This window comes from methanotrophic endosymbiont of Bathymodiolus puteoserpentis (Logatchev), from assembly GCF_900128525.1.
Classification (GTDB): Bacteria; Pseudomonadota; Gammaproteobacteria; order Methylococcales; family Methylomonadaceae; genus Methyloprofundus.
On record NZ_FQTQ01000059.1, the window covers coordinates 1 to 57,671 of the forward strand.

At 39.5% G+C, this 57,671-nt stretch carries 44 protein-coding genes, 1 pseudogene and 1 riboswitch (1 of these 46 running past the window's edge); of the genes and pseudogenes, 15 read left to right on the forward strand and 30 right to left on the reverse strand.

Annotated elements, in window-relative coordinates; all coding sequences use genetic code 11:
• Nucleotides 1-123: 123 nt before the first annotated feature.
• The 6 genes and pseudogenes from BQ7314_RS03555 to BQ7314_RS03580 all read right to left on the reverse strand — a co-directional run.
• Nucleotides 124-1,113 (reverse strand): annotated as a pseudogene (locus BQ7314_RS03555) (FHIPEP family type III secretion protein); the annotation flags it as partial.
• A 274-nt stretch (nt 1,114-1,387) separates the two neighbouring features.
• Nucleotides 1,388-3,046, reverse strand: coding sequence for an ATP-binding protein (locus tag BQ7314_RS03560; protein ID WP_174482338.1), 1,659 nt, complete (start codon nt 3,044-3,046; stop codon nt 1,388-1,390).
• 74 nt (nt 3,047-3,120) lie between these two features.
• Nucleotides 3,121-4,662: an ATP-binding protein gene (locus BQ7314_RS03565; protein ID WP_174482339.1), complete on the reverse strand. Its 1,542-nt coding sequence runs from the start codon at nt 4,660-4,662 to the stop codon at nt 3,121-3,123.
• A gap of 394 nt (nt 4,663-5,056) precedes the next feature.
• Nucleotides 5,057-5,284: a FeoC-like transcriptional regulator gene (locus BQ7314_RS03570; RefSeq protein WP_174482340.1), complete on the reverse strand. Its 228-nt coding sequence runs from the start codon at nt 5,282-5,284 to the stop codon at nt 5,057-5,059.
• Nucleotides 5,281-7,593 (reverse strand): Fe(2+) transporter permease subunit FeoB, encoded by a 2,313-nt coding sequence (gene feoB / locus BQ7314_RS03575; RefSeq protein ID WP_174482341.1) that lies wholly within the window; start codon nt 7,591-7,593, stop codon nt 5,281-5,283. Before feoB ends, BQ7314_RS03570 begins: the two co-directional genes overlap by 4 nt.
• Nucleotides 7,593-7,835 carry a FeoA family protein gene (locus BQ7314_RS03580; RefSeq protein ID WP_280953858.1) on the reverse strand — a complete coding sequence of 81 codons (243 nt, stop codon included), beginning with the start codon at nt 7,833-7,835 and terminating at the stop codon, nt 7,593-7,595. Before BQ7314_RS03580 ends, feoB begins: the two co-directional genes overlap by 1 nt.
• Nucleotides 7,836-8,201: 366 nt before the next feature.
• Here BQ7314_RS03580 and aat point away from each other — a divergent pair, with 366 nt between their 5' ends.
• Nucleotides 8,202-8,891 carry a leucyl/phenylalanyl-tRNA--protein transferase gene (aat, locus tag BQ7314_RS03585; RefSeq protein WP_174482342.1) on the forward strand — a complete coding sequence of 230 codons (690 nt, stop codon included), beginning with the start codon at nt 8,202-8,204 and terminating at the stop codon, nt 8,889-8,891.
• Nucleotides 8,888-9,589 carry an arginyltransferase gene (locus tag BQ7314_RS03590; RefSeq protein ID WP_174482343.1) on the forward strand — a complete coding sequence of 234 codons (702 nt, stop codon included), beginning with the start codon at nt 8,888-8,890 and terminating at the stop codon, nt 9,587-9,589. Before aat ends, BQ7314_RS03590 begins: the two co-directional genes overlap by 4 nt.
• Nucleotides 9,590-9,802: 213 nt before the next feature.
• Here BQ7314_RS03590 and BQ7314_RS15890 read toward each other — a convergent pair whose 3' ends face one another.
• From BQ7314_RS15890 to BQ7314_RS03605, 4 genes are all read right to left on the reverse strand, one after another.
• Nucleotides 9,803-10,231, reverse strand: coding sequence for an EAL domain-containing protein (locus BQ7314_RS15890; protein WP_280953859.1), 429 nt, complete (start codon nt 10,229-10,231; stop codon nt 9,803-9,805).
• Nucleotides 10,232-10,239: 8 nt separating this feature from the next.
• Nucleotides 10,240-13,452: a diguanylate cyclase domain-containing protein gene (locus tag BQ7314_RS15895; protein ID WP_280953860.1), complete on the reverse strand. Its 3,213-nt coding sequence runs from the start codon at nt 13,450-13,452 to the stop codon at nt 10,240-10,242.
• A 102-nt stretch (nt 13,453-13,554) separates the two neighbouring features.
• On the reverse strand, nt 13,555-13,740 hold the full coding sequence (locus tag BQ7314_RS03600) for a hypothetical protein (RefSeq protein WP_174482344.1): 186 nt from the start codon (nt 13,738-13,740) through the stop codon (nt 13,555-13,557).
• 3 nt (nt 13,741-13,743) lie between these two features.
• Nucleotides 13,744-16,101 carry a DNA translocase FtsK gene (locus BQ7314_RS03605; protein WP_174482345.1) on the reverse strand — a complete coding sequence of 786 codons (2,358 nt, stop codon included), beginning with the start codon at nt 16,099-16,101 and terminating at the stop codon, nt 13,744-13,746.
• A 231-nt stretch (nt 16,102-16,332) separates the two neighbouring features.
• Here BQ7314_RS03605 and BQ7314_RS03610 point away from each other — a divergent pair, with 231 nt between their 5' ends.
• The 3 genes from BQ7314_RS03610 (at nt 16,333) to BQ7314_RS03620 (ending at nt 18,354) form a co-directional block, all read left to right on the forward strand.
• A complete protein-coding gene (locus BQ7314_RS03610; RefSeq protein ID WP_174482346.1) occupies nt 16,333-17,337 on the forward strand; it encodes a cytochrome-c peroxidase in 1,005 nt (334 codons plus the stop codon).
• Nucleotides 17,338-17,639: 302 nt separating this feature from the next.
• Entirely contained in the window at nt 17,640-18,029 is a 390-nt protein-coding gene (gene gspG / locus BQ7314_RS03615; RefSeq protein ID WP_174482347.1) for a type II secretion system major pseudopilin GspG, read from the forward strand.
• A gap of 61 nt (nt 18,030-18,090) precedes the next feature.
• The gene (locus BQ7314_RS03620) at nt 18,091-18,354 is read left to right on the forward strand and encodes a PilZ domain-containing protein (protein WP_174482348.1); all 264 of its coding nucleotides are present in this window, start codon (nt 18,091-18,093) and stop codon (nt 18,352-18,354) included.
• 54 nt (nt 18,355-18,408) lie between these two features.
• Here the strand turns inward: BQ7314_RS03620 and BQ7314_RS03625 are convergent, their stop codons facing one another.
• Both BQ7314_RS03625 and BQ7314_RS03630 read right to left on the reverse strand, forming a co-directional pair.
• Entirely contained in the window at nt 18,409-18,978 is a 570-nt protein-coding gene (locus BQ7314_RS03625) for a hypothetical protein (protein WP_174482349.1), read from the reverse strand.
• A gap of 9 nt (nt 18,979-18,987) precedes the next feature.
• Nucleotides 18,988-20,832, reverse strand: a complete 1,845-nt coding sequence (locus BQ7314_RS03630; RefSeq protein WP_174482350.1) for a TonB-dependent receptor domain-containing protein — start codon at nt 20,830-20,832, stop codon at nt 18,988-18,990.
• 108 nt (nt 20,833-20,940) lie between these two features.
• A riboswitch (cobalamin riboswitch) is annotated at nt 20,941-21,154 on the reverse strand.
• A 279-nt stretch (nt 21,155-21,433) separates the two neighbouring features.
• Here BQ7314_RS03630 and ygfZ point away from each other — a divergent pair.
• From ygfZ to BQ7314_RS03655, 5 genes are all read left to right on the forward strand, one after another.
• Nucleotides 21,434-22,351: a CAF17-like 4Fe-4S cluster assembly/insertion protein YgfZ gene (ygfZ, locus tag BQ7314_RS03635; protein WP_174482351.1), complete on the forward strand. Its 918-nt coding sequence runs from the start codon at nt 21,434-21,436 to the stop codon at nt 22,349-22,351.
• Nucleotides 22,352-22,416: 65 nt separating this feature from the next.
• Nucleotides 22,417-23,262 carry an HDOD domain-containing protein gene (locus BQ7314_RS03640; protein WP_174482352.1) on the forward strand — a complete coding sequence of 282 codons (846 nt, stop codon included), beginning with the start codon at nt 22,417-22,419 and terminating at the stop codon, nt 23,260-23,262.
• Nucleotides 23,262-24,251: a COX15/CtaA family protein gene (locus tag BQ7314_RS03645; protein WP_174482353.1), complete on the forward strand. Its 990-nt coding sequence runs from the start codon at nt 23,262-23,264 to the stop codon at nt 24,249-24,251. The genes BQ7314_RS03640 and BQ7314_RS03645 overlap by 1 nt, the downstream gene beginning before the upstream one ends.
• 95 nt (nt 24,252-24,346) lie before the next feature.
• Nucleotides 24,347-26,494 (forward strand): AMP-binding protein, encoded by a 2,148-nt coding sequence (locus tag BQ7314_RS03650; protein WP_174482354.1) that lies wholly within the window; start codon nt 24,347-24,349, stop codon nt 26,492-26,494.
• 8 nt (nt 26,495-26,502) lie between these two features.
• Complete coding sequence (locus BQ7314_RS03655) at nt 26,503-27,285, forward strand: M48 family metallopeptidase (protein ID WP_174482355.1); 783 nt, start codon at nt 26,503-26,505, stop codon at nt 27,283-27,285.
• A 137-nt stretch (nt 27,286-27,422) separates the two neighbouring features.
• Here BQ7314_RS03655 and BQ7314_RS03660 read toward each other — a convergent pair whose 3' ends face one another.
• From BQ7314_RS03660 to BQ7314_RS03670, 3 genes are all read right to left on the reverse strand, one after another.
• Complete coding sequence (locus BQ7314_RS03660; protein WP_174482356.1) at nt 27,423-27,776, reverse strand: YkgJ family cysteine cluster protein; 354 nt, start codon at nt 27,774-27,776, stop codon at nt 27,423-27,425.
• Nucleotides 27,777-27,999: 223 nt separating this feature from the next.
• Nucleotides 28,000-29,625, reverse strand: a complete 1,626-nt coding sequence (locus BQ7314_RS03665) for a GTPase (RefSeq protein ID WP_174482357.1) — start codon at nt 29,623-29,625, stop codon at nt 28,000-28,002.
• Nucleotides 29,606-31,345, reverse strand: a complete 1,740-nt coding sequence (locus BQ7314_RS03670; RefSeq protein WP_174482358.1) for a GTPase domain-containing protein — start codon at nt 31,343-31,345, stop codon at nt 29,606-29,608. The genes BQ7314_RS03665 and BQ7314_RS03670 overlap by 20 nt, the downstream gene beginning before the upstream one ends.
• 117 nt (nt 31,346-31,462) lie before the next feature.
• Between BQ7314_RS03670 and BQ7314_RS03675 the strand changes: the two genes are divergently transcribed.
• Nucleotides 31,463-31,888 carry a hypothetical protein gene (locus BQ7314_RS03675; RefSeq protein ID WP_174482359.1) on the forward strand — a complete coding sequence of 142 codons (426 nt, stop codon included), beginning with the start codon at nt 31,463-31,465 and terminating at the stop codon, nt 31,886-31,888.
• A 55-nt stretch (nt 31,889-31,943) separates the two neighbouring features.
• On the opposite strand, the gene purL is transcribed toward BQ7314_RS03675, so the two are convergent.
• The 15 genes from purL to smc all read right to left on the reverse strand — a co-directional run bounded on the left by purL (nt 31,944) and on the right by smc (nt 52,573).
• A complete protein-coding gene (purL, locus tag BQ7314_RS03680; protein WP_174482360.1) occupies nt 31,944-35,813 on the reverse strand; it encodes a phosphoribosylformylglycinamidine synthase in 3,870 nt (1,289 codons plus the stop codon).
• 135 nt (nt 35,814-35,948) lie between these two features.
• On the reverse strand, nt 35,949-36,524 hold the full coding sequence (bamC, locus tag BQ7314_RS03685) for an outer membrane protein assembly factor BamC (RefSeq protein WP_174482361.1): 576 nt from the start codon (nt 36,522-36,524) through the stop codon (nt 35,949-35,951).
• Nucleotides 36,525-36,543: 19 nt separating this feature from the next.
• Nucleotides 36,544-37,419, reverse strand: coding sequence for a 4-hydroxy-tetrahydrodipicolinate synthase (gene dapA, locus BQ7314_RS03690; protein WP_174482362.1), 876 nt, complete (start codon nt 37,417-37,419; stop codon nt 36,544-36,546).
• Nucleotides 37,420-37,472: 53 nt separating this feature from the next.
• The gene (locus BQ7314_RS03695; protein WP_217423824.1) at nt 37,473-37,931 is read right to left on the reverse strand and encodes a DUF3617 domain-containing protein; all 459 of its coding nucleotides are present in this window, start codon (nt 37,929-37,931) and stop codon (nt 37,473-37,475) included.
• Nucleotides 37,888-38,253 carry a ribosome silencing factor gene (gene rsfS / locus BQ7314_RS03700; protein WP_174482364.1) on the reverse strand — a complete coding sequence of 122 codons (366 nt, stop codon included), beginning with the start codon at nt 38,251-38,253 and terminating at the stop codon, nt 37,888-37,890. The genes BQ7314_RS03695 and rsfS overlap by 44 nt, the downstream gene beginning before the upstream one ends.
• Nucleotides 38,254-38,275: 22 nt before the next feature.
• The gene (gene nadD / locus BQ7314_RS03705) at nt 38,276-38,899 is read right to left on the reverse strand and encodes a nicotinate-nucleotide adenylyltransferase (RefSeq protein WP_174482365.1); all 624 of its coding nucleotides are present in this window, start codon (nt 38,897-38,899) and stop codon (nt 38,276-38,278) included.
• Nucleotides 38,899-40,155 (reverse strand): glutamate-5-semialdehyde dehydrogenase, encoded by a 1,257-nt coding sequence (locus BQ7314_RS03710; protein ID WP_174482366.1) that lies wholly within the window; start codon nt 40,153-40,155, stop codon nt 38,899-38,901. The genes nadD and BQ7314_RS03710 overlap by 1 nt, the downstream gene beginning before the upstream one ends.
• 12 nt (nt 40,156-40,167) lie before the next feature.
• Nucleotides 40,168-40,605, reverse strand: coding sequence for a hypothetical protein (locus BQ7314_RS03715; protein ID WP_174482367.1), 438 nt, complete (start codon nt 40,603-40,605; stop codon nt 40,168-40,170).
• The gene (locus tag BQ7314_RS03720; RefSeq protein WP_174482368.1) at nt 40,602-40,886 is read right to left on the reverse strand and encodes a nucleotidyltransferase domain-containing protein; all 285 of its coding nucleotides are present in this window, start codon (nt 40,884-40,886) and stop codon (nt 40,602-40,604) included. The genes BQ7314_RS03715 and BQ7314_RS03720 overlap by 4 nt, the downstream gene beginning before the upstream one ends.
• A gap of 39 nt (nt 40,887-40,925) precedes the next feature.
• Nucleotides 40,926-43,523, reverse strand: coding sequence for a bifunctional aconitate hydratase 2/2-methylisocitrate dehydratase (gene acnB / locus BQ7314_RS03725; protein ID WP_174482369.1), 2,598 nt, complete (start codon nt 43,521-43,523; stop codon nt 40,926-40,928).
• Between the two features lie 187 nt (nt 43,524-43,710).
• Nucleotides 43,711-43,848 carry a hypothetical protein gene (locus tag BQ7314_RS03730; RefSeq protein WP_174482370.1) on the reverse strand — a complete coding sequence of 46 codons (138 nt, stop codon included), beginning with the start codon at nt 43,846-43,848 and terminating at the stop codon, nt 43,711-43,713.
• A 3-nt stretch (nt 43,849-43,851) separates the two neighbouring features.
• Nucleotides 43,852-43,929 carry a DUF4160 domain-containing protein gene (locus tag BQ7314_RS16060; protein WP_174482385.1) on the reverse strand — a complete coding sequence of 26 codons (78 nt, stop codon included), beginning with the start codon at nt 43,927-43,929 and terminating at the stop codon, nt 43,852-43,854.
• A 44-nt stretch (nt 43,930-43,973) separates the two neighbouring features.
• Nucleotides 43,974-48,125 carry a DEAD/DEAH box helicase gene (locus BQ7314_RS03740; protein ID WP_174482371.1) on the reverse strand — a complete coding sequence of 1,384 codons (4,152 nt, stop codon included), beginning with the start codon at nt 48,123-48,125 and terminating at the stop codon, nt 43,974-43,976.
• A gap of 181 nt (nt 48,126-48,306) precedes the next feature.
• Nucleotides 48,307-49,062: a cell division protein ZipA gene (locus BQ7314_RS03745; protein WP_174482372.1), complete on the reverse strand. Its 756-nt coding sequence runs from the start codon at nt 49,060-49,062 to the stop codon at nt 48,307-48,309.
• A 1-nt stretch (nt 49,063) separates the two neighbouring features.
• A complete protein-coding gene (gene smc / locus BQ7314_RS03750) occupies nt 49,064-52,573 on the reverse strand; it encodes a chromosome segregation protein SMC (RefSeq protein ID WP_174482373.1) in 3,510 nt (1,169 codons plus the stop codon).
• 121 nt (nt 52,574-52,694) lie between these two features.
• Here smc and BQ7314_RS03755 point away from each other — a divergent pair, with 121 nt between their 5' ends.
• The 4 genes from BQ7314_RS03755 to BQ7314_RS03770 form a co-directional block, all read left to right on the forward strand.
• Nucleotides 52,695-52,976 (forward strand): EscU/YscU/HrcU family type III secretion system export apparatus switch protein, encoded by a 282-nt coding sequence (locus BQ7314_RS03755; RefSeq protein WP_174482374.1) that lies wholly within the window; start codon nt 52,695-52,697, stop codon nt 52,974-52,976.
• Nucleotides 52,966-53,823, forward strand: coding sequence for an archaetidylserine decarboxylase (gene asd / locus BQ7314_RS03760; protein WP_174482375.1), 858 nt, complete (start codon nt 52,966-52,968; stop codon nt 53,821-53,823). The genes BQ7314_RS03755 and asd overlap by 11 nt, the downstream gene beginning before the upstream one ends.
• Before the next feature lie 740 nt (nt 53,824-54,563).
• Nucleotides 54,564-57,311, forward strand: a complete 2,748-nt coding sequence (locus BQ7314_RS03765) for a SpoIIE family protein phosphatase (protein WP_245394906.1) — start codon at nt 54,564-54,566, stop codon at nt 57,309-57,311.
• 3 nt (nt 57,312-57,314) lie between these two features.
• Nucleotides 57,315-57,671, forward strand: partial view of a PhnD/SsuA/transferrin family substrate-binding protein gene (locus BQ7314_RS03770; RefSeq protein WP_174482376.1) — the 5' end (the start) only. The gene runs 789 nt beyond the window's last position; 357 of the gene's 1,146 nt are visible here — the first part of the coding sequence; its start codon is at nt 57,315-57,317; its stop codon lies beyond the right edge, outside the window.

Below are 57,671 nucleotides of genomic sequence, written 5' to 3' on the forward strand. Positions count from 1 at the left end.
TTCTCGCATCTGCGCTTCAATTTCTTTTGAGTAAGGTTTTATCTTGGGTCGATTTTAAATAAAGTTTATGAGTTGCATCATTATAATTCTTAAATTGAACTTGCCTAAATTAATTTGTGCTCATTCCTTAGCTTGCTGAGAAATCCAATAAGCAATACCAGCCAAACCTGAAGCAACGATAAGAAATACTAAATTAGGCATGCCAGGGATAACCCCCAAAATCACCATCACTCCTGCGGTAATATTCAAAGCTTTAGGGTTAGCAAATAACTGCATCGAAATCTGCGAACCAACGGTCTGATCACTACCACGCACACGACTGACCACCATAGCTGCTGCTGTAGATAAAAGTAAGGAAGGAATTTGCGCAACTAGCCCGTCGCCAATCGTCAACAGCACATAGACCCTACCCGCCTCAGCAAAACTCATGTCATGCTGACCCACCCCAATAATCAGACCACCAATAATATTAACCGCTAAAATAATCATCCCTGCAATCGCATCACCCCGAACAAACTTACTAGCACCATCCATTGAGCCATAAAAGTCTGATTCCGCCGCCACCTCAGCACGCCTATCACGTGCCTCATCTTGGCTAATAATTCCCGCATTCAAGTCAGCATCAATTGCCATTTGCTTACCCGGCATGGCATCCAAGGTAAACCTTGCCCCTACCTCAGCAATACGTCCCGCACCTTTAGTAACAACGACAAAATTAATCACCATTAAAATACCAAAAACAACGAGTCCAACAGCAAAATTTCCCCCAATAACAAACTCACCAAAGGCCTCAATGACTTTACCTGCCGCATCTCCGCCGTTATGCCCTTCAAGTAAAACAATTCGTGTCGAAGCAACATTTAAAGCCAAACGAAACAAAGTTGCAATCAAGATAACACTAGGAAAAGCAGCAAATTCCAAAGGCTTAGTGGTGTAAACCACAACGAGTAAGATAATAAGAGAAAACGCAATATTAAAAGTGAAAAATAAATCAAGCGCAAAAGCTGGTAAAGGAATAATAATTAATGCGAGCATCATAATAATGACCGCAGGAGCACCCAGCCTAGCTCCAGCAACAAAACCTAATATTTTTTTAAATTGAGTAAAATCCATACTCGTCAATCTACCTCAGCTAAACCTGCTTTAAGAAAATTCCCTCGCCTTAATAAAAGCCCAAAAAATTAAGGGTATGTAATACTGTTAGTCCTCATAAGGACTGGCAGTACTTGCGGATATTATTAAATGTTGCTTCCTTAACTCATATAGGGGTTAAGAGTTAACACGAAATCACTCCAGCAGAAAAACTGAGTACACTAGCCTTCATCCTACTTTATAGAAAGCTAACCTTATTTCTGCAGCCACTACAAAAAATAATGCTCCCTAACCCCTATTTACGCGTCTGCGTACGCCAAAGCCTAACAATTTCATCGATATCAAGATCGTCAGGTCCTTCCCGCCAGCTGGTAAAATAATCCACATCATTACTTTTAGGTTCAGGGTTAGGTTTGTAAATTTGCACTCGCGTAGGCATAGGTGCGGCCTCTCCTAAAACTAACGCTTCCCCCCGCCCTAAAGATGCCAAAATATCCGTCAAATCTCCTTCAGCCTCAGGCACTAAACCCTTAATATAAGCTTGGTCATCAGGGTTCGTTGTACGCAAACAAATAAATGAACTACATTGTGAAAGCATCGTTTCCGATAATTCCGTCGGTCGCTGACTAACAACACCGATAGATACCCCGTATTTACGGCCTTCCTTGGCAATGCGCTCCATCATACGTTTAGTACCTTCATATTGACCATGCTTTTCTCGCGGAATATAGGCATGTGCCTCTTCACAAATTAAAGTTATCGGAAATTCGCGCCGTCTAGGGTTCCAATAATTAAATTCATAAGCCAAACGTCCTACTTGTGCCGATACAGCAGGTCTAACATCGGTAGGAATGGAACTTAAATCAATCACTGTGACATTGGCCTTATGCGTACCTAAGCCAACAAATTCACGCAATAAATCCGCCATAGTTTCTGATTTATTACGCTTTTTAGGTTTAAGTAAAAAATCATAACGCACATCATTGAAGCGGCTTTGCATGCGCACTAAAAACTCATCAAACTGACCAAACAATGCGCCTTCTACCTTACCAAAATCTTTCCGCTCTTCATTGGCATTTTTAAACTGCCGATACAGTTCTACCAAAGAAAAATAAATCGGCGTATCTACGGAAACAACACCTAAGCCTAATTGTTTAGCTGACTCACGTTTTAATTGCTGTAGCACTTCACGCATAAAAGCCATTTGAATAGAAGCGCCCTTATCTGAACGATCAATAAACAAATCAACTAGCTCAGCATAAGTCATCATCCAATAAGGCATTTCTAACTTAGTTGCTTCGACATAATTAACGGCTTCGGAAGGAAAAGCAGATTGAATATTCCCTGTATCATCTTGCCAGCAATATTCGCCATGCAAATCCAGCAAAATCATATTGCTTTTCGGCATAGCTTTAATTGTCTGTTGAATTAAACTGGTAACAGCCCAAGATTTACCCGAACCTGACTGCCCGATAATGGCAAAGTGGCGACCAAACAAAGCACGAGGATCTAAACTTAGATGATAATCTTTGTGCGCTGATAACTGACCAATAAAAAAACCATATTCACGAAATTGAGAAAAAATCGCATTAATTTCAGCAAGACCAATAGCATAAACTTTAGCGCCTGGCGTTGGGTAGTGGCGCACACCACGAATAAAAGTCTTATCTTCTTTTAACTCACCCACAGGGATTAAAGAAAAAAATCGATCCGATAAGCGCTCTCCCTGCTCAAACCGATCTTCTTGCCACATTTTGAAGATTAGCGCGAGAACTGCAACACTCGCCTGGCGTATAACAACATAAGAGCCAATACTAGCCGCCAACATTTGCTCATTACCAATAGTCAGCAAAGGTGTATCCGTTGCGTATGCCTCAATAACACGCGCCTGCATACCGTCGCCTCTTACTTCTGTAAGCGTAGCAATTAAAATACTGGATTGTTGTTCGGCCATACCTAACTCCGTATATTCTATATATAGGGAGTTAGCTTAGCTCAGTTTACGGGATTCGTTAAGCTTTTTAAGTACTAAACGGCTTGCCATTCAAAATCGCTAATATTTTTTTCTACAGAAGAAAAATTGATACCCAGCAGATAAATTGTTTTACCTTGATTTAGGTATTTTTCTTGGTAATTTTTTGCTTTAATTTGTGCTAGCGCTTTTTCTGCTTGATCAACTTTAAATTCAATAATAAAAATTTTATCGGGAAAGTGCAATGTTAAATCAATGCGGCCTTTACTAGTAACATCTTCAGCTACCATCGGTAAACCTAATGATGCTAAATAGGTATAAACTACGGAGGCGTAATACCCCTCATAATTAGCAATGATTTTATTAGCATAATTATTATAAGGAATACTAGCAAACAAGGCACTAAGAGCGCTTTTCAAATCATCAAATTTAGCATCCACTAAACTCTGATAAAGCACCTGTTGATTAACCCTAAGTTGTGGACCTTGATGGGTTAAATATTCAATAAACAAGGTATTTAAAGATTGCTGGACTTCTTTATTTGGTACTTTAAGCCGATACTGCATGCCATTGAAACCCTCCCACTTATCGGCAAAGGTTAGATAACCCGTCTGCCAAAGTAAGGCAACCAAATCGATTTTATCGACATCAAAAGTATCCAAGACAATATCATCAGCAACAAAATTTTGTACATCAGGCAAATAATAATTTTGCTCTTTTAACTTATCAATTAGAAAGCTTGGGTTCCCCGTCCCCCACCAATAATTTTTATATTCTTTGTTATTAGCAATGAACAATAAAATATCGAAGGGGTTATAAATGGGGTCAGCAAAATAATTGTAGCCGTTATACCACTGCTGTAACTTATCCATATCCACACCCTGCAAGTGCTCAGCAAAGGTCTCTGCTACCTGCGCATGAGTGTAGCCGCAAAGCGTGCCATAATTCTGGTTAATAGAAATATCTTGTAAATTATTTAAGCCGCTGAATAAATTCATTTTGGCAAATTTGGACACGCCAGTAATCATGACAAACTTAATGCATTCGTCTAAGTCTTTGATAGTGGAATAAAAACCTTTTAAAATATCACGGTTAAAGCGAGCTAGATCAGGCTCAGTAATATGGTCTAAGATAGGCTTATCGTACTCATCAATTAAGATAACGACTTTTTCTTGGTACTGCTGAGAAGATTGCTTAATGAGATTAATAAAGCTCGAACGCATTGATAAACTAGCATCATAATGCAAATTTAGTTTTCCATAATTTGCTTTTAAGTTCTCAAAAATAGCATCATCAAGTAAAGCTTTAGTATTAAATTGACCACTCCCAAAACTAATTCGAATGACAGGATAACTTTTCTGCCAGTCCCATTTATCCTCAATATACAAACCCGAAAATAAGGCTTTATTAGCAGAAAATAACTCAGCTAAAGTGCTTAATAAAACACTTTTCCCAAAGCGCCGTGGACGACTTAGAAAATAATAGCTACCGCTATTGACTAACTCGCTAATAACATTTGTTTTATCAATATAAACATAATTTTCTTCAGGATCGCGTATTTTGGCGAATGTTTGAATACCAATGGGAAGCTTTTTCATAGTTTAATCAACTTGCCTTAATATTTGCAGCGAGTATATATTTATTTAGAATATCGCCTAGCTAAGGAGTCACTGTCATTAAGTTAAGAGCAATAGAATATGGGGCGCAGTGCTTTAGCCTGCTATTTTCAGCTATGAAAGCAGGCTAAAGCACTGCGCCCCAATGAACTAATTCCTTAACTTAATGGCAGTGAGCTAAGGAGTGCATATTCAATAAGCTCCGAAACTTTAGGTGTAACTGTTCACAGACCCTCATAAAAATATCGTCATTCCCGAAGTGTTTAATCGGGAATCTATTTGTTGATATAGATTCCTGCTAAAAGCATGCAGGAATGACGGGGTATTTTAATATTTTTTAGGGGGGAACCTTTCGGATATTATTGAATTCTGATTCCTAAGTGTTATCCAACCACTCATAAATCTCCGTCATGGCTGGATCACACTTACAGCAGCTCGTACCACAGCTTGCCCCCATATCGATACGTTTCACTTTACCTTTACTGACCCATTTGCTTAACATGCCGCGCAAAGCGTCAGCATTGGTATCAAAATGGTTCGCCATGTCCAATAATGACAAGCGATGTTGCTGTTTTAGGTAATCTCGTAATTCCGATAAAATCATACAAGCTCCTTTTTTAGCTGCACCCTAGCGGTTAGCCAGAAAGAAAAAATAACGGCGGCAAAAACACTTAATAAACCAACAACCCAAAAAACTGATGATTCTTTATGTTGATTAAAAGTCGCTAATTGATAAAAAATTGTTGCCGTCATATAAGCAATTCCGGTCGTCCATGCAACAACAAATATCGCCCACTTAGTCCCCGTTTCTCGTTGAATGGCCGCTGTTGCCGCAACACAAGGCGCATATAACAAAATAAATAATAAATAGGCAAAAGCGCCCGCCTTGCCATCAAAACGCGCTTGCATTTCACCAAACGTTCCTCGACTAACATCTTGTGCATCAGCCGCTGACTGACTGTTACTGACATCACCAATATTCAGTCCTAAAGGATCTAAGACATTATCCGCTACGGCCAATAAATTTTCCGGAATAGTCATCACGGCGCCCAATAACCTTTGCTGCAAATTAAACACCTCAGGTTCTTGCTCCACACCTTCTAATGCAAGTTGTGTATATAAGGCATCTAAAGTTCCAACGACTGCCTCTTTTGCTAGAATACCAGTAAAAATCCCTACCGTTGCCGGCCAGTTTTCTTCACGTATCCCCATAGGTTTGAACACAGGAACTAAAGTACGACCGATTTCACTTAATACTGATTTTTGCGTATTTTCCTTACCAAAACTCCCATCAATGCCTAGAGAATTTAAAAAATTCAGCACTAATACCATAGGTATAATAACCTTACCGGCATTCAATAAGAAAGTTTGTAAACGATCCCAAGTGCGAATGGCAATACTTTGTATGGTAGGCAAATGATAGTTAGGTAACTCCATAATAAATGGCATAGAGTCACCCTTAAATAAGGTATGGCGCATAATTAGGCCGGTCATAATAGCCACAGCAATACCAAGCACATATAAGAAAAACACAAGATTCTGCCCGCCCACTGGGAAAAATGCTGCGGCAAATAAAGCATAAACAGGCAAACGAGCGCCACAAGACATAAATGGATTCATAATATTAGTTAATATCCTGTCACGCCTGCTTTCCAACGTCCGCGTTGCCATAATGGCTGGCACATTACAGCCAAAGCCAACAATCATCGGCACAAAAGACTTACCCGGCAAACCAATCATGCGCATAAAACGATCAACCACAAATGCCGCACGCGCCATATAGCCGGAATCTTCTAATAGCGATAAAACTAGAAATAAAAAGCCGATAATCGGAATAAAGGTAGCCACGACCTGTACGCCACCACCAGCACCACTCGCTAACAAAACCACTAACCATTCTGGTAATGACATGGAAGTTAAAACGATACTGAAACCATCAACAAAAATTGCACCCACAGCTTGATCAAAAAAATCAACAAAAGCACTACCAATATTAATAGTAATCATAAACATCAAGTACATAACCAAGAGAAAAATTGGAATACCTAAATAGCGATTTAACACCCAATTATCGATTTTATTCGTCATATCTCGGCTAACTTCATGCTTTTTATTGACACAAAGATGGCTAATTTTATTAACCAAACCATAGCGCGCATCAGCAGCTAAAATATCGACTTCATCATCACTCGCTTGTTCAATAACCTGCTCTAATTCTTCAGCACGCTGAACTAATTCAGCCCCCGCAATTTTTCGCGCTAAAGTATCTCTTTCTAATAAACGAATCGCTAACCAACGTAAATCACATTGATACTCAAGCGATTTCTGCTCTAAAGCAACTGATAAATCAGTAATCGCTTGCTCAATTGCCGGATGATATTCAATATCTAAATGTGGAACAGGACTCTCTAATACTGCTTGATTAATCAGTGTTTTTAATTCATTTATCCCCTGTCGTGTCGATGCCGAGATAGCGACAACTGGGCACCCCAATAAATGTGATAACTGCTGCTGATCAATTTGTAAGCCACGTTGCGCGACAACATCTATCATATTGAGTACAACAATCATCGGCACCCGCATTTCAATTAACTGCGAAGTTAGATATAAATTACGCTCAATATTAGATGCATCCAGAATATTAATAATGAGATCACATTCTTTTGCAGCCACATAATCCCTTGCAACTTGCTCATCTAAAGAAATTTCATTATCCGCTTCTAAAGAATAAGTGCCGGGCAAATCAACCACCTCAACTTGCTTGCCTGCATGTGTATATTCACCTGTTTTCTTTTCGACCGTAACCCCCGGCCAATTTCCAACATGCTGCCGTGCTCCCGTTAAAGCATTAAATAAAGTTGTCTTGCCACAGTTAGGATTACCGACAACTGCAATAGTATAATTAGCCCGCATTAAACTTTCTCTATACTTAATATATCGGCTTCATCTTTACGTAAAGTCAAAGAAAAGCCTCTTAAAGTAATTTCTACAGGATCTCCTAAAGGTGCAAAACGCACAATAGAAAACTCCGTGCCTGGTGTTAGTCCCATCGCTAAAAGACGCTTTCGATACGCCCTTCCTTGCTTGTTAAATCCCGTAACACGGCCTTTGTCACCAATAGCTAAATCTTTTAAACCTTGTATTCTCATATCCATTTATCTACCTCTAAAGATCAATATCCATCTAATTAATAATAATTCTCATTAGTATGTGTAAATATAGCATATTCCCCAAAAAAAACATCTTTATTTTCGCCAATATTAAAATAAGCAATAATGGTCGACATAAAAGTTTCGTAAGGCAGGCTTTAGCCAACAGCCGCCCCGCAACATATCCCCCAGTAATACATAAACCTGCAATTTTAGATTATGCAGTACTGCCAGCTCCCAGAGGACTGACAGTGCTTTCAGGTGTGTAACCTCTCTAGCAGACTACAGCTCACTCTACCCCTTGCGTTTTTTTGCCGAACATTTACATATTCCATTACAATAATAACAATACTAAATCTATATCTTTAACTTATGCTAACACTTCTTGACCCCGACCGAGCAAACCAAACCTTTCCTCCTATATCAAAGGCCTTAAACGACCCAAATGGGCTGCTCGCCGTCGGTGGTTGCTTGTCAACACAGCGCATTATTAATGCATACCGACAAGGTATTTTTCCTTGGTACAGTGATGAAGATCCGATTTTATGGTGGTCCCCCAACCCTCGCTTAGTCATCTTTCCAGGTCAATTACATATATCAAAAAGCCTAAAAAAAACACAGCGCAAGCAAATATTCCAACTTAGCTTTGATACCGCCTTTGTAGATGTTATAAAAGCTTGTGCCATGCCTAGAAACCAAGAACCAGCTACTTGGCTGCTTCCAGAAATGCAAGAAGCTTATATTAGATTACATAAAGAAGGTCATGCGCATTCTCTGGAGGCTTGGTTTCAAGGTGAGCTAGTCGGCGGCTTATATGGCATTGCCATAGGCCAAGTTTTTTTCGGGGAATCCATGTTCCATACCAAAACCGATGCTTCAAAAATTGCCTTTGTTGCACTGGTACAATTATTAACTAAATGGGGCTACCAATTGATTGACTGTCAAGTGCATACCAAACATTTAACAAGTCTTGGTGCACAAGAAATACCACGCGCTGACTTTGCTGCATTATTAAACCGCTATCATCACTGCAAACCTCATGCTAACGCCTGGCAAAAATGATTTCTATTCCCTTATACCTTGATACTGAACACGACTGTAGCTACTTAACAGAGCATAAGTCGCAGTTTGCTTATATACATCCTGAATTTCAACTCACGACAAAAACCTACTCACAACTGATTGAACAAGGTTTCCGGCGCAGTGGCAGTCACGTGTATCAGCCCTATTGTAAAAATTGTCAAAAATGCGTTCCTGCGAGACTCGCTGTAAATGATTTTCAAGCATCAAGACAACAGCGCAGAACCAACAAAAAAAATACCGACTTACACGTTATTATTAAACCCGCACAATTTGAACAAGCTCATTTTGAACTCTACCAAACCTATCAACGCAACCGCCATGCTAGTGGCGCTATGGCAGATACCAATGCAAAAGACTATATCAGTTTTTTATCTAGTGACTGGTGCAATACCTTATTTGTCGAGTTTTCTTGTTCCGGTGAACTAGTGGGTATCGCGGTTGTTGATCTCTTAGACAATGCCTTATCGGCTGTTTATACCTTTTTTGATCCTAAATTTTCTCAACGCAGCCTAGGTGTTTATGCCGTACTATGGCAGATTGAACATGCTAAAACTCTGGGCTTAGAATGGCTTTATTTAGGCTATTGGATAGCGGACTGTCAGAAAATGTCCTATAAAATCAATTATCAACCGCTACAAGGTTTAATTGATCATCAGTGGCAAATGATTAAGAAATAATCCTATTTCGTTTGGCTATAAAAATCGTGGCATCCTTTATTATGGCTCTATGTGATTTGTAGTGGGTAATGCCAAAATATGTTTCGTAGGAGTAACTTTAGCCACAACAGTTCATACCACTATCGCAGCTAAAGCCACTCCCACTTAAAGTTTAAACTGAAGAATGAAAGAGACCAGTAACAAAAGTAATTTTGGATTACAAACGTCCTCCACCTAGTCAACTAACCCCAAAAAATCAGCAAAAGCCTCTTTATCTAAAGGCCTGCTTTTATAATAACCCTGATAGCTATCACAGCCTTTTTGCCGCAAAAAGTCTAATTGTTCAGCTGTTTCTACACCTTCTGCCAGCACTTTAAAATTTAAAGTTTGCCCTATGGCAATAATGGTTGAAGCTATCTCCATATCACTTATGTCAAATGGGATATCATCAATAAAACTCTTATCAATTTTAAGTACATCCAAAGGGAAGCGCTTTAGGTAAGCTAAAGAGGAATAGCCTGTACCAAAATCATCAATCGCAAGGCGCACGCCGAGCGCGCGTAATTTATTTAACATGTAAATATTCCCCTCTTGGTTTTCCATAAGACTGCCTTCCGTTAACTCTAATTCCAATAGTCCAGCCGGAAATTTCGTTTCTGCCAACACCTCTTCTACCAAAGAAATAAAATCTGAGCCTTGAAACACTGCTTAGGTGAAACATTAACAGCTAAAGTTATTTTAACTAAGCCCTGATCTAGCCACTGCTTACCTTGACGACATGTTTCCCGCAAAACCCACTCACCTAAAGGAATAATCAATCCCGAATCCTCAGCAATCGGAATAAATTGATCTGGCGAAATAAGCCCATTTTCTGGATCTTGCCAGCGCACTAATGCCTCTGCACCAACGATGTTTCCACTATTAATATCCACTTGAGGTTGATAAAACACGCGTAATTCTTGCTGTTTAATGGCATAACGTAATCGAGATTCAATCTTAAGCTTTTCACATGCTAACCGAGTTAGACTCTCCGTAAAAAAAGCAAAACAACCTCGTCCATTATCTTTTGCTTGGTATAACGCCATACCTACATGGTCCATTAATTTTTCAGCACTCTGTCCATCTTTGGGATACAAACAAATTCCAATACTCGCACCAATACGCACATCGTTGCTTTGTGCGAGTACAAACGGAACAGACAAGATGCTAACAATTTTCTCAGCTATACGCCCTATGTCTTCTATATGTTCAATATTGTCCAATAAAATCATGAATTCATCCCCACCCAAACGAGCGACCATATCAATTTCCCTTAGTGACTCAGAAATACGTCCAGCAACCTGTTTAAGCAGTTCATCACCCGCTAAATGCCCCAAAGTATCATTAACCGCTTTAAAGCGATCCAAATCTAACATCAATACTGCAAATTCCTTTGCCTCTCTCTTAGATCGGGCAATACTTTGCTCCATACGATCTTGTAAATAACGTCGATTAGGTAACTGGGTTAATGGATCATAATAAGCCAACCGCCTAATTATTTCCTCTGCCTCTTTCCGTTCCTTGATATTACGCCAAGCCGCGTAAACAATATCTTCACCTCTAATAATTATTGGCGTTAAACTGACCTCTACCAGAAAGGCCGTCCCTTCCACGTTAATATGCTCCCATTCAAACCGATGAAAGCCTTGCTCTTGCGCAATAGCAACCATTTGCGCCGCTTTTTCAATAGACTTATAACCATCAGGTTGAAATTCTGGAGAAATATCTGCGGGTGAAATATTAAGTAACTCTTTTTTTGAATGAAAGCCTAACTCATTTAGCGCAGCAATATTGCCATCATAAAAATAACCACTTTTAAGCAACAATACGGCATCTCCCGAATATTCAAATAACTTTCTTAAAGCGGACTCACTTTCACGTAGTGTATTTTCAATTTGTTTACGCTCATTAACCTCTTGATCTAAAGTTTTATTTTGTTCATTCAACTCAATTTCAGCTAAAAGACGGTTTTCATTTGTCAAAACTACCCACCAAGAAGCAGTACAGATCAATACTGCCATAACAAAGAATAAAGTATAAAGATGAGATTGCTGCTCAATAAAAATCGAGCGATGCGCATACTCTGGTGCTTCTAAGTAGACCAACCAAAAAGCAAGCCCAACAATACTCAACATACTGCCAGAAAGCAGGGTAAAGCTAGCTATTCTACGTGTAGCATTATCCGATAGATGCTGTTTAAACAAGCGTTTAAATAACTGATGAAATAAAGATTCTTGGGCAGGTTTGCATTGATCTCGACAACTAGACTCTAAAGTGCAACAAAGTGAACAAATAGGTACCTCATGAGATGGACAATGCGCCATATCTGTTTCTGCATAATGCTGTTCACAAACCTCACAAGCCACCAAAGTATCTGAGCTGATAAAATGTTTATTATCACGTGCAATATAATATTTACCTTTCGTTATAATCGCAATTAAAGGTGATAATATAAGGCTTAACAACATAGCAAATAACCATGAATAAGCTTGCGCATAATCACCAAATAAGCCACCAAATGCCAATATAGAAACAAACGCGGAAATTAACATGCTGACAAAGCCGACAGGGTTAAAGTCATATAAGTGTGCCCGCTTAAATTCGACGATCGGTGGGCTGAGCTTTAGCGGTTTATTAATGACTAAATCAGCAAAGACTGCAAAAACCCAGGCAACAGCAGCATTAGAATACAGTCCTAAAATGGCATGCAAAGCCTCAAAAACCCCCAACTCCATTAATAACAAAGCAATCGCAATATTAAAAACTAACCACACAACGCGCCCAGGGTGATTATGCGTAACGCGAGAGAAAAAATTAGACCAAGCTAATGAGCCGGCATAAGCATTAGTAACATTAATTTTAATTTGCGAGATAACAACAAAAATCGTCGTTACTAGCAATGCATTCGCTGAATTTTCAAAAACATACTGATAAGCAACTAAATACATCTGCACAGGCTCTTTAGCATCAGCCAATCCTAATCCTGTCATGACCACCAAAGAAGCCAACAAAGCACCGCCTAATTGCTTAAGACAGCCTAAGACAATCCACCCCGGTCCAGCAGCAACTAAAGATAGCCACCAGATAACACGATTGCTCTTATGCTTATCTGGCATAAAACGCAAATAATCCACCTGTTCACCAATTTGCGCAATTAAAGAAAAAGAAATGCCCGTTGCGATACCAAAATAATACCAATCAAACTGGTTCGAACCATTGAGGTCACCTTGATAGCTTACTAAAAATGCTAAAGCTTTGGGTTCTTGAGTAAAAACAAAATAGAAAGGCAGTATCATCAACAGCAACCAAATAGGCTGAGTCCAACGATGTAGCTGATTAATGGCAGTTACCCCATAAAACACGATAGGAATAATAATCAAGGAACAAAACAGATACCCCCAATGCAAGGGTAAATTAAAATATAGCTTGAGTGCTTGCGCCATAATAGCGGCTTCTAAGGCAAAGAAAATAAAACAGAAAGAGGCGTAAATCAGTGAGGTAACGGTAGAGCCCACATAACCAAAGCCAGCACTGCGTGTTAACAGATCAATATCAATGTTATAACGCGCAGCATAATAAGAAATCGGAGATCCTGCGATAAAAATAAGCACTGAGGCAAGCATAATCGCCCAAAAAGCATTACTAAAACCATAGTTTAATAATAAAACAGCACCAATTGCCTCTAACGCCAGAAATGAGATACCACCTAACGCAGTATTAGCTAGCTGTAATGGCGACCACTTGCGGAAACTAGAAGGCGAATAACGCAAAGCATAATCTTCTAATGTTTCATCTGCGACCCATTGATTATATTCTCTACGTGTTTTTTCAACTGTGTGCTTCATTAAGCTTGCCGTGAGAAAAATAAGCCATTGCTTTAGCCTATATTTTTTACCAGTTGCTCGATTATCAATGGAGAAATCATACTCACTTAAAGCAAGATTAAGCTAATAATTAAGCTGGTAATAAAAAGCCAAAAAAATTAATTGTAAAAAATTCAATAGCCAAAAAAATAAAACAAATAAAGCCCATTTTACTTGTTTAGATTTATCAGCATAATTTAATTTTATAAGTAGCCAACTAACAAACGTAGCAACAAACAAAATTACCGAAGCAACCAATGCATAATTCATTTTTTAATCTTCTTTAATCGGTGGCGGCGCTAATACCTGACGGCTTCCGCTGCCCTCTGCCGGTGATATAACGCCTGCCATTTCCATTGCTTCAATCATCGATGCGGCACGGTTATAGCCCACTTTAAACTTTCGTTGTACGCTAGAAATTGAAGCCTTACGTGACTCCGTAACAAAAGCAACAGCTTGATCATAAAGCTCATCCATTTCTGAATCAAGCGCGTCTTGCCCGGTCACAAAAGAGCCATCACCGGCATCTGAATACTCTTGGGTAATTTCTTCTAAATAATTAGCAGGTGCAGTTTTTTTCAAAAATTCAACAACATGGTGCACTTCATGGTCATCCACAAAAGCACCGTGTGCGCGTATAGGAATATTTGTTCCAGCGGGCATAAATAACATATCTCCATTACCCAGCAAAAATTCGGCACCGCCTTGATCTAATACTGTACGTGAATCAATACGCGATGATACTTGAAAAGAAAGCCGAGAAGGCACATTCGCTTTAATCAAGCCGGTTAAAACATCCACTGATGGGCGTTGGGTTGCTAAAATCAAATGAATACCCGCAGCACGCGCTTTTTGGGCTAAACGGGCAATCAACTCTTCTACTTTCTTACCAACAATCATCATCATGTCGGCTAATTCATCAATTACAATAACAATATGTGGCAAGGTACTCAGTGTTGGTACACTTGCCCCTTCTGCTAATTCAATTTCATAAGTATACATAGGATCCTTAATCGACTCACCACGCTTCTCTGCTTCGCGTACTGCATGATTTAATCCAGCTAAATTTCTAACGCCGACCTTAGACATTAGTTTATAGCGCCGCTCCATCTCAGCAACTGCCCAACGTAATGCATTAGCAGCATCTTTCATATCTGTGACTACAGGTGTCAATAAATGTGGAATTCCCTCGTAAACTGATAACTCCAGCATTTTAGGGTCAATCATAATCATTCTGACTTCATCAGGTGTCGCCTTATACAGCATACTCAAAATCATGGTATTAATCGCAACTGATTTACCCGAACCTGTTGTGCCCGCGACTAATAAGTGCGGCATTTTCGCTAAATCAGCAGTGACTGGTGAACCGGAAATATCCTTACCTAAAAGCATTGTTAAAGGTGACTTAGCTTTAGCAAACTTAGCCGACTCAATGCCTTCTCTAAACGAGACCATTTCCCGTTCTTGATTGGGGATTTCTAAACCAATCACTGATTTACCCGTAATAACTTCTACGATACGTACACTAGTCACCGATAGAGCACGCGCTAAATCTTTTGCTAAACCAGTAATTCGGCTAACCTTAACACCGGCAGCAGGTTGCATTTCAAAACGCGTAATCACCGGCCCAGGTAAAACAGCTGTCACTTCAACAACAACATTAAAATCGAGTAAAGCTTGCTCCACTAAACGCGACATATCTTCCAGCTCGTCTGCAGAATAACTGTTTACCTTATTAACGATAATATCCAATAACTCGGTACTGGGTAGTGTCCCTGCTTCGACTTCATCTTTAAACAGGTCTATTTGACCTTTTTTCTTGAGCACATTCGGTTGAGAAAAACTAGCTTCAACATTTTTCAGTACATTGATGCTCGGCGTTTTTTTTACCTTACTGGAAGTTGGCTTAACCGGATCTTTATCAGCAGAAATAGAGTTCTTAAGTTCTATTTTAGACATGCTGGGTGCTGACTTTATTGTATTTGAGTGAGTAACTATTGAGTTGCTTTTTCGCGTTGTTATTTGTGCCCAAGCTTGCAATGTTTTTTGGTAAGCTAAACGACTTAAGAATAAAGTATATCTCCCCACCACTTCCATGACACGAAACCATGAAATATTAGTGTATAAAGTTATTCCAGAGAAAAAAACAGCCAAAAGAAATAAAGTTGCGCCCGAATTACCAAAGGTGACCACTAAACTATCACCTAACTCTTGACCGACGATACCCCCACTATTCCTAGGTAATTCAATCCGGCAGCGTAATAAATGCAAATAACAAACAGTCGTCGCAGAAATAATAGCGAGCACAAGACCCAGCCACCGGACATAACTAAACCAGCCTGTAGCATGGATAGTTTTTTTAGTAAAAAACAAATAGCCTTGCCACAGAATAATCAACGGAAAACTAAACGCAATAACCCCAAAAAAACTAAAGGAAATATCAGCCAGCCAAGCTCCTACAATACCTCCCGCATTCGCAATACCATTATGAGACCCGCTATGCGACCAGCCTGCATCCTCATGACTAAATGAAACTAAAGAAATAAAATAAAAAAGAGCAATGACGACAAATCCTAATAAAGCAATTTCACGCAGACCTCGTACCGCCTTTTCTTCTATTACTGCTGCCATTAAAAATCCCAAATATCTTACTAAAACAAAACAATACAGCAATCATTACACAAAACACTTGAAATATAAAGAGACTACCCTGCAAGTTTCATAGTAACCAATATCGCACATCAGCCCAAATAAAAAGCCTATTAATTTTATCACTTATTTTTACTTGACTAGGGGCATCAAATGCAATTCAAATGTGATATTATTTAAAACCTTAAAAACTATAATAATCTGGAGGAAGGTATGCCAAAAATTCATTCTATTGTTTCTGCAATTACACTTGTAGGATCAATCTCAGTCGCCTCAGCATGGGAAGCTCTACCAACTACTGCTCCGGCACCTGCTAACAACCCGACTACTGCTGAAAAAGTTGAATTAGGTCGTATGTTGTATCATGACCCAAGATTATCATCGACAGGGACGGTTTCTTGTGCTTCTTGTCATAATACTATGCTGGGTGGCGAGGATAACCGCCCTAATTCTATGGGTGTTCATGGACAAACAGGTGGTCGTAGCGCTCCAACTGTCTGGAATTCAGCTTTTAATAAAGTACAATTCTGGGATGGCCGCGCCGCTAGCCTTGAAGAACAAGCGGCGGGGCCTGTGACTAACCCTATCGAAATGGGCATGAAAAATTGGGATGATGTTGTCGTACGCTTAAAATCAATTGCAGGTTACCAAGCCTACTTCGATAAAGCATTTGGCGAAAATTCAATCTCAAAAGATAACGCAACTAAAGCAATTGCCGCTTACGAAAGAACATTAATCACGCCTAACAGCGCTTATGATAAATATGCTAAAGGTGATAAAACAGCCCTAACAGCACAGCAAATACGTGGTTTAAAAACAATGGCAAAATTAGGCTGTACAACATGTCACAGCGGCCCTGCATTTAATGGCGATGGTTCTTTCCAAAAATTTCCTGTTATCAATAATGCCTATTTAGAAAAGAAATATCAATTTGCTAATGATAAAGGTCTTTTTGAAGTAACCGCTAAAAGTGGTGATGAACATTTCTTTAAAGTCCCTACACTACGTAATATTGCTTTAACAGCGCCTTATTTTCATAACGGCTCTGTTAAGACGCTAGAGAAAGCTGTTAAAGTTATGGCTAAAGTTCAATTAGGTAAGAAACTATCTAATGAAGAGACGGCTGATATTGTTGCTTTCTTAAATGCTTTAACAGGTGAGTTCCCTAAGCAAACTATGCCTACTCTACCAGCAACAAACGGCACTTCATTTAATTAATTTAATTTAATAAAAATTCCTTAACTTATATTTATATAGTTAAGGAATTTTTTCTTTTACCATTATATTATTTAGCCATTTTCATAAATCAGAAAACTTAGCTTTATAGGAAAACGTCTGGCATAGAACTAATGATTGCTCAATATGCTAACCCTGCTTTTGAATTTAAATACAAAGAATATCTAGTTTGATCACTATTTTCGAAGGCTGGACTAATAAATTTCTAGTTTATCGCAACAAATACTTTTCATTCTAATTAGCTGTCTTTTTTATCTTTAACTAACTTTTAGACTGATTATTTTATGAGAAAAAAACTCACCCTAGGTTTTACTTTAATTGAAATTATCATCGCTGTCTTCATACTGGGTATTTTGGCTGGTACCACTGTTTCACTGATAATGGATAGCTCAGATACTGAACACTTAACCAAGGTTAATCAAGACATTCGAATTATTAAATCAGCATTAAATGAGTATAAGTTAGATAAATTTAATTACCCAACCACTGAAGAAGGCCTAAAAAAGTTAGTCCCTAAATATATAAAGCATGTTCCCAAAGACCCTTGGGGCAATATTTACTTATACCTCAGCCCAGGCGAGCGCGGTGCTGTGGATATTTTCACTTATGGCGCAGATGCAAAAAAAGGCGGTGAAGACATCAATACCGACTTAGGTAATTGGGATGTCGATTAAATTTTGCTAGAATAACACTCCTTAATATTATTTTTACCCCCCCTTAAAACTCAGACTCCTCATGAAAGAGCTTCGTCAACACCCTCGCTTATTGCACCGAGCCAGCGTTAACCTTACTTTTACCTCGGGTCACACAATCTCAACTCATACTATTGATATGTCTCATGGCGGCTTGTTTATCGCTTGCACTGATCACCCAGAAGTACAAGAAGGCGATATATTGAACATTATCGTTAACGGGATACAAAATCCTGTCGCTCGCGATATTAAAATAATTCGAGTGGAGCCAGGAAAAGGCTTTGGTATTGAGTTTGTCGAATCCTAAAACTACATTAAAATATAGGAGAGGCTAATTTTAAGCGCTCCCATGTTTTCAAACTTATACGAGTTTATATTTTTCTAAATAAACTGTACGTACAAACTTAGTAAATAACAAAATAGCTAAACTATAAATCAAAGTTGAACTCATATAGTCAGGGTAATATTTTGCTACACGGCCTGTATATTCTATAAGAGACATTGCCGGAAATTTACCAGAAAGTAGATAAAAGCTACCGTTCGAAATAAGAAATGCAATCGAACCTGCCGCAAATAAATAAACAACCTGATGACTTAAATCACTCGCATTCAGTTCACTGTACTTTGCACTCCAACGCCCTGCAAAAAACATCACCGCATAAGTAGGAATTAAAAATATATAAGCCGGTGAGATACAATAATCACTGACCTGAAATTGACTAATCGCAACATAATCTAACAACGCCGCTTCTGTTAATAACACAGCAAAACTAGCGAGTCCTCCCGTAAAAATCCCCGCTAAATAAAATACTGCTAATGAAGCATCCGGCAATGTTATTGCACTACCAAAATGATCAGAACGTGTTAATGCCATTAACATGGCTAAGGCAAAAATTGTTAAATATTTAGCATTCTGTTGTACCCAATTCATATGAACCTCTTAGAGTGATGGTGCATAACGCAAATTAAAGAAAACAGTAACACCAGGCGTATTATAACCTGCTACTGTTTGATACTGAGTATTCAAGATATTTTTAACGGAACTTTGCAAAGTAAGGCTCTCGTAGAATGTGTATTCTGCTCTTAAATCCCATGTTACAAAACCGTCAATTCGATTAGTATTTTGCAAATCATCAAAACGTCGCCCTTCAATATTAAGACTACTACCAATGCTCGCTGCCCCTAATTGTCGATCTATATCCAAACGAAATGTGTGTTGTGCTCGCCTAGGCAAAACATTAGAAAAGCTTGCCGAATCCATGCTTTCAGGATTTAAGGCACTATAATTCATTTCTATATCAAACCCATACAACTGTCCACCAACAATAGCTTCGAGCCCCATGATACGTGCCTTACTGATATTATTAGGTGCAAAAATTGAGCTATCATAAGCAATCAAATTTTTGATATAGGTTAAATAACCATTGAGCGACCAGTGCCAAAAATCATGTTTACCTCGCACGCCAACTTCATAACTTTCAGACTTTTCTGGGTTTAAAGTGTCATTACCAAAACCAGGGAAATATAACTCATTAAAGGTTGGTGCTTTAAAAGCCGTACCATATGAAGCTGAGACCAAAATACCATTATCAAATGCATAACCCCACGCAGCATTCCAAGTGCTAAATTGACCAAACTGCTGATTAAAATCACTACGGTAGGCCAAAGTAATTTGATGATGTGCAAATTCACCTTGGTATTGCATAAATAAGGCATGATTATTACGCTTTGTTTTAGCAAAATCAGCATCACTTATCACCTTATCATTTTGAAAATCATAGCCTAAAGTAAGTAAATGATCAGGCGTTAATGTAAAATTATTCAGTGCTGAAAAAGAAACTCGATGTGTATTAAATAGGCCATTATTCTCCCCATTTAAATAGTTAGTCGATTCATCGCGGCTTTCTCCTCCCGTTAAGTCAATACGCCAAAAATCCAGTGTTTGTATGACTGCCTTACCGCCATAAACTAATTGCGTAAAATTATTCTTATAATGAGGTTCACCAGGCGTTGTAGGCGCGCCAAAAGCATCAAAATTACCATCATAGGCATTCTGCCCACCACTATACATAAGGTGACCTGATACAGTTAACCAGTCAGTAAACTGATAGCCAAGACGCGCTGCAGTTGCATAATTTTCATAACTATCGCGATCCGGCTCATATAAATCATTGCGTGCATTAAAGCCCTGACTTTCTTCTTGACTTGCGCTAATACTATACCAAGCTTTATCAAGCTTACCATTAACAGCAGCTGCTACTTTATAATGCCCATAAGTACCCACACCCACAGAAACTTCAGGGCTAATACTCGATGCAGAAGTTGATATATTTCGGGTACGAATATTAATCCCCCCGCCAATGGCTCCAGCGCCGTATAAACTGGATTTTGGTCCTTTAATAATTTCAATCGAATCAATTTCGCTAATCGGCAAATACTGCCAAGCTTCAGTTCCTAATGTTGCTGAGCCCACACGAACACCATCAATTAAGACTAAGACATGACTAGAATTCGTACCGCGTAAAAAAACTGATGTAGCCTTCCCTAAACCACCAGAATTAGTGATATTAACCCCTGCAATGCCACGCAAAGCCTGCTCAACACTATTGAATTGCTTGCGTTCAATATCTTGTCGAGTAATCACCGTACTTGAAACCAGCCGAGAATCTTGTTGACTGCGCGTTGCAGTAACCGTAATAGGAGTAAGAGCTAAAGTATCATCAGCATAAACTGATGCAGAAAGAGGAGCTAATAAAAGAGGACTAACAATAAAAAATCTTTTCATAATTTCCGCTGCGCCGCCCGCGCAAAAAAGTGTAAATACACAGGGAGGAAATAGAAAACGAACAAACAGCAATACAGGGCGATTCATTTCGTCAACAGCCCTCCGCTGCACCAAATAAATTTTCAGGCAGGTCTCCGGGCTTATAAGTATGGACTACTAAAATCATTACCTTCCCATGCTAGGCACAGTGGTTACCGTTGATTTTAAACTTATCTACCGTTGCGGGGGCAGCGTTGGCATTGGCATAGAGCCGCACCAAACTTCCCTTTTAACCATCAGGAGAGAGTGAACTTCCGTCAGGACCAGAAAATGAGCAGCTGATTCTACGTTAAAAATATTAAAAAGCAAATCATTATCACTACCAATAAGACAAACGCATTAAAATTAACTTTAACCTTATAATCAGTTAGTTAGGAAATGTTTTTTAAATACAAAAAACTTAACATTATAATTTATATATGTTTTTTTGTTTTAGTGCGTTTGCCCTGTCACTAACAACTAAATCAAAGAAAAATTAAGTAGAGCAAGCTATAATATAAATATGAAATGGCACATAAAAGTGCTATAAAAACTGATCATCCTAACTATATTACCTATAACTATGCACGCTGACTGGATCGCCTACTTAAACACGCAAAATCTATCTGACCAATTACCTGCCAATGATCAGGCGATTATCGCGTCACTGAGTCATTTAGCCGTGTTATCAATAAGCGGTAAAGATGCTGCCACTTTTTTACAAGGGCAAACGACTTGTGATATTAAGACTTTAGTTGATTCTGAGCCTAAATTAGGTGCCTATTGCAATGCAAAAGGTCGCACTATTAGCACTTTTATCATTATCAAATTACAAGACACTTATCAACTGATTTTAACCAGTGATTTATTAGAAGCTGTTAGAAAAAAACTACAGATGTATGTGCTACGCTCCGACGTGCAATTAACTGACTTAAGTGAGCAGTTATGTATTATTGGTACGCACAATATTGAACTGACTGCGCAAGCGAATTTATACCCTTATCTGCAACAAAGTCATCGTTATTTGTTTATTGCCGATCCAGCTCAAGCGCAAATATTCTGCACAGAATTACAGGAAAAACACACGGCTCACTTTATTAATGCAGATACTTGGCTAGGCTTGGATATTCAAGCCGGTATTCCTTGGTTATTTGCAGAAACAACTGAAAAATTTGTTCCACAAATGCTTAATTTAGATAAATTAGAGGCGATAAGCTTTACTAAAGGTTGTTATACCGGACAAGAAATTGTTGCTCGCACTCATTATTTAGGAAAAAACAAACGCGCTATGTACAGTGCGAGTTGCACCACTGAAGACATAATTCATAGAGGCTGTAGTATTTCAGACTCAGACAACCAAGAAGCCGATATAGGTACAGTCATCTTATCCGCCAAACAAGATGACAGAACTCAATTATTGCTTGTTTTAAAAGACCAAGCCATAACAGCAAAAAATCTACAGCTTAATAATCAAAATCACGATAAAATCAGCCTTAATTAATCAATGGCTGGATGGGTTCTTTATGCAAATTTTAAAAATCATTCAACACAGATACAAAAATCACTATGCAATTTAAAAGTGTTAAAGATTTCTTGGTTCATGTACAAACAGAAATAGATGCAAACCGCCTAATATTACCAACGTTGCCAGACATTGCTTTAAAAGTGCGTGATATTGTATCTAAAGGGGATGCTTCAGCATCAGAACTAGCGAATATGATTGTCACTGATGCTGCTCTGTCAGCGCGTTTAATACAAGTCGCTAACAGCCCTTTATACCGCGGCACAAAAGAAGTTAAAAATATACAAATGGCCGTTTCTAGGTTGGGTAACAACACTATTAAAACCTTAATTACCAGTCTTGTTATGCAACAAATGTTTACCCCGAGCTCTAAATTATTAGAATCGGAATTTAAGAAAAATTGGGAAGCAAGTGTTAATGTCTCTTCTATTTGTCGCGCCTTAGTGACATTTGTTCCCCACTTAAATCCCGATGAGGCAATGTTAGCAGGCTTAATTCATCAAATTGGAAAATTGCCTATTTTAATGCTGGTGGAAAATATCCCTGAGTTCAGAGACAGCCCTACTCGCTTAGATAAATTACTAGAAAAAGCCCACCCTCCGATTGGTAAGATTATTATGGATACGTGGTCTTTTCCTGAAGAGCTTAAAGGTGTTGCCTCAGAATATGTAAACTTTCAACGAGATTCTGGTCTTAAAGCCGACTATGTTGATGTTGTCCAAGTTGCTTTTTTGCAAAGTATTGTCGGCACGGATCACCCTGCTTGTCGTATTGACTGGTCTACAGTGAAGGCTTTTGATAAACTCGGTCTCGCTCCTAATGCAGATATTCTTGAAATTGAAGGAATATCTGAAGAAATTGAATTAGCACAATCTATAATATCATTCTAATGAATACTGAAACTGCACGGCATTTTAGACGTTTAGGTACGCTTACTATCTTTGCTGTTTACTTTGTCATTCTAGTAGGCGGCATTGTTCGTGCCTCTGGTGCTGGTATGGGTTGCCCTGATTGGCCTACTTGCTTTGGACAGCTTATTCCACCCACTAGCGAAGCTGAATTACCGGAAAACTATCATGAAAAATACGCCGTCGGCTATGCTAATACCGATTTCAATGTTGTTAAAACATGGACGGAATATCTTAACCGCTTAACCGGCGTCACCATCGGTTTTCTGATTTTTTTAACGCTTTGGGCTTCCCGAGCCTATTTAAAAACTGATAAAGCTGTTTTTTATTTATCCTTATCCGTATTTTTACTGGTTGGCTTTCAAGGTTGGTTGGGCTCGGTGGTCGTTAAAACACACTTGCATCCACTTATGATTACAGCCCACATGCTGTTAGCATTATTTATTGTCGCGCTCTTAATTTATGCCATTGCACGCTCTCAAAGTGACTCCTTACAGCAAATTGATATTAGCCAATTACCCAGTCGTTTTAAGACAGTTCTAATCGTTGCTATGGGGTTCACGTTACTCCAAGTAGCTATGGGCACTCAAGTTAGAGAAGCCGTGGATTTAATTGCTGTACATCATAATTATATTAACCGTGAATATTGGCGTGATAGTTTTCCTATTATCTTTTATGTACATCGCTCATTCTCAGCTGTTATTTTATTCACTAACTTATGGTTAGCTTGGAAAATTTATCAATCAGTCAATAAAAATAATCTATTGCGACGCCTAGCTTACGCCTTAGTTGGGCTTATTATTACTGCGATTTTGGCAGGCGTATCTTTAGATCGATTAGGAATGCCGCCGGTCGCTCAACCTATTCACTTACTAATGGCGAATTTAATTTTTGGCATACAGTTTTTCATCTTTATTTGTATCCGTTATGCAGCTAAAAAGCCTTCAGTCATAGCAACGCCTCAGACATAAAAAGTCATATTTTCTTATAAGCCTTCGATGTATTCACAAATCTAAATAGTCCCCGTGTATAAATAGCCCATTCAAATTTACCTTAGAGACAAGCTATGTTAAAAATAATTTTACGTTGGATACTGACTTTAATATTTAAAATAGAAGTAAAAGGTTTAGAAAATTATAAAAAAGCGGGGGATCGGGTACTTATTATTGCCAATCACAGTTCCTTTCTAGACCCTTTATTATTGGGTGTATTCTTACCCGGTAAAGTTACTTTCGCCATTAACACTCAAATTGCTAAACGCTGGTGGCTCAAGCCTCTTATTAATTTAACAGGGTTCTTTCCAATGGATCCAACCCACCCATTATCATTAAAAAACTTAATCCATCACCTACAAAAACCAAGTCATACTGTTCTTTTCCCTGAGGGTAGAATTACGGTTACCGGCTCTTTAATGAAGGTTTATGACGGCACCGGTATGGTCGCAGATAAATCAGGGGCAACTATTTTACCGGTACGTATTGAAGGTGCTCAGTTCACCCATTTTTCACGTTTACAAAACATTGTTCGCTTACGTTTCTTCCCTAAAATTACCCTACAAATACTACCTCCAACCAAAGTCATAGTCGCTAAAGAACTCAGAGGAAAAAAACGTCGCCATGCCTGTGGTTTAGTATTAACGGATATTATGACCGATATGATGTTTACCACCAGTCATTATCAACAAACACTTTTTTCTGCACTAATAGAAGCTAGAAGCATACATGGCGGAAAACATACCGTAGCCGAAGATTTGGATCGCCAACCTTTATCTTACAACACGCTTATTACACGTAGTATTGCGATTGGTAACGCACTAAGCAAGCTCACCCAAAAAAATGAGAATGTTGGTATATTTCTCCCTAATAGCACAAAAACACTTAATGTCGTCTTAGGTTTACAGCTCTATGATCGCGTACCTGCTATGTTGAATTATACCACTGGCGCTAGCGGCATGCTTTCGGCTTGCCACACGGCAAAAGTGAGCACTGTATTAACTTCACGACGTTTTATTGAACTCGGAAAATTTGCTCAAGATGCGGCGCAATTAGCCGACAACATAAACCTTGTTTATTTAGAAGATTTAGGCAAAAAAATCAGCAGTCTAGACAAGTTAAAAGCCCTTATACAAGCAAAAACAGCATACTTATGGTATCCACGCGCTCAGCATAACCCTGATAGCCCTGCAGTCGTCCTATTTACCTCAGGATCAGAAGGTGCTCCTAAAGGTGTTGTTTTATCGCATAGCAATATCCTTGCGAACCACAAACAAGTAGCTGCGCGTATCAATTTCAATGCCCAAGATACCGTACTCAATTTTTTACCCATGTTCCATTCTTTTGGCTTTACTGTCGGCACTATGCTGCCTATTATGAATGGCATGACCACCTTCTTTTACCCTTCGCCTCTGCACTACAGCATCATTCCAGAAATCGCTTACGATATTAATGCCACTATTATGTTTGGCACCAATACCTTCTTAGCGGCTTACGGTAAAAAAGCACATGTTTATGATTTTTATAATATCCGTTATGTCGTGGCAGGCGCAGAAAAGTTGCATGAAAACACGCGCCATCTTTGGGCTGAAAAATTTGGCATTCGGATTTTAGAAGGTTATGGAGCGACTGAAACAGGCCCCGTTGCTGCTGTTAATACTCCGATGTTTTATAAATCAGGCACTGTTGGTCGTTTACTACCCAATATGCAATATAAACTCGAACATATTCCTGGCATTGAAGGTGCGGGCAAACTCCACCTCTATGGTGAAAACATCATGCAAGGCTACCTGCTTGCAGATAATCCAGGTAAATTAATTCCCCCAAGTTCAATCTATGGCGCAGGATGGTATGACACTGGCGATATTGCCAGTGTTGATAAAGAAAAATATATCACCATTAAAGGGCGCAGTAAGCGCTTCGCAAAAATTAGTGGCGAAATGGTATCTTTAACTGCGACCGAACAATTGATTACAAATATTTGGCCTGACGCCCAACATATAGTCGTCAGTATTCCTGATGAGAAAAAAGGCGAACAGTTAGTCCTGATTACGACACAAGAAAATATCACTAGCAAAGAATTGATGCAAAAAGCACAAGGCGTTGCTAGCATTAGTTTACCTAAAAAATTCATTACTGTAGAAAAACTACCTGTACTAGCCACTGGGAAAGTCAATTATCCAACGGTAACCCAACTAGCACTGGATCATTTCAAAACTTAAAATAACCCATGAAAAAGATTACCCTCTTAATTTATATATTACCTTTATTAACCGCATGCGCAACTAGCCCACTAGGACGTAGTCAGCTAATCTTAATGCCTGACGATGAAATCAACACGATGGGCGTACAAGCTTTCACCCAAATAAAAGAAAAACAGCCTACTAGCAAAAATAAAACAGCCAATGATTTTGTTAACTGTGTTGCCAACGCCTTACTAAAAGAGGTAGGAGGTGACTGGGAGCTTGTTGTCTTTGAAGATAAGACTGCCAATGCCTTCGCCTTGCCTGGCAATAAAATTGGCGTACATACTGGGTTAATTGATTTAGTCGACAATGCTGACCAGTTAGCTGCCGTTATCGGCCATGAGATTGGCCACGTCTTAGCCCACCACGGTAATGAACGCATGTCTCAAGAAATGGCTGTGCAACAAAGCTTATCCATTACGCAAGCTATTTTTGCCCCGACATCCACACTCGGACAAACAGCAATGAGCGCTCTAGGTCTAGGGGCTCAATATGGTGTCGTATTACCCTTTAGTCGTTTACACGAAAGTGAAGCGGATATTATTGGCCTGAATTTAATGGCTCAAGCTGGATTTAACCCTCAAGAAAGTATTAATTTATGGGTAAAAATGGGGCAAGCAAGCGCAGGTCAAAATCCACCTGAATTCATGTCTACTCACCCCACAAGTAGCACCCGCATTAAAGATTTAAAGAAAAATATGCCTCAAGCACTACAAACTCAGAAAGCAGCCATAGCAGCTGGAAAAAGACCTCAGTGTGTAAAATAATAACTTTTAGCAGTCAGCGACTAGTGCAGTAGTCGCCACAAAACTATAAGGCTAGTTAATTTAAAAATAATTTTTAAAAGTAATGTTACACACTTTATTAGCAGTTTCCTCGTCTAAAAATATTTTGGCCCAAATTATTACAGCAAAATTTGACGCGTCTTTCTATGAAAAGCATGAATCTTCTGCTCTATTTTTACATCTATCATCTTATTCGGAGCACAGCCATTAGGGCAAGGTAAGCTTTTCGTCGTGCCAAAAAGACGACAAATTAAAGGGCGCTCTTCATAAACTTCACAACCATGCTCACCTAAATAAGGACAGCTCCACTTTGCTAATGCTTGCTCATGCTCGGCATCACTTTTAGCAGGCAATCTGGCCACTTCATTTGAAGATGCTGTTACGGGGCCACAGCAATCATGGCAACCTGGTGTACAAGCAAATGCTGGAATATTTTTACGAAAAAAGTGGATCTGTAAATCATTTTTAATCATCTATCTTCCTTATTTTCCTATATAAAGGATCTCTGATTGATCATCCACAAGCTTCAGCGACCTTGGAAATATTCTTAAAATTAAATAGCTTGCTTTTATAGGTCGTATATAGCTTACGCCCTATAAAAAGCAATTACTCCAGCCCTGTCTGTTTAAACCCTAAGCTCTACGCCGTCTCCATAACAGCCTACTGAAAAGCCTGAAAATCTACATAATCAGGAAACTACAGTAACATTCGCTCCAAAGGGCTATTTTCCGGCAGCTCAAATAAATTATCATTATCCTCTTGGCAGGCACTCATGATTTTTTCTGCTTGTTGCCGTAAATCCTCTTGAATCTGAGCATTTTGTTTAATCCGTTCAACTACCTCAAGCTCTATACTTTGTAGCGCACCTAGCAAGCCATTACGTAGACCTTTAAGCGCCGCTTTTTCTATTGAGGGTTTAAGCTTTTTCTTTAAGAAATAAGGAAATAACCAAGCTATGGCAATTAACATGGCACTATTAACCGCAAAGTTAACACCGACATAATGAGGTATTTCAGCTAAGCTCGCTTCATAAAACTCAATAAAGACTTGATAGCCCACCCAGCCCATTGCGGCTATTGGCAGAATAATTTCTGCGACAGACGCCACTTTAATAAGTGCGCGCTGAATAACATTACCTGGGTTTATTAGCGCCTTGCGCACCGATAATAAGGTTTTGTCAGCAATCATTTTTTGCGCATTTTCACGCACAGGCTGTATGGCTTGCTTTATGGGAGCAATGGGTAACTCCAACGAATCTGCTTGGATAATTAACGCATCTAAAGCATCTTCTAAACGTGCTTGCGCCCATTTATCCCATAATCCGTGATGTATCTTATGTGATGAGTGGTTATCTAATTCTTTAGCTGATAAGTCACTACTATGTAATGCATAATATTCCGCTAGTTGCTGTAGTGGCAAAGCCATTGCATCAATTAAAAGCCCCTCAAAATTTTGCCATTGTTTACGCCAAAAAGGAATTAACACTTGGCTACTTGCTGGCGAACCGAGTACATCAAGAGCAGAAGCTAAAACTTTACTGAGTTCTGCTTTACGTACTTGCCCACCTCTTAACTCTAATTGCCTAACCGTATTTTCAGTTGCTAATGTTTGCATAGCTGCTTCTAAAGCATTAAATTCGTCTATTTGTGCTAACGTCTTATCTGTAACACAACAAGTTTGATAAACGATAGGATTATTAAAGCCAGCTTTGTGCAATTGATTAATAAAATCCTGATATTGTTCGACCTCACCGCGATCAGATTGATTTAAAACAAATATCCACGCGTGCTTGCCACCTTCAGCAAGTAATAGCTGCCAAGCTTTATTATCACGGTAACGCTCAGGGCTAACAACATAAACAAGAACATCAATATGCGGTAACCATTCTAAAACTAATTGCTGATTGCTTTTCTCTGTACTATCAAAATCAGGCATATCTATCCAGATAATATGCTTTTTACTCGCATCTGAATGTTCCGCAACTTTAATTTTATCTATCGGTAAACGACTGGGTAATTGCGTGATTTTGACACTAGTATGATGAAACAGGGTGACTTCTTTAGACGTTGGTCGAACGACACCGGTACGCGCAATTTCTTGTCCCGCCAAGCGATTCAATAAAGTACTTTTTCCAACGCCGGTTCCACCTAAAAAAGCGATAATTAGAGGCCTGGAACTTGAGCCAGAAAATAATGATTCTGGGGTGCGTGCTTCATAATTCAAAAGATCATGTAACTTAGCTTCTGAAGCCCATGAACGAGTGATAACTTCGGTTGCCCAGCCCTTTGCTTCGGCAACTAAATCAGAGTATTCGTAAGCCATGTGGTTTTATTTTCAGTTGTGCCTCTGCTGTTGCTAATTGTTCAGCAGAAATATTAAAATGAGTAGTTTGAGCCATTTCTTCAGGCAATTTCTGTAATACCTGATGTATGACTTGAGTAAATAAAAGCTCTTTTACGGTATGTAATTGCCTCTGCTTTAATTCAGCCTCAGCTCTATGCAAATAACTACCTACTGCACTTTCTGCTAAATAAGAAGTGACCGATAGCATCGCGGGAGCAATTAATAAATCATGTAAGCCTATACCACCCGCCTGTACGGTTAATGCTAACATGGCAGCATCAGTTGTAACTCGAGTAGCACGTAAACTATTTAAAATAGCAGGGTGCTCTTCCAATTTGGTATACAAACCTTGTGCAGTTGCTTCAATATCTTGTTTAAAATTCTCATGGTAAAGCTCTGTCTTATGCGCAAAATCATCCAGAATAAGCGTCTTATCTTGGCGTAACTGACTATTAATCTGTTTCCACCATTTATTATTACCCTGCACTTGATCAATCTGATCTAAAACTTTGTCACTTACTTGTAGCAATACATGTTCAGCAATTTGTTGTAAAACTTCCGTTTCTTTCGTTTCCGGGTAAGTCGCTTTGCTTACTTTTCCACCGAATGAAAAAATCCTACGCAGCGGCCAAGTTAAAACTTTACGGCTTTGCATTAATACCTTTGCTATGCCCGGTACTTCGAGCAAAGTTAATAATTTAGCTAAAGCATTTTGAAAGGTATCGTAATGCTGCGGATGATCAAGATAATCGCGCTTATAAATGTCCAAAGCATCTTTTAAAGTTTGGCTAATGATTGATTGCCAGTGTGCTTGTGCTTCTATTTCTAATGTAATAGGTGCAACCCATTCCGCCCAGTTTTGGCGAATAAATGCATAGGCAGCTTGATCATAATTTTTCCGCTTTACTTGTTTTATGCTACTCTGTAATAAATCATTTAAACCCGCTTGCTGATTAATTAAATTATGATCTTTAGCAAATAAAATGGGGAATATAGGCGGTGGTGAATCACTTCTTACTTGCTGCCAGCGCTCAATAAATGAATCAATAATTAACTGTTCAGAATCAGCAACCAGTTTATTAATGACCACTAATAAAGATTGATTTAGCGGCTCTAATAAAGCCAAGATATCCCATACTGATTGGTCAGCATATTTTTCTTTACTAACGACTAAGACAAGTACATCAGCTAATGCCAAAGTTTTTAACACGCCCTCTTTATAACTTTGTGCATCGATTGAATCAAAATCAGGTGTATCCCAAAGCATACAACCCGATAACTGCGCTGAACTAATAGGCGTAAGTGAATAGCTATTGTATTTCTCTGGGCTTAAAGAAAATTGCTCGACTTTCTGAAATCCAGAAAAATGTTCAGCAACTTCAATGAGGGCATCATTAGATAAATCAGCCGAAAAAGCTTGCGGATGCACGGTAAACCCTGCTAATGGACTTACACCAGCAGCCTCTTGATTAAGTAGTAAATTAACCAAGGTACTTTTTCCAGATTGTGTAGGACCAATAACAGCAATATGTAAAGGATGCATTTTGTTATTAATTAAGTGCCCTTTATGTAAAAAAGCCTCGATTAATATTAACTGCTCAATACACTCCTGATAATGACTCCATTGTATACTTTGCTGCACTAAACCTAATTGAATAGTTTGATAACGCTGTTTTAAGGTACTAATAAATTCGAGCATGAATAGTTGCTTATGTATATAATTACTTAGTAATTTAGTCGGTTGAAATCATCTCATACAGAGACACTTCAGCTATTTATTATGATAACAATAAAAACACATAACGAGGATGTCTATATGCGTATACTTTCAATCATTATTATTTCAGTGAGTATTTTACTATCAACGGGCTGTAGTAAAGGCAGTCAAATTAATGGGCGTAGCTTTAAGACGGCTTTAAGATCCGTTAAAATGCTTAAAGATCGTTTACCACAAGAGCAAAGAGTCGCCTTTGAGCTTTCATTCTGGGCAATCCGTGATCAATACAAAAATAATATTTCTGAATTCCTTGATCAAGTCGATGGTAAAAGCCCTGAAGCACTGATTGAATCAGGAAAAGCCGTTTTTGAAAAACGCAAACAAGAAGGTTTTAAGGAGTATCAGCAATATGCAACTTGGGATGATATGATTAGAAAATACACCCAAGAGCGTATGGATCAATTATCTAAAAAACAAAAAAGAGATCCTAGAGATAAAGACAACAGCGTACTTTACGAATTATAACAACACATCAAGAAGCGCTCTCATTATAAATGAGAGCGCTCTTTTAATTTAAGTTTTATCCCACCCAAACTCGTGCATTTCTAAACATTCTTAACCATGCACCATCTTCCTTCCAATCACTTGGTTGCCATGAATTTTGTATCTTTCTAAAACAACGCTCAGGATGGGGCATCATAATCGTAAATCGACCATCTGCTGTCGTTAAGCCGGTAATTCCCTCGGGCGAACCATTTGGATTCATGGGGAAATCAGTCGTTTCTACACCATAATTATCAATATAGTTTAAAGCAACCAAAGCTTGCTGTTGATTGCTTTCTGTAAACTCAGCACGCCCCTCACCATGTGCAATCACTACTGGAATTTTCGATCCAGCCATACCTTTAAGTAAAATAGATGGCGAGTCTTGAACCTTAACCATCGCAACACGCGCTTCAAATTGCTCCGAAGTATTACGCATAAATTTTGGCCAATGTTCAGCGCCTGGAATCAATTCTTTTAACCCCGATAACATTTGACAACCGTTACATACGCCTAAACCAAAAGTATCAGCACGTTGGAAAAAGTCAGAGAATTCAGCGCGTGCACGCTTATTAAATAATATCGATTTAGCCCAGCCGCCGCCCGCGCCTAAAACATCACCATAAGAAAAGCCACCACAGGCGACTAAGCCAACGAAATCTTTTAAGCTCACACGGCCACTGATAATATCAGTCATATGTACATCAACACTGGCAAAACCTGCCTTATCGAAAGCCGCTGCCATTTCTACATGACCATTAACGCCCTGCTCTCTTAAAATCGCCACTCGTGGACGTACACTAGCAAAAGGCGCAACAATGTTTTCCTGTACATCAAAGCTTAAACTAGCCGTTAAACCAGGGTCTTTATTATCAGTAATGCGCTCAAATTGTTGTTTTGCACATTCTGGGTTATCACGTAAAGCCTGCATACGGTAACTGACTTCTGACCAAGTTTGCTGCATTTCTGTACGACTTGCGGAATACATCGTTTCGCCATCATAACTAACAGTCAACTGTTGTGCTTCTTCTGTTACCCAACCAATAATATGCGTACAAGCTTCTAATCCAGCAGCTTCTAAAACATCTAATACGGCATCGCAATCCTCTTGCTTAACCTGTATGACTGCGCCTAGCTCTTCATTAAATAAAGCTGCAAGCGGATCATTGCCTAAACGATCTAATTCAATTTCTGCTCCTTTACGACCTGCAAAAATCATTTCCGCAACAGTCGCTAATAAGCCGCCATCAGAACGATCATGATAAGCCAGTAATTTATCATCGCTGTTCAGAGCTTGAATACTATTGAATAAGGATTTTAATAGCGACGCATCATCCAAGTCAGGTACTTCATTGCCCATCTGCTGATACACTTGCGCTAATACCGAACCACCTAAACGATTTTTCCCCTGCCCTAAATCAATCAATATTAAGACACTGTCTTCATTCTTTAATTCAGGTGTTAACGTTCTAGTAATATCCGTTACTGGGGCAAAAGCAGTAATGATTAAGGATAAAGGAGAAGTCATTACTTTTTCTTTGCCCTCATCCTGCCAAACCGTTTTCATCGATAAAGAATCTTTACCGACCGGAATAGCAATACCTAATTCTGGACAGACTTCCATGCCGACTGTTTTTACTGTATCAAATAGCGCGGCATCTTCGCCCTCACTACCTGCGGCAGCCATCCAGTTAGCCGAAATTTTAATTTTATTGAGTGACTCTATACTAGCTGCCGCTAAATTAGTTAATGATTCTGCAATTGCCATACGGCCAGAAGCTGGCGCATTAACGACCGCTAACGGCGTACGTTCACCCATCGCCATTGCTTCGCCGGTTATTGACTGAAAGCCTGTTGCTGTAACAGCAACATCAGCTACCGGAACCTGCCAAGGGCCGACCATTTGATCTCTAACGACTAAACCAGTCACTGAACGATCACCGATATGAATTAAGAAACTTTTATCCGCGACAGCGGGAAAAGATAAAACACGTTTAACGGCTTCTTTTAAATCCAACCCGGAAAAATCCAAATCTTTTTGTTTGACCTTTACATGCTGTACATCACGATGTAATTTAGGCGAACTGCCAAATAAAACCGACATCGGAATATCAACAGGGCTATTGCCAAATAACTCATCTGTTAGCGTTAAATGCTCTTCATTTGTTGCTTCACCAATCACTGCATATAAGCAATGTTCGCGCTGACAAAAAGATTCAAATAGCTCTAAAGACTCAGGTTTAATAGCAACCACATAACGTTCTTGTGCTTCATTGCACCATATCTGCATCGGTGACATACCTTTATCGTCATTATTCACCTTACGCAATTCAAATCGACCGCCGCGCTCACAATCATGGATAATTTCAGGTACGGCATTAGATAAGCCACCTGCACCGATATCATGAATGGAAACAATAGGTGTTTCATTGCCCAAAGAATTACAGTGATTAATAACCTCTTGGCAACGACGCTCCATTTCTGGGTTTTCGCGCTGTACTGAAGCAAAATCTAATTCTGCAGCACTTTCCCCTGACGTTTGTGAAGAGGCAGCACTACCACCTAAACCAATTAACATCGCAGGACCACCGAGAATAATAATCAGTGAACCGGCTGGAATTGGGTGTTTATCGACCAACATGGGGCGAATATTGCCCATACCCCCAGCAATCATAATCGGTTTATGATAGCCGCTTAATTTTTCGCCTTGGCTACCTTCAACGAGCTGTTCAAAACTACGAAAATAACCCGCAATATTCGGGCGGCCAAATTCATTATTAAACGCCGCGCCACCTATCGGGCCATCAAGCATAATCTCTAAAGCAGAAGCAATACGTTCTGGCTTACCAAAATCTTGCTCCCAAGGCTGAATAAGACTAGGAATTTTTAAATGCGAAACCGTAAAACCAGTCAAACCTGCTTTAGTTGCAGAGCCACGTCCTGTTGCACCTTCATCACGAATTTCTCCCCCTGAGCCTGTTGCTGCCCCCGAATACGGAGCAATCGCAGTAGGATGATTATGTGTTTCCACTTTCATTAATAAATGGGCATCTTCTTGCGTATAGGCATATTCTCCCGTTTTAGCATTGCGCATAAATACTGCCGCATTGGATCCTTCAGCAACCGAGGCATTATCACTATAAGCTGACAAAATGCCTTCAGGATTTTTCTCTGCTGTATGACGAATCATACTAAATAAAGATTTTGCCTGATCTACACCATCAATTGTCCAGCTGGCATTAAAGATTTTATGACGGCAATGCTCAGAGTTTGCTTGAGCGAACATCATTAATTCCACATCACTAGGGTTACGCCCTAAAGCTTGAAAGCGGTCTGCTAAATAATCAATTTCATCAGTAGATAAAGCCAGACCTAAAGTGCTATTGGCTTGCACTAACGCGTCTTTTCCTTGTTCGATAACGGCAACTGTTTCTAAAGGTAGAGGCTCATGATGAGCAAATAATTCAACACTATCAATATCTGTCATAATCGATTGCGTCATACGATCATGTACTAATGCATAAATTTGTTTTAGTTTGTTAGCATCAATAGTAGCACTTGCATAGAGAGTATATTCGACACCGCGCTCTAAACGCTCAACACAAGTCAAGCCACAACGTCGGGCAATTTCTGTCGCTTTACTCGACCAAGGTGAAATAGTGCCTGAACGAGGCACAACCCAAAAAGTAACTATGCTAGATTTATCAATGCTACCAGCCTTCGATCCATAAGCTAATAATTGCTGCAAAATAGCATCTTGTTCAGCATTAATCTCAGCATCCATTTCAACAAAGTGCATATACAATGCAGAAATATCACTAATATTTGAGTCTATCGCTTGTACATCAGCTAATAATTTTTGAATTCTAAATGTTGATAATGCGGAAGTTCCGGAAATTCTAAGCATATAAAAGGTGTGTTTTATGAAGTATTCAAGTGATAGGTAAAGTGCGCCCCTCGACAATGAGGGGCGCTATCAGCAACATTCTACTTAGCGTGCAAAGTGTCACTTTACATTCTGATGCAGAGCAACAAAATGAGTTTAATCTGTTGCAAAATCCTTTTTTATCGTATCAAACAATAAATTTAACAAATGCAAACCATTGCCTTCTGATAAATTATTACCTTCTTCATCTCGGACAAAAATGCGGGTGCCTTGCTCGCTTTGCTGTAAAAAAACTTGATACGGTTTTTCTTGATTCGGGTCATCGCCAAAGAAAAAAACTAATTCATCCCAAAAAGATCCATCTTTAACATCCTGCACATTTTGGTCATATTGCACATAATAAGTTGCAGTAGAGCGAATTTTATCGGTGATTTCAATTGAACGCTCTGTTAAAGCCTTGCCAGTAACACGCCAAACATGAGCAAAAGAAGAATTAATCAGTAAATAGCTACCTTCGTTGTCTTGAATGAATTCAACCGTATTCGTTAAAGCGCTAGGTGTTGTGTCTATAGGTAATGGATCAGCACTTTGCTCTTCTGATAAATTGGGTGGCATTTCTAATGCAGCAATTTCTTTACTATAAATATAGTCTTTTTCTTTATCAGGAAAGAATGAACTACAGGCCGTCACTAAAGTGACCGAAAAAATAAGACTAATTTTACTGAGTTTCATGCCACTTATTAAAGAGAGATTAAAGGACATGCGCTTGCTTCATAGCCTTGCGCACTTTATCGACACAATCTTCAGTTAACCACGTTAACGGTAAACGTATCCCTTTACTGGTTAAGCCCATCTCAGCAACGGCCCATTTAACCGGAATGGGGTTGGATTGAATAAATAAGTATTTATGTAGGCCTTTCAGCAAGGCATCAACACTGGTTGCCGTTTCACGGTCGCCATTCATTGCCGCCGTAATCATTTCATGCACTAAACGGGGGGCAACATTACCAGAAACAGTAATCGTACCATTACCACCTAATAAGCAAAATTCACAACTACTGGCATCGTCGCCGGTATAAATAGCGAATTCATTCCCGCATAACTCACGAATAACCGTCACCCTTGATAAATCACCCGTTGCCTCCTTGACGCCTACAATATTTTTAATTTTTGCCAAGCGGCCAACAGTTTCAGGCAACATGTCACAAGCGGTACGCCCAGGCACATTATATAAAATTTGTGGAATATCGACTGCTTCAGCAATCGCTTTATAGTGCAGGTACAAACCTTCTTGAGTCGGCTTATTGTAATAAGGCGTAACCAATAAACAGGCATTGGCACCGACTTCTTTTGCAGCTTGTGTTAGTGCTATCGCTTCAGAGGTAGAATTAGCCCCCGTTCCAGCAATAACAGGAATACGCCCTGCTACATATTGGATAACTGACTTGACCACATCCATGTGTTCTTGTTCATTTAAGGTAGCAGATTCCCCCGTCGTTCCCATGGAAACGATAGCATCAGTTCCTTGCTCTATATGAAACTCTACCAATTTTTTTAGGCTATCCTTATCTATATCACCGTTATCAAACATGGGGGTGACTAACGCTACGATACTACCTTGAATCATGAAACACTCTCGAAATTGTAAGAACGATAACTAAAGACTATTATAGAACAATACTACTGGCATTTCCCTAGATAACGCCCTGTGATTTTTGTTTGTATAGCCATTGCACCTTGCGGTGCCCCTGACATAGTCATATCAAATGTACCGGAAAAACTAGTTTTCTGATACTGGATTTTCCCCAAGCCCTGCATTTTCATGCCTTCTTGCTCACAATTCATAGACCAACGTACTTGGTTATTTTGTATATCCAAGTCATGCATCTGACAATTATTCTGCTGCAAGATATTCTCAGGGCTCATACTCTGTTTAGTAAAACACTGCTGCATAGTCATTGCAGGTATTTTCATTGGCATTGCAGCCATACTCACCTGGGAGCTTACTTCCCACAAACCTTCCTTAATATCAGGTGTTTGTGAAAATGCAGGGGGTATATTTAAAGGTAATAACAACAATACTAAACTACATTTTTTAGTCTTCTTCATCGTCATATCCATTTTCTTCGGGTTGTGCATTTTCCACACTCCACAATTTTTCTAATTGATAAAACTCGCGTGACTGAGCCGTCATAACATGTAAAATCACATCACCTAAATCAACTAAAACCCATTCAGAATCTTGGCCGCCTTCAACCCCTAAAGGCATTACGCCCTGTTCCTTTAGTGCTAAAGTTACATATTCACATAAAGCTTTACTGTGGCGCGCTGAAGTTCCTGTGGCAATCACCATATAATCAGTAAAACTCGTTTTTCCAATTACATCAATTGTGACTATATTTTCAGCCTTACGCTCATCTAAGACTTTAGTCACAATCGCTAATAATTTTTCCGCTTGCATTCAATTTCCTTTATTCTGTTTTTCAGGCTTTATAGAGTTGTTTCGCCTGTATATATTCAATAACCGCTTCAGGCAATAAAAAACTCGGATTTCTGTGCATTGCAAAGGTTTGCCGAATAAATGTTGCTGAAATCTCTAGTTGCGTCACCTGTTGAAAATAGATTTTACCACTCGCACAGGATTTTAACGAATGCTTATCATTAACTAGCCTATCTGCATAGAATTTTACCAAACTTTTCGGCTTAAAGGCAGGGCGCGTTATGACCACAATATGCGCATAATCAAATAAAGCCTGCCACCGATGCCAACTTGATAAACCATTAAAAGCATCGGTCCCCATAAATAGAAATAACGGTCTATCAGACTTGATTTCAGCACGAATAGATGCCAACGTATCAACCATATAAGAGGGGCCAGCTCGCTCTAGTTCCCGCGTATCAATCTGTAGTTGTGGCACTGCCTGTATTGCTAACTGTAACATTTGTACACGCATAGAGGCACTCACTTCAGGCTTATTGCGATGTGCAGGCTGAGAGCATGGCACTAAACGCAACTCATCTAAAGCAAAAACCTCACTAACCTCTATCGCTGCACGTAAATGCCCATAATGTATCGGATTAAACGTCCCCCCATAAATACCTAACATTATTGACGGATATGGCCATCCCCTAAAACAACATATTTCAAGCTTGTTAAGCCTTCTAGACCCACTGGCCCGCGGGCATGTAATTTATCCGTACTAATACCAATTTCTGCACCTAAACCATACTCAAATCCATCAGCAAAGCGTGTAGATGCATTGATCATCACCGAACTCGAATCTACCTCACGCAAAAAACGACGCGCTAAAGTATAGTTTTCGGTCACGATAGACTCAGTATGCCCTGAGCTAAATTGATTAATATGCGCCATTGCTTCATCAATATCAGTAACCACTTTAATTGATAGCACGGGAGCTAAATATTCAGTTGCCCAGTCTTCTTCAGTCGCACGCACACAACCAGGAATGATAGAACAGGTCTTTAAACAACCGCGCAACTCCACACCTGATTTTTTATATAACACTGCTAATTTAGGTAATACTTGTGTAGCAACTGATTCAGCTACCAATAATGTCTCCATTGCATTACATACGCCATACCGATGCGTTTTGGCATTGACGGCAATATTAACTGCTTTTTCTATATCCGCCGCACCATCAATATAGACATGGCAAATACCATCTAAATGCTTAATAACCGCAATAGTAGCTTCTTTAGAAATGCGCTCAATCAAGCTTTTACCACCACGAGGCACGATGACATCAACATAGTCATTCATGCTAATTAATTCACCCACCGCTGCTCTATCAGTAGTTTCCACAACTTGTACGGCAGTCACAGGCAGACCTGCTTGCTCCAAGCCTTGAGCCACACATTGAGCAATGGCTTTATTAGAATGAATCGACTCTGAGCCACCGCGCAAAATGCAGGCATTACCTGATTTCAAACATAAGGCCGCCGCATCAACAGTCACATTAGGTCGTGACTCATAAATAATTCCAATCACCCCCAAAGGCACGCGCATTTGCCCCACTTGAATACCGCTAGGACGGTATTTCAAATCAGTCATAGCGCCCACGGGATCAGGCAAAGCCGCCACTTCATTTAAACCATCAATCATCGCTTGAATTCTAGCAGGCGTTAATTCTAATCGATCTAACAAAGCCGCATCTAAACCTTTTTCTTTACCCGCTTGTAAATCTTTAGCATTTTCCTCTGCTAATAAAGCCGTATTATTTTTTAATTGCTCTGCAATCGCCAATAAAGCTGCATTTTTTTGCCCTGACTCAGCGCGACTGACTTCCCGACCTGCCGTTTTTGCCTGTTGACCTAAAGAGGTCATGTATTCTTTTATATTCACTGTCTTTTCCAATTATCTATTAACTTTTTCAACATGAGCTAAAGTATTCCGCCCTATGGCAATCAACTCTGGTGCCGTCCTTAGCACATCTGAAAATACACTTTGCAAAGCCTCATCCAAATATTCATGCACAATTTCATTACGAATATCCTTGATCTGCCTAATCGATTCAATATCCTCAAATAGCCCGCGCTTATGCGCATGATTAACCACATCAATTAATGTGCCTTGGTTTTCAAATTCAACATCATCAAGGCAACGAAAGACTTTACGCACTAAAAAATCAATTGTACGCGCATAACGACTACATAGATTTGCAAACTGATTAAATTGCTCGATACTAAAATGTTCTGGCTTAGATAAGTCTTTCACTTGCTGATAAGAGTAATCTAGCCAAAAAAGTTGTTTTTCTAAAGCAACACTGAGCTCCTGTAAATAAGCACGACTCATAATTGAACCGCCGTAGGCTTTATCATATTAATAAACGTCTGATTTTCAATGCCTGTATCTAAAACCAAGTCCATTTTCTGTTCGCCAAAAACACCAAAAAATTGCCAGCGAATTTTACGTAAATCTTGTTTTGTTAAAATACTTGACTCAATTAATAAGTCAATATCACCGCCGCGTTTAGCATCATCGATTCGACTACCGAACAAATAGATACGCGCATCAGCATCAAGTGACAATACGCTGTTTTTTATCGTATCAATTTCTTTATGGGTTAAACGCATAATGAATTAAAGGTGGGCAAAAAAACTGCCCACTCTGCATTACTCTACTTCTACCGCATCCGCTTTATCTTGATAGCTTTTAATCTGATCAAAATTTAAATAACGATACGTATCTTCAGCTGTTTCATTAATCTTGTTCACGTAAGACATATACTCTTCATAAGTTGGAATTTTACCCAAAATAGAACACACTGCAGCTAACTCCGCAGAGCCTAAATAGACATTAGCATTATTACCTAAGCGGTTCGGAAAGTTACGTGTGGAAGTCGAAACCACGGTTGCATTATCTGCAACACGCGCTTGATTACCCATACATAAAGAACAACCTGGCATTTCCATACGTGCGCCTGATTTACCAAAGGTACTGTAATAACCTTCTTCAATTAACTGTTCTTGATCCATTTTAGTGGGTGGTGACACCCAAAGCTGCGTAGGCAAACGCCCTGCTTCTTTTTCTAATAATTTACCAGCGGCACGGAAATGCCCGATATTGGTCATACATGACCCCAAGAACACTTCGTCAATTTTAGTACCCGCAATATCTGCTAGTGTTTTCACATCATCAGGGTCATTCGGGCAAGCCATAATTGGCTCTTTGATTGTGTTCAAATCAATTTCGATAATTTCAAAATATTCTGCATCCGCATCGGGAGCCATTAATTCAGGTTTGGCAACCCATGCCTGCATTTCTTTAATTCGACGTTCAATGGTACGTGCATCACCATAGCCTTCAGCAATCATCCATTTCAATAGTGTGATATTAGAATTAATATATTCACGAATCGGCGCATCACCTAAGCGGATCGTACAACCTGCGGCAGAACGCTCTGCTGAAGCATCCGATAACTCAAACGCTTGCTCTACCTTTAAATCAGGTAAGCCTTCAATCTCTAAAATACGACCTGAGAAGACGTTTTTCTTGCCTTTTTTCTCAACCGTTAATAAACCTTTTTCAATCGCTGCTAAAGGAATTGCATTAACTAAATCACGTAAGGTAATGCCAGCTTGCATTTCTCCTGTAAAACGTACTAAAACCGATTCAGGCATATCTAAAGGCATGACACCTGTTGCCGCTGCAAACGCCACTAAACCAGAGCCTGCAGGAAAGGAAATGCCAATAGGGAAACGTGTATGTGAATCCCCCCCAGTACCCACAGTATCCGGTAATAACATGCGGTTTAACCAAGAGTGGATAATGCCGTCACCTGGACGTAAAGCCACACCGCCACGGTTCATAATAAAATCAGGCAAGCTGTGCTGCATCGCGACATCAATGGGTTTTGGATACGCTGCAGTATGACAAAAAGACTGTAGCACTAAATCGGCCGAAAAACCTAAACAGGCTAAATCCTTTAATTCATCACGCGTCATCGGCCCCGTCGTATCTTGAGAACCGACTGTGGTCATATGAGGCTCACAATAAGTATTTGGCCTTACGCCAGTCACACCGCAGGCTTTACCCACTATTTTTTGCGCTAAAGTAAAGCCTTTATTATTTTGTGCTTCATCCTTTGGTCTACGAAAAACACGAGAAGCATCCAAACCGAGTGCTTTACGCGCACGATCTGTTAAGCCACGTCCAATAATTAATGGAATACGCCCACCTGCACGCACTTCATCTAGTAAAATATCAGTTTTTAATGCAAACTCACAGATCACATTCCCCGTGTCATGATTTTTTACCACACCTTGGTAAGGGTAAATATCAATCACATCACCCATTGCCATGTTCTCAACATCGCATTCAAACGGTAAGGCACCTGAATCTTCCATGGTGTTAAAGAAAATCGGTGCAATTTTGCCACCAATACAGACACCGCCGGCGCGTTTATTTGGCACATAAGGAATATCGTCCCCAGTAAACCAAAGTACCGAGTTAGTTGCTGATTTACGTGAAGATCCCGTGCCAACGACATCACCTACATAAGCAACAGGAAAGCCTTTTTCTTTTAATTCATTAATTTGTTGCTCAGTATTAGTAATCCCTTCACGCGGTATTTTTAACATGGCTTGCGCATGCAGAGGAATATCAGGGCGCGACCACGCATCCGGTGCAGGTGATAAATCGTCCGTATTTGTTTCACCGGTCACTTTAAATACGGTTACTGTTAACTTTTCCGGCACTTCAGGCTTGCTCGTAAACCATTCTGCATCCGCCCAAGATTGTACGACCTGTTGAGCAAAGGTATTACCCGCTTGCGCTTTTTCTTGAACATCATGAAAGGCATCAAATACCAATAAAGTATGTGCTAAGGCATTAGCTGCAATAGGTGCTAGCGTATCATTATCTAATAGCTCGATCAGTGGAGTGATATTATACCCCCCCAGCATTGTCCCCAATAATTCAGTTGCTCGTGCTGCATCTAAAATAGGCGAGCTAACTTCACCTTTCGCCACAGCGGCTAAAAAGCCAGCCTTAACATAAGCGGCTTCATCCACACCCGCAGGCACACGGTTGGTTAATAAATCCAGCAGAAACTCTTCTTCACCTGCTGGCGGTTGTTTAATTAACTCAACAATGGCAGCAACTTGGTCTGCATTTAAAGGTTGCGGAACAACACCCATTTTTGCTCTTTCTGCTACATGCTCACGGTATTGTGCTAATACTTCAGTTGCTTTTATTGTATTTTCGGTCATTCAATCACACCCTTGTTAATTTTAAGAATTGTTTATCTATCCTGGACAGTGAGACATCAAGGTTATATATTTTAAGCCGCTTTAGAGTGCTCACTACTGGGCTTTAGCCCATAAGCATAACGGTATAAAGTCTTAGGCTCTATATCAACATACCCCTTATTAAACTCCAGACATCCCCATTCTAGGTTTATTGTGCGGTTTTTAATTCATTCAAAGCAACATATGTGCCGATCAGCGCCTTTAAATCGACACCTTTACTTTCACCGTTGGCAAAGAATAAGGTAAAACAATAATCTTGCTGATAAATAAATTTAACTAATTTCATCATTCACTCCATAACCGCTTCATATTCACCATACTTTATATGAATATGTCGTGGTGGGTGCTCTCGGTCAAGCAAATACATTCTGATAATGATCCCATAAAAACCGGCATATTTCAGGCACCTATTTATTCCTCAGTTTCCCTAATCAAAGCCATCATATCACTCACAGACATCTTACCACTGACTTCGCCCCCCTCTAATAAACTACTGGCTAAATCACGTTTATGCGCGTGTAAGTCAACAATTTTATCTTCAATAGTATCTTTAGCAACTAAACGATAAATAGTGACGGGGCGTGTTTGTCCCATACGATGCGCTCTGTCTGAAGCTTGGTCTTCTACCGCAGGATTCCACCACGGATCCATATGAATCACATAATCGGCAGCGGTTAAATTTAATCCTGAGCCGCCTGCTTTTAGACTGATTAAAAAAACATCACCCTCGCCACCTTGAAATGCAGTCACAGCTTTTTTGCGTTTAGCAATAGAAGTACTACCATCTAAATATTGGTAATTTATACCCTTTTTCTCCAATAAATCACGAATAATATGTAAATGCCCGACAAATTGACTAAAAACTAAAGCCTTATGGCGACCCGCAATTAATTCATCAACGAGTTCTTCAAAGGCTTGTAATTTGGCACTACTTAACGGGCTGTCTTCCATTACCAATTTAGGATGACAACAGGCACGGCGTAATTTCATGATTTCCGCTAAAATTTTCAAGTGCTGTTGTCCTGCTTGCTGTCCTTCTTTTAGCGCATCCTGCATGGCTTGCATTGCATTACGACGCATGGCTTCGTAAAAAGTACGCTCTTCTTTACTTAATTCAACATGCAAGGTAATTTCTGTTTTTGAGGGGAGCTCTTGCAATACATCACTTTTAAGGCGACGTAAAATAAACGGCCTGAGTAATTTTTTTAAATGTTGCTGCGTCGTATGATCCTTGCTATTTTCAATTGCTTGCGCATAACGTTCATTAAATTTTTTCAGTGAGCCTAGCAAACCTGGGTTAATAAAATGAAATAAATTCCATAATTCTCCCAAATGATTCTCTATCGGCGTACCTGTGGTAATGACTTTGAAGTCCGCTTGTAATGCCATTGCCGCTTGTGAACGCTTAGTTAAGCCATTTTTAATTGCCTGTGCTTCATCAGCAACAATAGTTTGCCACTGTTTAGCGATTAATAACTCAGATTCGGTTTGTAATAAACCATAACTACACACAACCAAGTCAAATGCCTCGGCCTGCTCAATAATTTTTTGTCGATCACCAGAACCAAAATGCAATACATTTAGAGTGGGGGCAAAACGTTGCGCCTCCTCCAGCCAATTCATACAAACCGAAGTCGGCGCAAGAATTAAAGTTGGACCATGCATGGCACGTGATAAAATCAAAGCAAGTGCTTGTATGGTTTTCCCAAGCCCCATATCATCCGCTAAACACGCGCCCGCTCCCCAGTGTGCTAAACGCGCCATCCATTGATAACCTTCCAATTGATAATCACGTAATTCACCTTGCAGGGTGGAAGGAACTTCTGGCTCTAAATCGCTCATCGATGCCAATTTTTGCAACTGGTCGCGCCATTGTTTACTGGCTTTGACCTCCATACCTTCTAACGCCTCATTTAAAGCAGGTGCGGCTAAAGCATGAAACTGCAATGCCTGGCCTTTTTGCTCCCCTAGGCCAGCAACATCATCTAAGCGTTGGCGTAATTCACTCGTGAGTGCAATAAACTGTCCATCTTCCAGCTTTAAAAAACGCCCTGAACTTGCTTTTAATAAGTTAATTAAGCGCTGCATATCATAGACTTGCTCTTCATCTACTTGTACTTCACCTTCAACGCTGAACCAATCTTTTTCTTTACGCACGGAAAAACGCGCCTGACCTAAACCTGCTTCACGGCTCACTTTAATTTTTTGGCCTTTAGGCCATTCTAAGACCACAAAATCACCCAAAGTTTGCAATTTCAACAATGCTTCTAAAGCCATTTCTGGATCATCTAGCAACCACCGTGCATCACTGCTTTGATATAATTCAGGGCATTGTTGTTGTAGCTTCTCTAAATGTGCATTCTCAACAGCAAAATCACGCGTCGTTTGTACTTGTTTGCCTTGCACTTCAGCCAGCACCGTCGTGCCACCCGTACCTGGTTTATAGATAGGCCCTGCATCCGTAAAAGGCTGTACAAAAGCCTCAACTTGTAAGCCCTCACCAACGGGCTGTAAGTGTATATGTAAGCGCGCATCTGCATCGACATTTTCTATATTAACGGCTAAGCCCTCAATATCAGACTGCACCGTTAAGGTAGAAGCAATGGCAGCAATAGAGTCGATGACTTGTTGTTTAGCTTTATGCGGAACAGAAAGCCCTTTATTCCCTAAAATACTGGCAACTTGTCGGTGCTGTTCGCTAATTTGATAAACCCGTATTTCATTATCTGCAGTACGCTCAAAAACGACTGATTCCGATTGAATAATGGGGTGTAAAGAAATACGTAAATCTTTCTTTTGCGTGGTCACTAATAATTGCGGTTCAGCTTTGCTTAGCGTAATGGGCGTTGTATATTCACTCGCGCTAGACCAATAGATATGCGGGTGACCCACTGCCGCTAAAACGGCCTCATTTTCTAAAACATAGACCTCTTTATAGCTATAACTATAATAATTATCTTCTAGCTCCTTGCTGATTTGCGCGCAAATACGCCGGTCCTGTAGGGTTAAATAATCAAAACTTGCCTGTTCTGAATATAATCTTTTCAAAGAAACTGCGCGCCCTTTAGTCCAACGCCCAGACTTACCCATCTTTTGCTCACGCGGTGCTAATTCAGCGTTATTACCGTCTAATGTTAATAACCATATCATGCGTGACTCAGCATGTAAGCTACCTGCAGATGGCTCCGCACTTAGCTGGGTCAAAGCAGTTAATGCCCGCTCCCATTTTTCTACGCGCGGTAGTAAATCAATAATATGTAAAGCATTAGAATCTTTATGCTTTTCAGCAATAGCTTTGATTGCTTTATCTTTTATGCCTAATTTTTGTAATAAATGCGAGCTAACGGCAGCATAATAATACGCGCCGCCCTGATCAGCTGAAATGCAATATTTTTTGAATACCGATAAAAAATCTTTATCCCAACTTGTGGTAATCGCAAGTGTGTCTAGCCAGTGCAATAATAAACAATGAAATAATCTATCATAAGGGAAGTTCAATGACCGGCGTAACTCATAAGCATCTTCCGCTTTAAGTTGTGTCTGATAAACTTCAAGCCCCTCCTTTAAGCGCCCATTCGTATTAAAAAAGTCATCACTATCTTTCCCTTTTTCAATAATTTTTAATTGTGCCTTCAGCAAGCTGATGTTTTCAGCTGTTTTCGTTTTGAATAAAGCTAAATGAAAAAAATAACCATGAATATGCGGTAAAAAAATATTACGCTTACGTGTTTCTTTTTTCATCAACTGCAGCGCCAGCTTATAAAGCTCTAAAGCCTCATCATTACGATTATCGATAAAACAAGCACTGCCTTTAATCATCAAGCTCCTAGCCGAAACATCATCTGTAAGTAATGCTTCTGCCCCCTGAGCATCATCCGCCATCAGCTTAAACTCAGCTAAATTTTGTAATAACTCAAGCGGAGGAGTGGCGTTCGAATCAACAGTCGCCTGTAATAATTGCACCGAAAAACTTACTTTTTCACTATTAAAAGTGAAATAATCCGCATATATTGATACAACAAAGTTTTTTATATCTTGATTTAACTGTTCAAACCAAGACTTATCAAAAGGCGTAAAAAACAATAAATTTAACAAAGGGCTTACTTGGTCAGGAAATTCATCCTCAAAACGAGTGAAATTTTTCTTAAATTTTTCAGCCTCACCAAGATAGAGATAAAAACGTAAATTTCTTACTGCACTAAGCACCTGCATTTCGTAAGAGTAATAATAAGCAGTGCTTTCACTCAATCCATATTCCACTAATTTTAAAAATAAATCCCTATGGTCAACAGACGCCTTTTTCATCAATACTTCGCTGATTTCCTTGGCACAACGCCAGCCATCTTTAGTAATGACAATCAATCCTTGCTGTTGCAACTTATCCTTTAAAGGTTTAGCCACTCGCTTATACACCCTATGATTAACTGCCTGCGTTTCACGTAGAATAGTGAGCAATTTTGTTTGACTAACAGGTATAAAAAGGATAGATAAAGCGGAAAGTATTAATTGTTCATCTTCAGTTAATAACTGGAATTTTCTTAATAAGATTTCTTGAGTGGACATAATTTCTTGATTGAGAAGGTAACGTCTTGGTAGGTTTTTTTAAAAATGTTTAGCTTGCTTTTTTTCTTCTTCATACAAAGATAAAAAGGGCTACTATTTTAACGCAAGACATATCTAAAACTGTAGGGCGTGGCTTTCACCCGCCTTTAGGCATTAGCAGGGTAAATATAGGTAACGTTATTTAAGATAATCTTGCTTCTATCTGCTGCAAAACCTTTTCTGTTAAAGGCTGATGATTTTCATCTAAAATATCCCCTTGAAGCAAAGCTGATAATTGCCCAGCTGTATTGATCAAATCATCAAATACAGATTTAACATCATCAAGCTCTCTTGGTTGCATAAAAAAAGAAATGCCTGGGCAATAATAAGACTCCCAGTTATCGCCTGGAAAAACACCCTGCTCAGTCATACTAGCAACGGCATAATCGACACGATTTTGTGCATCTAAACGCTCAAAAACTTTAACACTGCCATAGACTAGACCTACCCGCTCAAATGCTTGTACTAATTGCAAACCTTTAAAGCCCGCTGGATTTTTAGCGACTAAGTGTAACTGCAATAACACCGGCAATTGTTTGGTAGCAGGTTTAGAAGTAGGTTTATCCGTTTTATCCATCGCTGTCGCTAATATATCTGGCTCCGCCTCTGTACTTTCTTGCTCTTTTGTCTCTTGTATATAGGCTGCATTTAAGCGCGTCTTAACTTCCGGCTCTTGATATTCATCATTACTGCGTGCGTTGTTTAAAGGCACAATATCAAAATCATCATCAGCCGTATTAACAAACAAGCTGCTATCTATATTTTCCAGAGGGTCATGTTCCCCACCAAACATATTTTTACTTTTCGACTTGCCTTTAAGCACCCCCCAAAGGATCATGCCTAAAATGACAATCGCACCTACCGAAATGATGACTATTCTTAATAAATCTTTATCCACGTTAACTTTCCGCCATTGCTACTGCTTCTTGAATATCGACAGCTACCATACGAGAAACACCGGGTTCTTTCATGGTAACACCTGCTAATTGTCCCGCAATTTCCATCGTCACTTTATTATGTGAAATATATAAAAACTGCACATTGGCTGACATTTCCTCAACCATTGCTGAAAAACGTCGTACATTTGCCTCATCTAAAGGGGCATCCACTTCATCCAGCAAACAAAAAGGCGCTGGATTCAAATCAAAAATAGAAAAAACTAAAGCCACAGCGGTTAAAGCTTTTTCTCCGCCTGATAATAAATTAATAGAACTATTTCGCTTGCCAGGCGGTTGAGCAATAATATTAACACCACTTTCCAGTAAATCATCACCTGTTAATGATAAATAAGCTTTACCACCACCAAATAGCTTTGGAAACTTTTCTTGTAGGCCGACGTTTATTTTATCAAAGGTATCCTTAAATCGTTGCCTACTTTCATTATCAATCTTAGTAATGGCAGTTTCTAAAATTTGCAAAGCCTCTAATAAATCGCTATTTTGCTCATTAAGAAAATTCATACGCTCAGACTGCGCTTTAAACTCTTCTATTGCTGTTAAATTAATCGTCCCCAATCGCTCAATCTGACGACCTAAATCATCTACTTTAATTTTCCAGGCGGGTTCATCTGCATACCTAGGAATATCTTGCATAATCGTTTGCGCCTCCGCACCTAACTCTTGCAACTGCTCTGTCAACGTTTGTTGGCGTACTTGGCTTTCCTGCTGCTCAAAGCGAATGCTATCTAATAACTCTTTTTTCTTTTCTATATCTAGCTGTACAGAAGAAAACCGCTCTGCTGACTCGGCAATATCAGCTTCTAAAATAACTTGCTGTGCACGCAGCTGCTCTAAATTTTTTTCCAATTCATCTTTATTTTGTTGCAAAACCTCCAGATCGTAGCGCTCATCATCCATGGGCTGCAAGGTCTGATGCAATTTCTTATCCAACTCAGTAATGCGCTCTTGAGACTGCTGTTGCTGTAATTGCAAGCGCTCTATTTGTTTTGTCGTTAAGGCATCAGAGGCTTTTAAGCTGGATATTTTTGCTTGCAGGCTGTGCACCTGCTGACGCATGTCATTTACCTGCCTATCACTTTGTTCGCTTTGTGTTTGTAAACTATGACGATCTTGCTCTAATTGTAATTTCTTTTCAGTCAGCGCTGCCATCGCTTCTTCTGCTTGCTCCTTAACCATCAAAGCTTCTGCTCTCGTCTCACTACTTTCTAACAGTTCACTATTAATATCAGCCAGTTCATTACTTACTTGCACTAAGCGTTGTTGTTGCTGTTCCGCACGAGCCGAGTATGCACTGAATTCTGCATTTTTCAAGGACAACTCATTGCTTACTTGCTTATCTTTATTTTGCAACACTTCCCGCTGCTTTTCAGCTTCTTTTAAAAAGTCTTCTGTAGTGACTAATTGCTCCTCCATAATAACGACGCGCGCTTGTAGTTCTACCTGCTCTTCTTTTAATAAACGTAATTGCTTTTCTCTTTGTAAAACACCGCTTTTAGCATCATGCTCGCGCACAATCTTAACCCACCCATACCCCATCCAAGCACCTTGCGGGGTAATAATAGATTCATAGGATTTTAATTTGCTAGCTAACTCCCTAGCCTGTTCTGTATTATCGGCACAATAAATCCCCGATAACAAGCCTTGTAAATTCCACGGCGTTTTAATTTTATCCAATAATCGCGGTAAGCCTTTACTTAACTCTTCAGTGTATTCGTGTGCCGTCTCAAACAACGTGACTGATTCATTGCTTAAAGTCGCAAGCTCATTAATCAGTTGATCGGCATTATCAATACACACCGCCTCTAAATAAGTACCTAATACTGTTTCAACTGCACTCTCCCAGCCAGTATCAACGTCAATAAATTCAGCAAGACGCTGATTTTCAGCTAAAGCTACTCTATCCAGCCAATGCGTTAATTTTTGATTATCCTTACCCATTGCATGTTGCTGTAATAATTCCAGCGAAGTCACTTTACCTTTTACACTTTGTAATTCAGAGCGATTACCATGCAATATCTCGTGATATTGTTTAATAGACTGGCGTAACTCTTTAATCGATAAATGTACCGTATCTAAGTCAATTTGAACTTTCTCTCTTTGCTCCTCAATCAAATTAATCGCTTGATCCAAACTATCAATTTCAAGGTGCAAACCTTGCTCACTTAATTCCTCTTGTTCACCCTGTAATCGTTGTAAGCGACTTTGCAATTGAAAAGCCTGATTTTCCAATTGAGCCACCAGCATACGCTTAACTTCCGCTTGCTCGCGGTAATTGGCATATTGATTCTGATAAGCTTCCCACTCTTGTTGCCAAGCTAGGCGCTGCTCTTGAGCCGCCAGCTGAATTTCCAGCACGCCCTCCTCTTTATCTTGAGCAATTAACAAGGACTCTTCCGCTACCAACAAAGATTCTTTTAACTCATCTAACTGCAATAAATCATCATCTAAATTGACTCCAAGCTGCTCTGCTTGATCACGTAACCTCACTAGCTCTTGCTCAGTCTCCTCATGCGATTGTTCATTATGTTTAATCACTTGATCTAAACGACTCACCTCAGCAAGCAAACCATAATACTCCGCTTGCTGTTGATCTAAAGTCTGTTGCTGTACTTTATATCTTGTGCGTTTTTCCTCCAACGCTTGTTCTAGCGCCTTACGCTCCATAAATAACTTATTATGAGCGCTCGCAGCATCTTGTAGCTTACTATCCAGTTGTTGCGCCTTAACATGATACGTATTCCAACGCATCGCCAATAGCTGCAACCTTAATTCACGCTCCTGCGCTTTTAAAGTGGTATATTTTTCTGCTTTTTCTGCTTGTTTTTTTAAATGATTTAATTGCTTTTCAACTTCATCACGTACATCATCTAAGCGTTCTAAATTCTCACGCGTATGGCGCATACGCATTTCGGTTTCATTACGTCGTTCTTTATATTTAGAAACACCCGCCGCCTCTTCTATATGTATCCGTAACTCATCAGGTTTAGCTTCAACAACGCGTGAAATAGTGCCTTGCTCAATAATCGCATAACTGCGCGCCCCTAAGCCTGTGCCTAAAAATAAATCAGTAATATCTTTACGTCGGCATTTGGTACCATTAAATTGATAAATAGACTGACCGTCACGGCTCACTAGGCGCTTAATAGCAATCGTTGTGTATTGGGCATATTCGCCACCCGCTTTACCTTCACTATTATCGAAAACTAACTCAACTGATGCTTTGTTGACTGGCTTTCTGCTTGAAGAACCATTAAAAATAACATCAGTCATACTACCGCCGCGCAAATGCTTGGCTGAGCTTTCGCCCATCACCCAACGTACCGCATCAATAATATTAGATTTCCCACAGCCATTAGGACCCACGATACTGATTAAATTCCCTTTAATAGGAATCGTTGTCGCATCAACAAATGATTTAAATCCTGCAAGTTTAATTTTTTCCAGCTTCATAACTGGTAAAATATCCGGTTTAATAAAAAGTGACTATTATACTTTATGTATGCTTACTGTAGTTGACGAAATTTGCACGAAAAATGTATAAATTATACCGCCCCCAATCCTAAGCTAAAACATGCCTAAAACCTTTTACACCTCTGACTTAGCGGTCGCATTAAAATACGATGGTAAAAATGCGCCTAGAGTCACGGCCAAAGGTGAAGGGGTTACAGCAGAACAGATTTTAGCCATCGCCGAAAAACACGGCATTCCTTTACAAACCGAACCTGAACTGGCAAGAATTTTAGCGCAAGTTCCTTTAGGCGACGAAATCCCTAAAGAACTTTATACCGCCGTCGCTGAAGTCATCGCCTTTGCCTATTATTTAAGCGGAAAAACACCCGATCATGACCTTTAAAGAAAGCCTAACGACCCTGCCACAATACCTATTGCCACACCATCCTTTATCCAGACTGATGAGACAATTGACTCATAGTGAAAATAAAATATGGAAAAATTTTTTTATTAAACAAATTGTCAATCATTATGGCGTTAATATAGAGGAAGCGATTGATTCGGATATTAACGCTTATCCGAGCTTCAACCATTTTTTTACCCGCGCACTAAAACCCGGCGCTAGAACGGTGTCCAATAGTGCCGGCGATATTGCCTGCCCAGCCGATGGCGCAGTGAGTCAAGCCGGTAATATTACCGAAGGCAATATTATTCAAGCTAAAGGCAAAAGCTATACAGCAGTAGATTTATTAGGCGGCGACGAACAGCGTGCTGCACCTTTTAAAAATGGTAAATTCACGACCATTTACTTATCACCTAAAGATTATCATCGCTTACATATGCCTTTAGATGGCACATTAAGGGAAATGATTCATGTACCTGGGCGTTTATTCAGCGTTAATGCAGCAACAGCTAATTCAGTACCCCGTTTATTTGCCCGAAATGAACGGGTCATCGCTATTTTTGATACCGAAATTGGACCGATGGCTTTAGTTTTAGTCGGTGCAATTTTTGTCGCGAGCATTGAAACCGTTTGGCATGGCGAAGTCACGCCCCCAACGGCAAAAAGTATTCAAACTTGGCAGTATAAAGACAATGCGCCGCATCTAAAAAGGGGCGAAGAACTCGGCCGATTTAATATGGGCTCAACGATTATTGCTTTATTTGGCGAAAACGTAATGAACTGGGAAGATACTTTGGTTCCTGGCAAAAAAGTACAACTGGGCGAGAAAATAGGCAATACTTTATAATTTTACGTATTTTAATAATCCCTCGTCATTAAACATAAAGGCGCGCTTTTGCTGCTTAAATGGGCGCGCCACATCTACCTCATAAAATACCTGAGACTCCTATCACCAAATATTCATATATATACGGCGCAACTTAGCTAAGTTCCAATACGCCCTTCACTACGTAAAAAATCGCTATGTTTACCTAACGGATTGTCAAGATAACTTAACTAAACTAGTCTCACGTACTGCTACCGCAGTACACTTCAATTTGGCGACAGCCCTGTCGTCTATCGTGGACTAAAAATATTCGAATCATTATTTCCCTACTCTAAATAGCATAACTAACAAGGCTTTTAGAGCTTCTGCTCAGGCACTACTTGCATTCAAGTTTTTAACCATACTGTGAATTATCTCACAAACCATAAATACCAAGTAATCTAGTATGTTTTATGCTTCAATTTTATTCTTAACTGAAAATTTCGTTCACTACCGTGCACTTTTAAATGCCGGCATTACCAAACCCTGAAAATACGCAGATTAGTTGTTTAGGAGTGACCGATTGGGGTTGACTAAAAACAACCCAATGACTGCGACTAGGAGGATGACTGCCGAACAGAGGCTTAAGAGAAGACTCTGAACAGAACTCCTAACTCAAAAAGCAACAACTTTAACTTATATAGAGGGGATATTTAAAACTACAGGACCAACCTAAAAAATCATCTAAATGCGCTACATATAACAATAATAAGGAGAAAATAGTGAAAGAAATTTTACGTAAAATCCAAGATAAAAAAAGGCAAGTAAATAATTTACTGAGGAGTTTTACAACCTCAATACTAAACCAATATACTACTGTCTTGTTTATTCTTGCTATCAGTATAGGTATATCTTATCTTGTTGTAATATATGATTTAAAAAATCAAGAAGGAAATGCTACCCTCATTCAGTTAAGTACAGAACAAGGTCAACTTGTTCAAGCCATTAACTTTTATTCTACAGTATTACTTTCCTCTAATAATGAGTTAACGATTCGCAAAGCCAAAGGACATATATCCAAAAACGTTTCCCGCTTAAAAGAAATACATACATCCTTAAAAAGTGGTGACCGTTTTATTCGCGAGGGAACCCGAATAGTACAAGTCCGAGGCCTGTTAGATGATGATCTAAGCAAACTCTTCTTTCAGGGCGACCCTTCACTCGATGACAGAATGCGTAATTACACGGGATTATTACGTGATTTACAACATACCCCTCTTAATAAGCTAAAGAGCAAAAAGGCAGACTTCAAGAAACTTTATTATACAATGACACCTCCCTTACTAGATTCCTTAAGTAAGGTAAGTAGTTATTATAAAAGACAAACTGAGGCAATGCTATCTAACGCTAAAAGCAAGCAGAACTTTGTGTTTATGATAAACCTTAGCGTTTTAACATTACTAGGGATGGGATTATTACAACCCTTAGTTAAACGCCTACAGGATAGTATGCTTAAGGCCGAATCAGAAAAAAACTTTGCCGATAATGTAATTAATACAGCTCAAGCTTTTATTATCGGTCTTGATAGCTCAGCTAATGTCGTCTTATTTAACGAATATGCAGAAGAAAACACCGGCTGGGCTAAAGAAGAGGTGTTAGGAAATAATTTTTTTGAAACCTTTATTCCTAATAGCGAGCAAGCAGCATTAAAAACTTTATTCACTGATATGATGAGTGGAGCGGTAGAATTTTCTGATGAAATCGAAACGCAAGTTCAAGTCAGTACCGGTGAGATTATTAATGTTATTTGGCATACCACTACAATTTTAGATATCAAAACCAAGCAACCAGTGATGTTTTTAGCAACGGGTAGTGATATTACCGAACGTAAACAGGCAGAAGAAAATCTCCAGCGTGTCCATGCTGAAATGGAAGTTATTACCCACCGTTTACAAGGTGAAGTAAATCTAGCTGCGACTTTACAGCGTTCTATTTTGCCAGATCCTCATGTTGAATTACCTGGCATACAAGGGTTTGCAAACCTGCTAACCTCTAGTGAGGTCGGTGGGGACTATTATGATTACTATAAAGTTGCTGGGCATCAAAGTATTATCCTGATTGGTGATGTAAGTGGTCATGGTGTTGCGGCTGGAACCATGGTAAGTGCCGCGAAAGCTGGGGTTTATCCGCTGATTCACGAAGGAATCACTAATCCATCCGAAATTTTAAACCTATTAAACGAAACTCTGTTAATGACAGCGCAACAATCGCTGTTAATGACCATGAACTGTTTAACGCTAGATGCACGCACAGGAAAATTACAATTTGCTAATGCGGGTCATGTACTACCTTATTTATGGCGTAATCATGAACAACACTGGGAGATGTTAGAAGCCTCAGGTTTACCTCTCGGTAAAAATATTGACTCAAACTATGCGGAATCTGCAATAGAAATTGAAATGGAAGTCGGTGATAGGCTATTCTTATTTACCGATGGCCTGGTTGAAGAAGAATCTCCTTCAGGAGAAGCATTCGGTTATGACCGCCTAGAAGATATTTTAAGTCAGTGTGGCGATGTCGATGCAGAAACTATTAAAGACTATTTAATGGAAGCTTTAGCCATTCATTGTGAAACAGAAAGTTTTGGTGACGACGTAAGTATCATGGTACTCAACCATAGTGATCGTCTCACATCAGAGGCCAGCAATACAGAAGCTGATATCAGTGATATTATCCGCATTACTGAAAGTTTCTACCGTCAAGGTGACCACCCGATACCACGTATTTCCAGAGAGTATGTTGTCTTTATCGCAGAGCAACAATTTGCAGACCTACTAGACCGTTTAAGTAAAGATGGTATCTGTCGAATTCTCCCTAAATACAGTGATTTTTGTGAACAAATCGGTTGGAATCACTTATTAAGCCAACACCATGAGACACCTGATGATGATTTATTCGTCTTAATGCCACATTTACCTCAGCATAGACAATTTCAGCTATCTCATACTGACGATAAGCTGTATGTCATGGAAGAAATCGTTTCCTGGATTTCTGATCAAGGCACTGTTCCGCAAGAGCATATCGATGCACTTGTCGTTATTCTCGATGAAATGTCTGAGAACAGCCTTTATGCTGCGCCAAGAGATGGTAAAGGAATCGCTTACTATGCAAAAGGAGAGTCACGTGAATTATCCGAGCATGAAGAGGTACGTATTGATATTGCCTTGAGTGATGATCGATTGGGGCTAATGATTACTGATAACTGGGGAACATTACCTGCTTCTGTCTTTTTACAGAAAATGGCTCATGCCATGGATGAGGGAGTAGAAGCTGGTGTCGGTGGTGCTGGCCTATATATGATGTGGCGCTTATCACACTACTTCCAGATTCGCGTCCATCCGCAACATAGGACACAAGTTACCACTTTATGGGATTTAAAGCAGCCCGTAAATATGGATATTAATTCAGGATTTCAATTTATTCATCATAGTCAATATGAGCCATTAGCTCAAAATAGAGAGAGGGTTTAACTCATGGCAATTTCAGATATTCTTACCATAAAAAAACTTTCTGACAGCAACAACACTTACTGTTTTGATTGTGCCGGTTCTATTGACGTTAACGCTAAAATACCGTTGGAGACTTTGCTTATTGTTCCCGCAAAAGCGCGTGTTATTTTAGAATTTAAAAAAATAGAGCGAGTTAATTCGATGGGCTTATCGCTACTCCTAAAAATATTTGAGGAATGGGAAAAAAAGCAAATTATCATTGAAGTTAAAGATCTAAACCGCATGGTGAATATGCTATTTAAGATTACTGGACTAGGCCGCTTTATACAAGGCGGCAATGATATAACAAAAACAGGCGAGAAAAATACCATCAACCCACAA

What these genes read in the sequence shown, in the direction of transcription:
- BQ7314_RS03560 (WP_174482338.1), bottom strand. Translation starts at nt 3,046, where the DNA reads ATGGCCGAACAACAATCCAGTATTTTAATTGCTACGCTTACAGAAGTA.
- BQ7314_RS03565 (WP_174482339.1), bottom strand. Translation starts at nt 4,662, where the DNA reads ATGAAAAAGCTTCCCATTGGTATTCAAACATTCGCCAAAATACGCGAT.
- BQ7314_RS03570 (WP_174482340.1), bottom strand. Translation starts at nt 5,284, where the DNA reads ATGATTTTATCGGAATTACGAGATTACCTAAAACAGCAACATCGCTTG.
- feoB (WP_174482341.1), bottom strand. Translation starts at nt 7,593, where the DNA reads ATGCGGGCTAATTATACTATTGCAGTTGTCGGTAATCCTAACTGTGGC.
- BQ7314_RS03580 (WP_280953858.1), bottom strand. Translation starts at nt 7,835, where the DNA reads ATGGATATGAGAATACAAGGTTTAAAAGATTTAGCTATTGGTGACAAA.
- aat (WP_174482342.1), top strand. Translation starts at nt 8,202, where the DNA reads ATGCTAACACTTCTTGACCCCGACCGAGCAAACCAAACCTTTCCTCCT.
- BQ7314_RS03590 (WP_174482343.1), top strand. Translation starts at nt 8,888, where the DNA reads ATGATTTCTATTCCCTTATACCTTGATACTGAACACGACTGTAGCTAC.
- BQ7314_RS15895 (WP_280953860.1), bottom strand. Translation starts at nt 13,452, where the DNA reads ATGAAGCACACAGTTGAAAAAACACGTAGAGAATATAATCAATGGGTC.
- BQ7314_RS03600 (WP_174482344.1), bottom strand. Translation starts at nt 13,740, where the DNA reads ATGAATTATGCATTGGTTGCTTCGGTAATTTTGTTTGTTGCTACGTTT.
- BQ7314_RS03605 (WP_174482345.1), bottom strand. Translation starts at nt 16,101, where the DNA reads ATGGCAGCAGTAATAGAAGAAAAGGCGGTACGAGGTCTGCGTGAAATT.
- BQ7314_RS03610 (WP_174482346.1), top strand. Translation starts at nt 16,333, where the DNA reads ATGCCAAAAATTCATTCTATTGTTTCTGCAATTACACTTGTAGGATCA.
- gspG (WP_174482347.1), top strand. Translation starts at nt 17,640, where the DNA reads ATGAGAAAAAAACTCACCCTAGGTTTTACTTTAATTGAAATTATCATC.
- BQ7314_RS03620 (WP_174482348.1), top strand. Translation starts at nt 18,091, where the DNA reads ATGAAAGAGCTTCGTCAACACCCTCGCTTATTGCACCGAGCCAGCGTT.
- BQ7314_RS03625 (WP_174482349.1), bottom strand. Translation starts at nt 18,978, where the DNA reads ATGAATTGGGTACAACAGAATGCTAAATATTTAACAATTTTTGCCTTA.
- BQ7314_RS03630 (WP_174482350.1), bottom strand. Translation starts at nt 20,832, where the DNA reads ATGAAAAGATTTTTTATTGTTAGTCCTCTTTTATTAGCTCCTCTTTCT.
- ygfZ (WP_174482351.1), top strand. Translation starts at nt 21,434, where the DNA reads ATGCACGCTGACTGGATCGCCTACTTAAACACGCAAAATCTATCTGAC.
- BQ7314_RS03640 (WP_174482352.1), top strand. Translation starts at nt 22,417, where the DNA reads ATGCAATTTAAAAGTGTTAAAGATTTCTTGGTTCATGTACAAACAGAA.
- BQ7314_RS03645 (WP_174482353.1), top strand. Translation starts at nt 23,262, where the DNA reads ATGAATACTGAAACTGCACGGCATTTTAGACGTTTAGGTACGCTTACT.
- BQ7314_RS03650 (WP_174482354.1), top strand. Translation starts at nt 24,347, where the DNA reads ATGTTAAAAATAATTTTACGTTGGATACTGACTTTAATATTTAAAATA.
- BQ7314_RS03655 (WP_174482355.1), top strand. Translation starts at nt 26,503, where the DNA reads ATGAAAAAGATTACCCTCTTAATTTATATATTACCTTTATTAACCGCA.
- BQ7314_RS03660 (WP_174482356.1), bottom strand. Translation starts at nt 27,776, where the DNA reads ATGATTAAAAATGATTTACAGATCCACTTTTTTCGTAAAAATATTCCA.
- BQ7314_RS03665 (WP_174482357.1), bottom strand. Translation starts at nt 29,625, where the DNA reads ATGGCTTACGAATACTCTGATTTAGTTGCCGAAGCAAAGGGCTGGGCA.
- BQ7314_RS03670 (WP_174482358.1), bottom strand. Translation starts at nt 31,345, where the DNA reads ATGCTCGAATTTATTAGTACCTTAAAACAGCGTTATCAAACTATTCAA.
- BQ7314_RS03675 (WP_174482359.1), top strand. Translation starts at nt 31,463, where the DNA reads ATGCGTATACTTTCAATCATTATTATTTCAGTGAGTATTTTACTATCA.
- purL (WP_174482360.1), bottom strand. Translation starts at nt 35,813, where the DNA reads ATGCTTAGAATTTCCGGAACTTCCGCATTATCAACATTTAGAATTCAA.
- bamC (WP_174482361.1), bottom strand. Translation starts at nt 36,524, where the DNA reads ATGAAACTCAGTAAAATTAGTCTTATTTTTTCGGTCACTTTAGTGACG.
- dapA (WP_174482362.1), bottom strand. Translation starts at nt 37,419, where the DNA reads ATGATTCAAGGTAGTATCGTAGCGTTAGTCACCCCCATGTTTGATAAC.
- BQ7314_RS03695 (WP_217423824.1), bottom strand. Translation starts at nt 37,931, where the DNA reads ATGCACAACCCGAAGAAAATGGATATGACGATGAAGAAGACTAAAAAA.
- rsfS (WP_174482364.1), bottom strand. Translation starts at nt 38,253, where the DNA reads ATGCAAGCGGAAAAATTATTAGCGATTGTGACTAAAGTCTTAGATGAG.
- nadD (WP_174482365.1), bottom strand. Translation starts at nt 38,899, where the DNA reads ATGTTAGGTATTTATGGGGGGACGTTTAATCCGATACATTATGGGCAT.
- BQ7314_RS03715 (WP_174482367.1), bottom strand. Translation starts at nt 40,605, where the DNA reads ATGAGTCGTGCTTATTTACAGGAGCTCAGTGTTGCTTTAGAAAAACAA.
- BQ7314_RS03720 (WP_174482368.1), bottom strand. Translation starts at nt 40,886, where the DNA reads ATGCGTTTAACCCATAAAGAAATTGATACGATAAAAAACAGCGTATTG.
- acnB (WP_174482369.1), bottom strand. Translation starts at nt 43,523, where the DNA reads ATGACCGAAAATACAATAAAAGCAACTGAAGTATTAGCACAATACCGT.
- BQ7314_RS03730 (WP_174482370.1), bottom strand. Translation starts at nt 43,848, where the DNA reads ATGAAATTAGTTAAATTTATTTATCAGCAAGATTATTGTTTTACCTTA.
- BQ7314_RS16060 (WP_174482385.1), bottom strand. Translation starts at nt 43,929, where the DNA reads ATGTATTTGCTTGACCGAGAGCACCCACCACGACATATTCATATAAAG.
- BQ7314_RS03740 (WP_174482371.1), bottom strand. Translation starts at nt 48,125, where the DNA reads ATGTCCACTCAAGAAATCTTATTAAGAAAATTCCAGTTATTAACTGAA.
- smc (WP_174482373.1), bottom strand. Translation starts at nt 52,573, where the DNA reads ATGAAGCTGGAAAAAATTAAACTTGCAGGATTTAAATCATTTGTTGAT.
- BQ7314_RS03755 (WP_174482374.1), top strand. Translation starts at nt 52,695, where the DNA reads ATGCCTAAAACCTTTTACACCTCTGACTTAGCGGTCGCATTAAAATAC.
- asd (WP_174482375.1), top strand. Translation starts at nt 52,966, where the DNA reads ATGACCTTTAAAGAAAGCCTAACGACCCTGCCACAATACCTATTGCCA.